Genomic DNA, 55,532 nt, shown 5'->3' with positions numbered 1-55,532 from the left:
GCTGGGCCTGTGGGCCTCGCTGCTCGGCCAGGAGGCCGCGCAGATCGGCTCCGGCCGCGCCCTGCGCGACGACGACTACGTCTTCCCGACCTACCGCGAGCACGGCGTCGCCTGGTGCCGTGGCGTGGACCCGGCCAACCTGCTCGGCATGTTCCGGGGCGTCAACAACGGCGGCTGGGACCCGAACGGCAACAACTTCCACCTCTACACGATCGTCATCGGCTCGCAGACGCTGCACGCCACCGGCTACGCGATGGGCGTGGCCAAGGACGGCGCCGACTCGGCCGTGATCGCGTACTTCGGCGACGGCGCCTCCAGCCAGGGCGACGTGGCCGAGTCGTTCACCTTCGCGGCCGTCTACAACGCGCCGGTGGTCTTCTTCTGCCAGAACAACCAGTGGGCCATCTCCGAGCCCACCGAGAAGCAGACCCGTGTGCCGCTGTACCAGCGCGCGCAGGGCTACGGCTTCCCGGGCGTCCGCGTGGACGGCAACGACGTGCTGGCCTGCCTCGCGGTCACCAGGTGGGCGCTGGAGCGCGCCCGCAACGGCGAGGGCCCCACCCTGGTCGAGGCGTTCACCTACCGGATGGGCGCCCACACCACCTCCGACGACCCCAGCCGGTACCGGGGCGACGAGGAGCGGCTCGCCTGGGAGGCGAAGGACCCGATGCTGCGCCTGCGCCGCCACCTGGAGGCCGCAAACCACGCGGACGAGGGATTCTTCGAGGAACTGGAGACCGAGTCCGAGGCGTTGGGCAGGCGAGTGCGGGAAGCGGTCCGCTCGATGCCGGACCCGGACCGCTTCGCCATCTTCGAGAACGTGTACGCGGACGGGCACTCGCTCGTCGATGAGGAGCGCGCCGGATTCGCCGCCTACCAGGCGTCGTTCTCGGACGCAGAGGGGGTCTGATCATGGCAGCCGAGACCAGGACCATGCCGCTCGCCAAGGCGATCAACGAGTCGCTGCGCCGCGCGCTGGAGACGGACCCCAAGGTCCTCGTGATGGGTGAGGACGTCGGCAAGCTCGGCGGTGTCTTCCGCGTCACCGACGGCCTCCAGAAGGACTTCGGCGACAGCCGGGTCATCGACACCCCGCTGGCCGAGTCCGGCATCGTGGGCACCGCGATCGGCCTCGCCCTGCGCGGGTACCGCCCGGTGGTGGAGATCCAGTTCGACGGCTTCGTCTTCCCGGCCTACGACCAGATCGTCACCCAGCTGGCCAAGATGCACGCCCGCTCGCTGGGCAAGGTCAAGATGCCGGTCGTCATCCGCATCCCCTACGGCGGCGGCATCGGCGCGGTCGAGCACCACTCCGAGTCCCCCGAGGCGCTGTTCGCGCACGTGGCGGGCCTGAAGGTGGTCAGCCCTTCCAACGCCTCGGACGCTTACTGGATGATGCAGCAGGCCATCCAGAGCGACGACCCGGTGATCTACTTCGAGCCCAAGCGGCGCTACTGGGACAAGGGCGAGGTCAGCACGGAGGCCATCCCCGGCCCGCTGCACAAAGCCGTCGTCGCCCGCGAGGGCACCGACCTCACCCTCGCCGCCTACGGCCCGATGGTGAAGCTCTGCCTCCAGGTGGCCGACGCCGCCGCCGAGGAGGGACGCTCCCTGGAGGTCCTGGACCTGCGGTCGGTCTCCCCGCTGGACTTCGACACCATCCAGGGGTCGGTGGAGAAGACCCGCCGTCTGGTCGTGGTCCACGAGGCACCGGTGTTCTTCGGCTCCGGCGCGGAGATCGCCGCCCGGATCACGGAGCGCTGCTTCTACCACCTGGAGGCACCGGTGCTCCGGGTCGGCGGCTATCACGCCCCGTACCCCCCGGCCCGCCTGGAGGAGGAGTACCTGCCGGACCTGGACCGGGTGCTCGACGCCGTCGATCGTGCCCTGGCGTACTGAGGAGAGGGTTCGTGACGACGATGACGGAAGCTTCCGTGCGCGAGTTCAAGATGCCCGACGTGGGCGAGGGGCTCACCGAGGCCGAGATCCTCAAGTGGTACGTCCAGCCCGGTGACACGGTGACCGACGGGCAGGTGGTGTGCGAGGTCGAGACCGCCAAGGCGGCCGTCGAACTCCCCATCCCCTACGACGGTGTGGTGCACGCCCTGCACTTCGCCGAGGGCACCACGGTGGACGTGGGTACGTCCATCATCGCGGTGGACGTGTCGGGCGGCTCGGCGGGCACGGCCCCCGTGGCCGCCGCGCCCGCCGCCGAGGCGCTGCCCGAGCAGGCGACGGCTCCGGCCCCGGTGGCTCCGGCCGCTCCGGCCGCCGCTGCTGTCGCGGAGGAGCCGAAGAAGGAGGCCCGCCAGCCGGTGCTGGTCGGGTACGGCGTCTCCACGTCCGCGACCCGCCGCCGCCCCCGCAAGGGCGCCCCGGCGGCCGACGGCGCCCAGGCGGCCGGTGCGATCCAGGCCGAGCTGAACGGCCACGCGGCCCCCGCCCCCGTGCCGGTGCCCGAGGCCCCCGCCGCCTCCCGCCCGCTGGCCAAGCCGCCGGTGCGCAAGCTGGCGAAGGACCTGGGCGTGGACCTGGCCCTGGTCGTCCCGTCCGGCAAGGACGGCGTGATCACCCGCGAGGACGTGCACGCGGCGGTGGCTCCCGTCGCCCCGGCGCCCGTGGAGACGGCGGCGGCCCCCGTCGCCGTACCGGCGGCTCCCGCCCCGGTCGGCCAGGAGGGCGCGGGCGCCCGCGAGACCCGTGTCCCGGTCAAGGGTGTCCGCAAGGCGACCGCGCAGGCCATGATCGGCTCGGCGTTCACCGCCCCGCACGTCACGGAGTTCGTGACGGTGGACGTGACCCGCACGATGAAGCTGGTCGAGGAGCTGAAGCAGGACAAGGAGTTCCAGGGGCTGCGGGTCAACCCGCTGCTGCTGATCGCCAAGGCCCTGCTGGTCGCCATCCGGCGCAACCCGGAGATCAACGCGGCCTGGGACGAGGCGAACCAGGAGATCGTGCTCAAGCACTACGTCAACCTGGGCATCGCCGCCGCCACCCCGCGCGGTCTGCTCGTCCCGAACATCAAGGACGCCGACGCCAAGACCCTGCCCCAACTGGCGGGCGCCCTGGGCGAACTGGTGTCCACCGCCCGCGAGGGCAGGACGTCCCCGGCGGCGATGCAGGGCGGCACGGTGACCATCACCAACGTCGGCGTCTTCGGCGTGGACACCGGCACCCCCATCCTCAACCCCGGCGAGTCCGCCATCCTCGCCGTCGGCGCCATCAGGCTCCAGCCCTGGGTCCACAAGGGCAAGGTCAAGCCCCGCCAGGTCACCACCCTGGCCCTCAGCTTCGACCACCGCCTGGTGGACGGCGAACTCGGCTCCAAGGTCCTGGCCGACACGGCAGCGATCCTGGAGAACCCGAAGCGGCTGATGACCTGGGCGTAACCGCCTCCGGCTCATCGACCGGGCCGCGCATCCTCACCGGGTGCGCGGCCCGTCGCCGTATCCGGCACTCCGTCACTCTCCCGACAGGCGCGAGGTGTTCAGGGCCTGTGGCACGGTGCCGGACGTGTCCAGTTCGGCCCAGACGCTCTTGCCCACGGTCAGCTTCTCCACCGCCCACCGCGTCGCCACGGCACGCACCAGAAGCAGTCCACGCCCGAACTGCTCGTCCGCCCCTGCCTGCCGGGGTTCGGGCAGCCGCTCGCCCTTGGGGTCCGTGACGGTGATGCGCAGGACTCCGCCCGTGAGCGAGGTCTCCACCCGGAACAGCCGGTCCCGCAGGCACCCGTGCAGCACTGCGTTGGCGCACAACTCGCCCGCGATCAGCGCCGCGTCCGCCACGAGGGCGTCCTGTCCCCACAGCGCCGTCAGCCGCGCGACGTTGCGCCGCGCGAGCGGCACGCTTCTCGGGTACGGCGCGTAGGTGGCGGTGTCGTAGCGGTCGTACTTCTTGATGCCGGGGGGCGGGCATGCGTCGGACATCGACGGACCTCCTTGAGCGATACCGGGAGACACGGGTGGCCGGATGGGGTGGCTCTGCCGCGCACGCAGCGCGGTGCACTTCCGCCAACCGTTCCTGGGAGTAAGCGACTTGATACTGAAGGTAGCGGTAGAATCTCTTCGTCATCAACCGGTTGTCGCAGAAATATTGATGTCCGAACGAATAGTCGAATCGGTGAGCCGTCAGAATTGGCGGTGCATCGACCGGGGAGGCGGAGAGAGATGGCCGGTAGAGATCCGAACCGGGGCAGGACGATCGCAACCGTTCTCGGGCGCAGGCTCGGTGGCGAGTTGCTGCGCATGCGGGAGCAGTGCGGGCTGCGACAGACGCACGCGGCCGAGGCGCTGACCGCGTCCGTCGCCAAGGTCGCCAAGATCGAACGCGGGCAGGTGCCGCTACGCGACCCTGATGTACGGGCGCTGTGCCATCTGTACGGCGAGCAGGACGAGGCGGTGCTCGGCAGGCTGCTGGCGCTGGCGAAGGCGGACCGGGAACGACGCCGGGCGAAGGGCTGGTGGAATCAGTACCCCGAGCTTCGCTCCCTCGTGGAGTACGTCGCTCTTGAGGACATCGCGACCGGGGTCCGCACCTGGCAAGGAGCGTTCGTGCCGGGCCTCCTCCAGACGCCCGACTACGCCAGGGCGCTGGCTGTCGGCAACGCGTCCTGGGACGACCCCGAAGAGATCGAACGCTTCGTGGAAGCGAAGATCGCCCGACAGGCCCGGCTGAGCGACGGCAACCCTTTGAACCTGTGGGTGTTGGTGGGCGAGGCGGCACTGCATCAACTCGTCGGCAGCCGGGACGTCATGCGCACCCAGTTGGCACATCTGGCGGCAGTGACCGAACTGCCGAACGTGAAGCTCCAGTTGATCCCGTTCAGCGCCGGTTCGCATCCGGGGATGACCGGCGCCTTCAGCATCGTCTCGTTCGCAGAACCCGGCGCGATGGACGTGGTCTACATGGACACGACCTCGTCTACGCTGTGGCTGGAGAGCGAAGAGGATGCCGCGCGGCACAACGCCACGTTCGAGCGGATCTCCCGTGCCGGGCGCGCTCTACGCGACTCCACCGCCCTGATCGAGCGCATCCGCAAGGAGTTGTGAGTCATGCCGCACTTCGAGTTCGTCAAGTCCAGTTACAGCAGCGGCAACGGTGAGTGCGTCGAGGTGGCCCGGAACGTGGCCGCTGTCGTGGCGGTGCGTGACTCCAAGCTGATGGACAGCCCTGTCCTGGTCGTGGCTCCGTCCGCGTGGGCCGGATTCGCCGCCGGGTTGAAGTAGTTTCCGAAGCACGGAAGGGAGCTGTGGATCATGCCGCACTTCGAGTTCGTCAAGTCCAGTTACAGCAGCGCCACTGGCGAGTGCGTCGAGGTGGCCCGGAACGTGGCCGCTGTTGTGGCGGTGCGTGACTCCAAGGTGGAGGACGGCCCCGTACTCGTCGTGGCTCCGTCCGCCTGGGCCGGATTCGCCGCCGGTTTGCAGTAGTCCCGAACGACGGAGAGGGCCCGCCGCGTTGATGCGGCGGGCCCTCTTCATCCCTGTGCGGATCAATCCGTCTCCGAAAGCTGCCTACTTGGCGAAGCCGTAGGTCAGGAGCTTCTTCGCGTCCGATTCGCGGTTCGGGATGGACGTGGAGGAGAGCACGGTGCCGATGACGGTCTTGCCGTTGCGGGTGGCGGCGAAGACGAGGCAGTAACCGGCCTCGGGGCCGGAACCGGTCTTGACGCCGATGGTGCCGCTGTAGCTGCTGAGCAGGCCGTTGGTGTTGGTCCAGGTGGCCATCGTGCGGGTGGAACCGGTCTTCGTCTTCGTCTTCGCGGTGTACGACTTCGTCTTGACGATGGCGCGGAAGTTCGCGCTCTTCATCGCGCTGGAAGCGATCTTCGTCAGGTCGCGCGGCGTCGAGTAGTTGGTGCCCTTGCCGATGCCGTCGAACGAGTCGAAGTGCGTGTTCTTCAGCTTCAGCGCCTTCGCGGCGCTGTTCATCTTGCCGATGAAGTTGGACACGCGGGCCGACATGGTCGAGCCGCTGCCGTACTTGTCGGCCAGCGCGTACGCGGCGTCGCAGCCGGACGGGAGCATCAGGCCGTAGAGGAGCTGACGGACGGTGACCCTGTCACCGACGATCAGATGCGCCTGGGACGCGTTGTTCTTGACGACGTAGTCGCTGTACTCCTTCTTGATCGTGACCGTGGCGTCCAGGTTCAGGTTCGACTGCGCGAGGACGACCTTGGCGGTCATGATCTTCGTGGTGGAGCCGGTGGAGCGCTTGGTGTCCGCCGCCTTGGTGAAGAGCGACGTACCGGTGGAGTTGTTCATCACGTAGCCGCCCTTGGCCACGATCGAGGGCGTCGTGACGGCCTGGGCGGGCGCAGCGGTGAGGGCCCCGGTGGTGAGCAGCGCGCCGGAGGTGATGGCGACGGCGGTGGCTCGGCGGAAACGGCGGGTGCCCTTGATGCCGGTAATCAAAGTGGAATACCCCGATTGTCTTGAATGCCCCTGAAATGCGGCCAAGTTGAGGTCGAGAAAGTGGGGCCGCACATGTCTGACACGTCGGCAGCCCGGAAGGTTGCGCATCCGAACGGGGTGATATGCGTCACGTTCGTATCGTGGACGGCCCTGCCTCTTGCGTACGTGTTGTATCTATCCTGTCGGCATGGCCATGCCGACCAGACAGCCGCCCGCCGCCGAACGCGTCTACACCCATGTCAAACAGGGCGTCCTCGACCGCCGGTACGAAGGCGGCACCCTGCTCACCGAGGGCGAACTCGCGGACGCCGTGGGCGTCTCCCGCACCCCCGTCCGCGAGGCGCTGCTCCGCCTGGAGGTGGAGGGCCTGCTCCGGCTCTACCCGAAGAAGGGCGCCCTCGTCCTGCCGGTCTCCGCGCAGGAGATCGCGGACGTGGTCGAGACCCGGCTGCTGGTGGAGTCCCACGCCGCCCGCCGGGCCGTACCCGCCCCGCCCGGTCTGCTGGACCGGCTCGCCGTACTCCTGGAGCGGCAGCGCGAGCAGGCCGCCGCCGGGGACTTCGCCGCCGCCGCGACCACCGACCGCAGCTTCCACGCCGAGATCGTGCGCAGCGGCGGCAACCAGATCCTCGCCCGCCTCTACGACCAACTCCGCGACCGTCAGCTCCGGATGGGCGTCGCCGTCATGCACTCCCACCCCGACCGCATCGCCAAGACCCTCGCCGAGCACGAGGAACTCCTCGACGCGCTGCGCGCCGGGGACGCGGAGGCGGCCGTCGCGGTGGTGGACCGGCACGTCAGCTGGTTCTCGCACCTCGCGCGCGGGGAGGTGCGGTGAGCGCCGCCGCCCCCGCCCCCGCCCTGCCCGGCGACCCGCCGGGCGGCCGACGCGCCGTCCTCGTCTGGTCCGTCGGCGTCGCCGTCTACCTCGTCGCCGTCGTCTTCCGCACCTCGCTCGGCGTCGCCGGACTCGACGCGGCGGCCCGCTTCCACATCGACGCCTCCGCGCTGTCCACGTTCTCCATCCTCCAACTCCTCGTCTACGCGGGCATGCAGATACCCGTCGGCCTGCTCGTGGACCGGCTCGGCACCAAGAAGGTCCTCACCCTCGGCGCGGTGCTCTTCACCACCGGCCAGCTCGGCTTCGCCCTCTCCCCGTCCTACGGCACCGCGCTCGCCTCCCGCGCACTGCTCGGCTGCGGCGACGCCATGACCTTCATCAGCGTCCTGCGGCTCGGCACCCGCTGGTTCCCCGCGCGGCGCGGTCCGATGATCGCCCAGGTCGCGGGGCTCGCGGGGATGGGCGGCAACCTCGTCTCCACCCTGGTCATCGCCCGGCTGCTGCACGGTGTCGGCTGGACCGCCACCTTCGCGGGCAGCTCCCTCGCGGGCGTCGCCGTCCTGCTCCTGACCCTGGTGTTCCTCAAGGACCACCCCGAGGGGTACGCCCCCGAGCCCTCCCCGCACCGGGGCGCCTCCTACGTCCGCCGTCAGATCGCCGCGTCCTGGCGGGAGCCCGGCACCCGGCTCGGCATGTGGGTCCACTTCACCACCCAGTTCCCCGCGATGGTGTTCCTGCTGCTGTGGGGCCTGCCGTTCCTCGTCGAGGCCCAGGGGCTCTCCCGTGCCACCGCGGGCACCCTGCTCACCCTCGTCGTGCTGTCCAACATGGTCGTCGGGCTCGTCTACGGCCAAGTCGTCGCCCGGCACCACGCGGCGCGGCTCCCGCTGGCCCTCGGTACGGTCGCCGCCACCGCCGCGCTCTGGGCCGTCACCCTGGCGTGGCCCGGCCCGCACGCCCCCATGTGGCTCCTGGTCGTCCTCTGCACCGTCCTCGGCGCCTGCGGCCCCGCCTCCATGCTCGGCTTCGACTTCTCCCGCCCCGCCAACCCCCCAACCCGCCAGGGCACCGCCTCCGGCATCACCAACATGGGCGGCTTCATCGCCTCCATGACGACCCTTTTCCTCGTCGGCGTTCTCCTCGACTCCACCGGCCAGAACTACCGGATCGCCTTCTCCTCCGTCTTTCTCCTCCAGGCGGTGGGTCTCACGCAGATCCTTCGTCTGCGGGGGCGTGCCGCGCGGTTGGAGCGGGAGCGGCTTGTCGCCAGCCGGGTGGAAACGGTCCACGTCCCGGCGTGAGGGGGCGAATGGGGTGCGGGCCCGCTGTCGATGGTTGCGCAGTTCCCCGCGCCCCTGACGAGTCTGGTTCGTTGTCGGGTGCGGGCCCGTTTCGGCTGGTTGCGCAGTTCCCCGCGCCCCTGGAAGCTCGGGCCGTCCGTTGCGTGTACGTCCGCTGTGGCTGGTCGCGCAGTTTCCATCGCCCCTGGGGGCGGCTGTGCCGCCGTTCAGTCGGGGATCTGTCCGCTCAGTGGGACCAAGGTCAGGTATGCCAGGCCCAGCACGCCCCGGTAGGCCATCCACTGGGCGCGGTGGGTGTCCAGGCGGTCGCGGGTCTGCGGGGCCAGGGGGTGGGTGGGGTGGTGGGCTAGCCAGACTTCGGTGTCGGCCTGGTAGGCGGATTCGAAGGCGTCCCACTCGTCGGGGCCGGCGGTCTCGGTCCACTCGGGGCGGAAGCCGGTGGAGACGGCGAGGTCGAGGAGGGCGGGGAGGGAGGGGTGGTCGGTGGGGGAGGCGCCGGGCCACATGCGTGACAACTCGTCCGCCGTGGGCGTCCGTTGCCAGAAGCCCTCGCCCAGCAGCACGCGCCCGCCGTCCGCGACGAGCCGCCGCAGCGCGCGGAGCGCGTCCGGCAGGCCCGCGCCGTCCTCGGTCAGCGCGTGGCTCGCGCCCAGGCACAGCACGAGGTCCGCCGGTCCCCGTACCGTCCCGACGGCCGACTCCGCGACGAACTCGACCCGTTCACCCAGCCCCCGGGCCACCGCGTTCGCGCGGCCCCGCGCCAGATCCTCGCCGTTCAGATCGACCCCGACGCCCGTCGCGCCCGGTACGGCCGCCAGCACCCGCAGCATCAACTCGCCCCAGCCACAGCCGATGTCCAGCACGCGGGCGGGGCGTGGAGTGGCCAGCCGCCGCACCATCGCGTCCGCGCGGGCGTCGGACAGGGGGCCGTGGAAGGTGAGCCGGGACAGGCGAGGGGGGAGATCGTCCATTCCGCGCACGCTAGTGGCGCGGCCCGCCGGGCACATCCGGATTTCCCGCCCCCGGACCCTGCCCCCGCCCCGCCAGCGCTACGGCGTCACCGTGAAGTTCCGCAGGATCGCGGAGGCCAGATCGAGATCGCCCTCCGTCTTCACCCGGTCCGCCACCGCCTCCGGGGTCAGACGCCCGGCGGCGAGCCGGACGTACGTCTCCCAGTCGAGGGTGAGGGTGGCGGCGGGGCCCAGCGCGGGGGAGGTCTCCAGGGTGCCGCGGCCCTGGATGTCCACGCGGATGGTGCGCAGGAACTCCAGCGGCCCGTGCACGTCGAAGACGACCGCCGAACTGCGCGGCGCCCCCGCGTCCTTGGCGACCACCTTGGGCAGCGCCTCCAGCAGCGCGTCCCGTACGACGTACGCGCCCGGCGAGTCGAGGTTGCCGGGGCGGCCGAGTGTCCAGCGCAGGTCCTGCTCGTGCAGCCACACGTCGAACGCCCGCATCCGCATGGAGTGCTCCAGCGTGACCTCGCTGCCGAGCGGGCCGCGCACCTTGGTGCCGGGGTCGCGGGACTCGTTGCGGAGCTGCCGGTTGCGCCGGATGACCGTGTACTCCAGCTCGGACGTCATCTCCGGCGCCGTGTGGTGGCGGCGGACGTCCACCTGCATCTCCATGTACCGCTGGTGCTCGTTGGTCACGTGGAACAGGTCGCGTGGGAGCGTGTGGATGGGGCGCGGGTCGCCCAGCGCCTCGCAGTCCAGGCCGATGACGTGCGACACGATGTCGCGCACCGACCAGCCGGGGCACGGCGTCCGACGGTTCCAGTCGGCCTCCGGCAGCGGCTGCACCAGCTCGGATATCGCGTCGATGGAATGGGTCCAGGCGTCGGCGTAGGGCTGGAGGGTGGGATGCAGACTCACGGAAACGGGACCCCTCGGCGGTCGGTACACGGGCGGGTGATGGCGGCTGTGCCAGCGGGAGGTGGCTGCACTCGGCGGGCGTCTCGAAACGCTAAGTTACGCTGCTGTGAGGCACCCCGGCAGTGCTTTCGTGTGACGATCGTAGGCCCGTGTGGACGACTCGAATGCCAGGACGGTGGTAGTGTGCGCGCCTCGCTGATCCAGATCGCCGTGGACGAGGCCGAATCCCCGGACGCCCGGCGGCTGCGCGCCGCCGCGCTCGTCCGCGAGCAGACCGGGTCCGACCTCGTGGTCCTCCCCGAACTCTGGACCACCGGAGCCTTCGCCTACGAGGCGTTCGGCACCGAGGCCGAGCCGCTGGAGGGCCCCACCTACGAGGCGATGGCCGCCGCCGCCCGCGACACGGGCGTCTGGCTGCACGCCGGGTCGATCCCGGAGCGCGACCCCGACGGGCCCCTCTACAACACGTCCCTCGTCTTCTCCCCCTCCGGTGAACTCGCCGCCGCCTACCGCAAGATCCACCGCTTCGGCTTCGACCGGGGCGAGGCGGTACTGATGGGCGCGGGGCGGGACCTCGTGACCGTACGGCTGCCGGGGACCACGCTCGGTCTGGGCACCTGCTACGACCTCCGTTTCCCCGAGCTCTTCCGCGCCCTGGTGGACGCGGGAGCCGAGACGCTGGTCCTCCCCGCGGGCTGGCCGGAGCGGCGGCGCGGCCACTGGACCCTGCTGGCGCGGGCCCGCGCGGTGGAGAACCAGTCGTTCGTACTCGCCTGTGGAACGGCCGGGACGCACGCCGGAGTTCCCCAGGCGGGTCACTCGATCGTGGTCGATCCGTGGGGCGAGGTGCTGGCGGAGGCGGGGCCCGGCGAGGAGGTCCTGACGGTCGAGTTCGACCCGGCGACGGTCACCGATACCCGCGAGCGGTTCCCGGCCCTGAAGGACCGCCTGCTGGGCCTGGCCCCGCCGCGCCGCTGAGGTGGGCCGGGACCAGGACGGGCACGGGAGGAGTCAGTCGTCCTCCCGCTCCTTCTCCGCGAGGTGGATCACACACACCGCGATGGCGATGAGCAGCGCCGGATCGGCGTCGTCCCGTACGACGTCCACGCCGTAGGTGTCCCGCAGGTGCAGCCAGCGGCGCGAGATCACCGCGAGCAGCTCCCCGTCGTACTCGACCGCGAACTCGTGGTCGAGGATCTTGCCGCTGACGTCCAGGTCGGTGCCGTCCGCCAGCGAGACCCGGTAGTGGTTGCGCAGCAGCGACAGCCGCTTGCGCTTGATCCGCGCCAGGCCCTCCCCGTCCCGCTCGATCACCATCGTGTCCCGCAGCGCGAACATCTTCTGGTGGATGTCGATCAGCACCCGCCCCTGCGCGTCCTTCAACTCGAAGGTGTCCCGCAGCCGCATCGCCTTGCCATCGACCAGGTACACCTTCCGCCCCTGGTCGTCCTCGATCCAGTAGTCGTCCCCGATACCGAGCAGCCGGTCCCGCACAAGAAATCTCATGGAGAGACCGTTCCCCATCCCAGGGCCGCCGTCACGGACCGGCTCACCCGAGATACGGCGCGTTCCGGTGTTCCAGGTAGTGCCGCAGCCGCAGCCGCTGCGTGTGGTGCATGGCCAGAGCGTCGAGCTCGGCGGGGTGCACGAAGCGGAGTTCGGTGCTCTCGTCGGAGATGGCGAGATCGCCCCCGACGATCCGCGCGGTGAAGCACACGTTGAACTGCCGCCGTACTTCCCCGTCTCCGTACGCGATCACATGCCGGGGGTCGGTGTACGTCCCCACCAGCCCCGTGATCTCGACCTCCAGGCCGGTCTCCTCCCGGACTTCCCGCACCGCCGCCCCCGGCAGGGTGTCCCCCATCTCCATGCCCCCGCCGGGCAGCGCCCACAGCCCGCTGTCGGCCCGGCGCTGGAGGAGGATCCGGCCGTCCTCGTCGGCCACGACCGCCGAGGCGGCGACCACGAGACTGTTCGGTTCCGGCGCTTCGGGGTCGTCGTAGAACTCGGTACGTGCCACGCGCTCATCCCTCCGCCGCGACCGGTACAGCGGTCGCCCACACGGCCCGAGGGCGGGGGAAGGAGTGGGAGGTGCTGCCCGCCACCGTGGTCCGTGGCGGCACCCGACCCCCCCACACCCCCGGACGACCCGGATGTCCACCATACGGACCCGCGCGGGAGGGGGCGCGCAGGTCGTGAGCCGGGGTGCCACCCTGGTCCCATGACCGGTACCGTCCCCCGCCGCGCCGCCCGCGTCCGTGCCCCCGAGTTGGTCGGGGCGGGGGGCTGGCTGAATACCGGCGGGAAGGCGTACCGGCTGGCCGATCTGCGGGGACGTGTGGTCGTGCTCGATTTCTGGACGTTCTGCTGCGTCAACTGTCTGCATGTGCTGGACGAGCTGCGGGAGTTGGAGGAGCGGCACCGGGAGACGCTCGTCGTCGTCGGGGTGCATTCGCCGAAGTTCGCGCACGAGGCGGAGCACGCGGCGGTGGTGGACGCCGTGGAGCGGTACGGGGTGGCGCACCCGGTGCTGGACGATCCGGAGCTGGCGACGTGGAAGCAGTACGCGGTGCGGGCGTGGCCGACGCTGGTGGTGATCGACCCGGAGGGGTACGTGGTGGCGCAGCACGCCGGAGAGGGGCATGTGCACGCCATTGAGCGGCTGGTCGGGGAGCTGGAGGCCGAGCACGCCGCGAAGGGCACCCTGCGCCGGGGCGACGGTCCGTACGTGGAGCCGGAGCCGGAGGCGACCGCGCTGCGGTTCCCCGGCAAGGTGCTGGCGCTGCCCGGCGGGACCTTCCTGGTCAGCGACACCACCCGGCACCAGCTCGTGGAGCTGGCCGAGGACGCGGAGACCGTCGTACGGCGCATCGGCAGCGGCGGGCGGGGCTTCACGGACGGTCCGGCGGAGACGGCCGCGTTCAGCGAGCCGCAGGGGCTCGCCCTGCTGGACGACGGCGGGATCGTCGTCGCGGACACCGTCAACCACGCCCTGCGCCGCCTCGACCCCGCCACCGGCGCCGTGACCACCCTCGCCGGGACGGGCAGGCAGTGGTGGCGGGGCTCGCCCACCGGGGGTCCGGCCCGCGCGACCGACCTCTCCTCGCCGTGGGACGTGGCCGTGTTCGGCGGGCGGGTGTGGATCGCCCTGGCCGGTATCCACCAGCTGTGGACGTACGACCCGGCGACGGAGACGGTCGCCGTCGCCGCCGGGACCAGTAACGAGGGCCTGGTGGACGGGCCGGGCGCCGAGGCGTGGTTCGCGCAGCCCTCCGGGCTCGCGGCCACCCCCGAACGGCTCTGGGTCGCGGACTCCGAGACCTCCGCCCTGCGCTGGGTGGAGCCCGACGGCAGTGTCCACACCGCCGTCGGCACCGGCCTCTTCGACTTCGGCCACCGCGATGGCTCCGCCGAACAGGCCCTGTTCCAGCACCCGTTGGGCGTCACCGCGCTCCCGGACGGCTCGGTCGCGGTGGCCGACACGTACAACCACGCGCTGCGCCGCTACGACCCCGCCACCGGTGAGGTCAGCACGCTGGCCACCGATCTGCGCGAGCCCAGCGGCGCGGTGCTGGCCGGGGACGACATCGTGGTCGTGGAGTCGGCACGGCACCGGCTGACCCGGCTGCGGCTGCCCGAGGAGGCGGTCAGGGTGGACGCGGTCGCGCACCGCACCCCGCGCGCCGCGACCGAGGTGGCACCGGGGCGCCTCGCCCTGGACGTGATCTTCCGGGCCCCCGCCGGGCAGAGACTCGACGGGCGTCACGGCCCCGCGACCCGGCTCTTGGTCTCCGCCACCCCGCCCGAGCTGCTGCTCGGGGGCGACGGCGCGGGCACCGCCCTCACCCGTGAGTTGGAGCTGAACCCGGCCGTCCCGGAAGGCGTCCTGCACGTCTCCGCGACGGCCGCCTCCTGCGACGAGGCCGATCCCGACGCCGCCGGGGAGACGTACCCGGCCTGCCATGTCCACCAGCAGGACTGGGGCGTTCCGGTACGACTCGTCGCGGGTGCCGCCGACCGGCTCCCGCTGGTGCTGACCGGGCTCGACGGGCGGAGCTGAGCGGCGGCGTCCCGGGCGTACGAAGGGCCGGGCGCCCGGGGCCTGTTGAGGCTCCGGGTGTCCGGCCCGGTGTACGGAAGGGAGCGGGTGCCTCAGACGCCGTAGCCGTCCCGGTACCCGTCTCCGTGGTGATGGCGGTGGGGGTCCTCCTCCACGACCTCCGTCGGCGGGAGCAGGACCCGGCGACGGCGGGCGATGCCGCTGAACGCGGCGATGCCGATGAGACCGACGGCCATGAGGATGACGCCGACGAGGTCGATGTTGATCCCCTGCATGTGCCAGTCGGTCGCGAACGTGAGGATGGCTCCCACGGCGATGAGGATGATGCAGCCGCCGAGACCCATAGTCGTCGCCTCCCCTTGCGTCACCGGAATCTCCGGTGCGTTCCGGGTACCCCCCGCCGACGCACCCATGCGGAACCGGAGTTGACGCGTCATCGGGGAGCCGACGGGTGAACTACCCCTCCAGGAACACCACGAGCGCGTTCGCCAGGAGGAACGGGTCCTGGTCGCCGCAGAGTTCGCGGGCGCTGTGCATGGAGAGGATGGCGACACCGATGTCCACGGTGCGGATGCCGTGCCGGGCGGCGGTGATCGGGCCGATGGTGGTGCCGCAGGGCATGGAGTTGTTGGAGACGAACGTCTGGAAGGGGACGCCCGCCCGCTCGCACGCGGCGGCGAATACCGCGCGGCCCGAACCGTCCGTGGCGTAGCGGTTGTTCACGTTGACCTTGAGGATGGGTCCGCCGTTGACGCGCGGGTGGTGCGTCGGGTCGTGCCGCTCCGCGTAGTTGGGGTGCACGGCATGCCCGGTGTCGGAGGAGAGGCAGACGGTGCCCGCGAAGGCGCGGGCGCGGTCCTCGTACGATCCGCCGCGCGCGAACACCGAGCGCTCCAGGACCGTACCGAGCAGCGGGCCGTCGGCGCCGGTGTCGGACTGGGAGCCGTTCTCCTCGTGGTCGAAGGCGGCCAGGACCGGGATGTGGTTCAGGGCGGTGCCCGCGGACGCGGCGGCGGCGAGCGCGGCGGTGGCCGCGTGCACCGAGAGCAGGTTGTCCATGCGCGGCCCGGCGAGGAGTTCGCGGTCCCGGCCCAGGTAGGCGGGCGGCTCGACGGAGTGCGTCATCAGGTCCCAGCCGGTGACGGACCCGGCGGCGAGCCCGGCCTCCTCCTCCAGGAAGGCGATGAGGTCGCCCTCACGGGGGTCCGCCGCGTCGCCGGTCAGTCCCCACACCGGCTGCACGTGCCGCTGCTTGTCCAGCTTCAGCCCGTCCGTGCCGACCGAGCGGTCCAGGTGGATGGCGAGCTGCGGCACCCGCAGCAGCGGCCGGTCCACGTTGACCAGCGTCTCGGAGCCGTCGCGCAGGGTCAGCCGCCCGGCGATGCCGAGGTCCCGGTCCAGCCAGGAGTTGAGCAGCGGTCCGCCGTAGATCTCCACCGCGACCTGGCGCCAGCCGTGCGCGCCGCTGTCGGGGCGGGGCTTGACCCGCAGGTTCGGGGAGTCGGTGTGCGCGCCGACGATCCGGAACGGGGTGTGCGGGGCGGCGCCCTCGGGGACGTACCAGGCGATGATCGCGCCGCCGCGCAGTACGTACCGGCCGCCGCTCGTCCCGTCCCAGGCGTCCGTCTCCGCGACCTGCCGGAAGCCCGCCTTCTCCAGCCGCCGGGCCGCCTCGGCCACGGCGTGGAACGGCGACGGGCTCGCCGCGAGGAAGGTCGTCAGGTCGTCGGTGTGGCCGCGGTCGAAGCGGGCGGGTGCGCTCATGGGCTCAACCTTAACGACGTGACCGGGCCCGCCCCCCTGCGGTGGGGAGCGGGCCCGTGCGTACGGCGGGGGCCCGGCGCCGGGGTGTCCCGGCGTCGGCGGCGGGTTCCTAGAACGCGGCCTCGTCCAGCTCCATCAGGTCCAGCTCGACGCCCTGGGAGAGCTTGCGGGCCAGGGTGACGCCGGGCAGGACGTTGGCGGCGAAGAACTTCGCGGCCGCGATCTTGCCGGTGTAGAAGGCGCGGTCCTTCGCGGAGGCGGTCTCCAGCTTCTCGGCGGCGACGGCCGCGCCGCGCAGCAGCAGATGGCCGACGATGACGTCACCGGAGGCGAGCAGCAGGCGGGAGGTGTTGAGGCCCACCTTGTAGATGTTCCTGACGTCCTGCTCGGTGGCCGCGAGGTCGGTCAGCATCAGACCGACGATGCCCTCCAGCTCGGTCGCCGCGCGGGCCAGGTGCTCGCGGGCGCCCGCCAGGTCCTCGCCGCCGGTGCCGAGCGCGAGGAACTTCTTGATGTCCTCGGCCAGCGAGTTCAGCGCGGCGCCCTGGTTGCGGACGATCTTCCGGAAGAAGAAGTCCTGGCCCTGGATGGCGGTGGTGCCCTCGTAGAGGGTGTCGATCTTGGCGTCCCGGATGTACTGCTCGATCGGGTACTCCTGGAGGAACCCGGAGCCGCCGAAGGTCTGGAGCGACTGCGCGAGCTGCTCGTAGCCCTTCTCGGAGCCGTAGCCCTTGACGATCGGCAGCAGCAGGTCGTTGAGGGCGTGCTCGGCGGATGCGTCCTCGCCGTTCGCCTCCTTGACGGCGATGGTGTCCTGGACGGCGGCGGTGTGCAGCACCAGGGCGCGCATGCCCTCCGCGTACGCCTTCTGCGTCATCAGGGAGCGGCGCACGTCGGGGTGGTGGGTGATGGTGACCTTGGGCGCGGCCTTGTCCATGAAGTTCGCCAGGTCGGGACCCTGGACGCGCTCCTTGGCGTACTCCAGCGCGTTCAGGTAGCCGGTGGAGAGGGTGGAGATGGCCTTCGTGCCGACCATCATGCGGGCGAACTCGATGATGCGGAACATCTGGCGGATGCCGTCGTGCTTGTCGCCGATCAGCCAGCCCTTGGCGGGGTGGCGGTCGCCGAACGTCATCTCGCAGGTGTTGGACGCCTTCAGGCCCATCTTGTGCTCGACGTTCGTGGCGTACACGCCGTTGCGCGCGCCCAGTTCGCCGGTCTCGCCGTCGAACTCGTACTTCGGGACGAGGAAGAGGGACAGGCCCTTGGTGCCGGGTCCGGCGCCCTCGGGGCGGGCGAGGACGTAGTGGAGGATGTTCTCCTCCATGTCGTGCTCACCGGAGGTGATGAAGCGCTTCACACCCTCGATGTGCCAGGTGCCGTCCTCCTGCCGCACGGCCTTGGTACGGCCCGCGCCCACGTCCGAACCGGCGTCCGGCTCGGTGAGGACCATCGTGGAGCCCCAGGTCTTCTCGACCGCGAGCGCCGCCCACTTCTTCTGCTCCTCGGTGCCCTCCTCGAAGAGGATGCGCGCGAAGGCGGGGCCGGAGGAGTACATCCAGATCGCCGGGTTGGCGCCGAGCACCAGCTCCGCGTACGCCCAGATCAGCGACGGCGGGGTGTTGGTGCCGCCGATCTCCTCGGGCAGGCCGAGCCGCCAGTACTCCGAGTCCATGAAGGCGCGGTAGCTCTTCCTGAACGTCTCGGGGACCGGCGCGGTGTTGGTCTCCGGGTCGAAGACCGGCGGGTTGCGGTCGGCGTCGGCGAAGGACTCGGCCAGCTCGTTCTCGGAGAGCCGGGTCAGCTCGGCGAGCACGCTCTTGGCGGTGTCGGTGTCCATCTCCTCGAACGGGCCGGTGCCGTACAGCTTGTCGCGGCCGAGGACTTCGAACAGGTTGAACTCGATGTCGCGGAGGTTCGACTTGTAGTGCCCCATTGGCGCGGCTCCGTATCGGACTCGGCGAGGCACTGACTCCTCGCGATCGTGCACGTATCAGTAACGCCTTCGATGATGCTACCCGTCGGTAATAAGAAGCAACCCCGAACCCGCCATCTGTGACTCAGTACGCTTTGACGCATGTACGGCTACGACCAGAACCTCGGTGCCCAGCAGGGGTACGTGCCGCCGCAGCAGCAGATGCCGGGCGCGGCCGGCGGCTACGGGCAGCAGCCTCCGCTGTACCCCGAGCCGTCGCCGCCGTCGCTCGCGGACGCGGTGCGCGCCTTCACCACCGGCCAGCTCGCCGCCGAGGACTTCCAGCAGACCTTCGCCACCTCCAAGGTGTACTGCCCGCGCGGGGACACCCCCGGCTTCCTCGCCCTGCACAACACCCAGCAGCCGGTGATCCCCATGTTCACCTCACTCAAGGAGCTGCGCAGGTACGCGGGCAAGGAGTCCAAGTACTTCGTGATCACCGGCGCCGAGGTGATCGACCTGCTCCCGACCGGGTACGGCTTCGTCCTGGACATGGAGGGCGAGCACCGGATGGTGTTCGACGCGAAGGCGGTCGAGCAGATGGTGGAGTTCGCGATGCGGCGGATGTACGGCTGAGGGGCGCCGCCCTCTGTCCGAAGTGTGCGGGGAGCCCGGAGGAATGTCCTCCGGGCTTCCGGCGTTGCGGGGTGGTAGAAAGTTCAATCGTCAACTAAACTTGGCGCACACAAGGAGGTACCGACATGCCCGCAGTGACCGTCGAGAACCCGCTGACGCTGCCCCGTGTGACCGCGCCCGCCGACGCGGTGGCCCGTCCCGTGCTCGCCGTCGCCACCGCTCCGAGCGGCTTCGAGGGCGAGGGCTTCCCGGTGCGCCGGGCGTTCGCCGGGATCGACTACCGGCACCTGGACCCGTTCATCATGATGGACCAGATGGGTGAGGTGGAGTACGCGCCGGGCGAGCCCAAGGGCACCCCCTGGCACCCGCACCGGGGCTTCGAGACCGTCACCTACATCATCGACGGCACCTTCGACCACCAGGACAGCAACGGTGGCGGCGGCACCATCACCAACGGCGACACCCAGTGGATGACCGCCGGTGCGGGGCTGCTGCACATCGAGGCGCCGCCGGAGTCCCTGGTCGTCTCCGGGGGCCTGTTCCACGGGGTCCAGCTCTGGGTGAACCTCCCGGCCGCCGACAAGATGATGGCCCCGCGCTACCAGGACATCCGCGGCGGCTCCGTCCAGCTGCTCACCACCCCCGACGGCGGCGCCCTGCTCCGCGTCATCGCCGGTGAGCTGGACGGCCACGCCGGTCCCGGCATCACCCACACCCCGATCACCATGATCCACGCCACCGTCGCCCCGGGCGCCGAACTCACCCTCCCCTGGCGCGAGGACTTCAACGGCCTCGCCTACGTCCTCGCGGGCAGGGGCTCGGTGGGCGCGGACCGCCGCCCGGTGCACACCGGCCAGACCGCGGTCTTCGGTACGGGTTCCTCCCTCACCGTCCGCGCCGACGAACGCCAGGACTCCCACACACCCGACCTGGAGGTCGTCCTCCTCGGCGGACGCCCCATCCGGGAGCCGATGGCCCACTACGGCCCCTTCGTCATGAACACCAAGGACGAGCTCATGCAGGCCTTCGAGGACTTCCAGAAGGGCCGCCTGGGCAGCGTCCCGGCGGTCCACGGGATGTCCGAGGGCGGTCTGTAGACCCCGTCCGCACGAGCCCCGCGCCCTTACCCGGTGCGGGGCTCGCGCGTGTTCCGGCCGCGCGGACGTCCGGATGGGGCAGTCCGGCAGGGCGCGGGTCCTCCGGAGAACGGACGATGAGCGCAGGCCCCCACCCCCGAGGAGACAGGTCATGCCCAGCGCGCGCACCCTCGCCCCCGCACCCGTCGCCCTCATCTTCGGCGTCCTCTCCGTCCTCGCGGTGGCCGCCGTCGCCCTCACCGGCCTCGTCGTCCCCGTCCTCTGCGGCATCCTCGCCGTCGCCTTCGGCGCCGTCGCCCTCACCCGCCACCGCCGCTCCCTCCCCGCCCTCACCGGCCTGACAGGCGGCCTCTTCGCCCTCCTGTACGCCCTCCTCGCGGTACTGGGCGCACGAACCTGACCCCAGCCGGTCCCACCGGCGGCGCAGCCGCCTCCTAAGGGGCGCGGGGAACGGCGCGACCAGCCACGGCGGACCCGCACCTGGCGGACGGCCGGGCTGTGAAGGGGCGCGGGGAACTGCGCGAGCAACCGCGGCGGACCCGCACCTGGCGGACGGCCGGGCTGTGAAGGGGCGCGGGGAACTGCGCGAGCAACCGCGGCGGACCAGCACCTGGCGGACGGCCGGGCTGTGAAGGGGCGCGGGGAACTGCGCGACCAGCCACGGCGAACCCGCACCCGACAGCCGGACCCGTGTTCAGGGGCGCGGGGAACTGCGCGACCAGCCACGGCGGGCCCGCACCCGGATGACGGAGCCTCACCCGGTAGGCCCCCGCAGCGTGCCGCAGGCAACCCCGCGTGGTCGGCTGGACCACGTGTCCCTCCTGCCCGAACCCGTGCGCCGACTGGCCGCCTGGTGTGCCGTGCTGCTGCTGGTCATCGGGGTGGGGTGGGTGGGGATCAGGCTGTGCGGGGAGTTGCGCACCGCGGTCGTCCCCGTACTGCTCGCCCTGCTGGGCACCGCGCTGCTCGGCCCCTTCCACCGCCGACTGGTCCGCGCGGGGGTGCAGCGCAGCCTCGCCGCCGGGCTGACCTGCGTCGCGGTGGTCGGCGTCGTCGGCGGCGCCGTCTACATCGTGGTCGCCGCGCTGATCGACACCGGCGCCCAGATCACCGCCTCGCTGAAGCAGGCCGCGCAGGCCGTCGCCCGGCACTTCGGCGCCGCCGGCACCAGCCTGGACGACCTCGCCTCGCACGCCCGCGAACTCCTCGCCAAGTTCGGCGGAACGGCCGCCTCCAACGTCATCAGCGGCGTCAGCGTCGTCGCCGAGGGCATCGCGATGGCCGTACTCGCCCTGCTCCTCGTCTTCTTCTTCCTCCGCGACTCCCACCGCGTCGCCGGTCTGCTCCGCTCCCTCGCGCCGGGCGGCAACGGGGACGCGGTGGAGGCCACCGCGCGCCGCGCCTACGAGGCCGTGGAGGGCTTCATGCGCGGTACGACGCTGATCGCGCTGATCGACGCCGTCTGTATCGGCGTCGGCCTGCTGGTGCTCCGGGTCCCCGGCGCCGTCGGTCTCGCGGCACTCGTGTTCGTCACCGCGTACATCCCCTACCTCGGCGCGTTCCTGTCCGGCACGATCGCCGTCCTGGTCGCCCTCGCGGACCGGGGTTTCGTCATCGCCCTGTGGGCGCTCGGTGTCGTACTCGCCGTCCAGGTGCTGGAGGGACACGTCCTCCAGCCGGTCATCCAGAGCCGTACCGTCCAGATGCACCCGGCGGTGGTGATGCTGGCCATCACGGCGGGCGCCTCCGTCGCGGGCATCCTCGGCATGCTGCTGTCCGTACCCCTGACCGCTGCCGCCTTCGCCGTGGCCCACGAACTCCGCGCCCGCTACGCCCCTTCGGAGACGTGACCCCCGCCGAGGGCCCCCGCGCCCCGCTCACGCCCTCCCGGGCTCCCCCGCCCCCACCGGCTCGTACAGCCGGAACCAGATGCTCTTGCCCTCGCCCCGCGGGTCCACCCCCCACTCGTCCGCGAGGAGTTCGATCAGGACCAGCCCCCGCCCGGAGGAGGCGAGTTCGCCGGGACGGCGCTTGTGCGGGAGGTCGTCGCCCGCGTCGGTGACCTCGACGCGCAGCCGTCGCCCGCCGCGCTCGCCGGTGACCTCCGCGAGGAGCAGCGCGTCGGCGTCGGTGTGCACCAGCACGTTGGTGATCATCTCGGAGACCAGCAGCACGGCGGAGTCCACCTGCTCGGCCGAGGCCCAGTCGTGCAGGAGTTCGCGCAGATGCTGCCGGGCCTCCGCGATCCGCTCCGGCTCGTCCTGCCCCACCGACAGCAGGGTGCGGCGCAGCGTGGGCGGCGCGACCGTCATCGTCCCGTCGCCGTCCCCGCCCCGCCGCGCGAGCAGCAGCAGCGCGATGTCGTCCTCGCGGCGGTCGGCCAGCGGCCCGGTCGTATGGTGCGACGACGGCCCGGCGACCCCCTGCACCAGCGCGTCGGCCAGCGTCTCCAGGTCGCCCCGGTGGCCCTCCAGGATGGCGCGGATCCGCTGCCAGCCGCTGTCGATGTCGTGCCCGCCGGTCTCGATGAGACCGTCCGTGCACATCACCATCGCCTCGCCCGGCTCCAGCGCGAACAGCGTCGTCGGATAGTCCGCGTCCGGGTCGATGCCCAGCGGCAGCCCGCCCGCCGTGGGCCGCGCCATGACCGTCCCGTCCGCCATCCGGATCGCGGGGTCGGGATGGCCCGCGCGGGCGATCTCCAGCATCCCCGTCACCGGGTCCACCTCGGCGTAGAGGCAGGTGGCGAAGCGCGGATCGGGGTCCGGGATGCTCTCGTCGTACGTGACGCCGTGCAGGAAGCGGGAGGCGCGGGAGAGCACCGCGTCCGGGCGGTGCCCCTCCGAGGCGTAGGCGCGCAGCGCGATCCGGAGCTGTCCCATCAGCCCGGCCGCGCGCACGTCGTGCCCCTGGACGTCCCCGATGACCAGCGCGAACCGGCCGCCCCCGGCCTTGGTGCGGTACGTGCCACCGGGCAGCGGGATCATGTCGTACCAGTCGCCGCCGACCTGGAGGCCGCCGCCGGTCGGGATGTAGCGGGCGACGATGTCCATGCCGGGAATGCGCGGGCCGAGCGTGGGCAGCATGGAGCGCTGGAGGCCCTCGGTCAGTTCGCGCTGGGTGTCGGCGGCGCCCGCGCGGGACAGCGCCTGGCCGAGCATCCGGGCGACCGTGGCGAGCACGGCCCGCTCGTCGGGGGTGAAGGCGACCGGGTAGGTGAACGCGGCCATCCACGCGCCCATCGTGTGGCCGCCCGCCGTGAGCGGCATGAACGCCCAGGAGCGGCGGCCGAACTCGCGGGCGAGCGGCCAGGTCAGCGGATACCGGCCGCGGTACTCCTCGGGGGAGGACAGATAGACGGCCCGCCCGGTGCGGACCACCTCGGCCGCCGGGTACGCCGTGCTCACCGGCATGTAGGAGAAGGGCTCCTCGGCGCCGGGCCGCTGGCCGTGGTGGCCGATGATCGTCAGCCGGTCGCCCTCCACGCCGAACACCGCGAGGCCGTCCGGGGAGAAGCCCGGCATGGACAGACCGGCGGCCACCCGCAGCACCTCCTCGGTGGAGCGGGCCTCCGCGAGCGCGCGGCCCGCGTCCAGCAGGAACGCCTCGCGCGAGCGCCGCCAGTCGCCGGTGACCGCGCCGCGCGCGGCGGCCGTGCCGGGCACCGGCTCGGTGACCTCCTGGAGGGTGCCGATCAGCTCGAAGGACCGGCGTTCGCGGTCGTACGACGGCTTGGAGCGGCTGCGGACGACGCGGACGATGCCGCCGTGCTCGTCCATGATCCGGATGCGGACCTCGGCGAGGGTGCCCTCGGTGACGGCGAGCGGGACGACGCCGGTGATCTCGTTCCAGTCCTCCGGGTGCAGCCGGGCCCGCGTCTGGGCCTCGGTGAGGGTGACGGGCCGGGGTGGCAGCCCGAGCAGCCGGGCCGCCTCCGCGTCCACGGTGACCAGCCCGGCGGCCGTGTCCCAGTGCCAGAGCCCGGTCGAGAGGGCGGCCAGGACGTCACCCACGGACGGCAGGGGCTCGCCTGTTCGCATTGCCCCACTTTAAGAAGATCTGCCCGGAGCCTGCCACCGTTGACCGGCCGTTCGCCGCCCGTCGGCCCCTCTTTCCGTGCCCGGTACCCTTGACGGGTCCGGTGAGAGCACCGGGTCACCCACAGGTCATCACAACCAGAAGGACGCTGAACGACGATGCATCGGTACAGGTCCCACACCTGCGGCCAGCTCCGCGCCTCTGACGTCGGCACCGACGTCCGGCTGAGCGGCTGGCTGCACAATCGGCGCGACCTGGGTGGCATCCTCTTCATCGATCTGCGCGACCACTACGGCATCACGCAGCTCGTGGCGCGTCCCGGCACCCCCGCGTACGAGGCCCTGGACGGGATCTCCAAGGAGTCCACGGTCCGGATCGACGGCCGCGTCGTCTCCCGTGGCACCGAGAACGTGAACCCCGACCTGCCCACCGGTGAGGTGGAGGTCGAGGTGGCCGAGGCCGAGCTGCTGGGCGCCGCCGCGCCGCTGCCGTTCACGATCAACACCGAGGACGGGGTCAACGAGGAGCGGCGTCTGGAGTACCGCTTCCTCGACCTGCGCCGGGAGCGGATGCACCGCAACATCATGCTGCGCTCGGCGGTCATCGCCGCGATGCGGCAGAAGATGGTCGCGATGGGCTTCAACGAGATGGCGACGCCGATCCTGTCCGCCACCTCGCCCGAGGGCGCCCGCGACTACGTGGTCCCCTCGCGGGTGCATGCGGGCCGCTTCTACGCACTGCCGCAGGCGCCGCAGCAGTTCAAGCAGCTGCTGATGATCTCCGGGTTCGACCGGTACTTCCAGATCGCGCCCTGCTTCCGGGACGAGGACGCCCGCGCGGACCGCTCGCCGGGCGAGTTCTACCAGCTCGACGTGGAGATGTCGTTCGTCGAGCAGGAGGACGTCTTCCAGCCGATCGAGAAGCTGATGACGGAGCTGTTCGAGGAGTTCGGCGGTGGCCGTCCGGTCACCAGCCCGTTCCCGCGCATCCCGTTCCGCGAGGCGATGCTGAAGTACGGCTCCGACAAGCCGGACCTGCGGGCCAAGCTGGAGCTGGTGGACATCTCCGACGTCTTCGCGGGCTCGGAGTTCAAGGCGTTCGCGGGCAAGCACGTGCGCGCGCTGGCCGTGCCGGACGTCGCCGGGCAGCCCCGCAAGTTCTTCGACCAGCTCGGTGAGTACGCCGTCGAGCAGGGCGCCAAGGGTCTGGCCTGGGTGCGGGTCGGCGAGGACGGCGCGCTGAGCGGCCCGATCGCCAAGTTCCTCACCGAGGAGAACGTCGCCGAGCTGACCAAGCGGCTCTCGCTGGCCGCCGGGCACGCGGTGTTCTTCGGCGCGGGCGAGTACGACGAGGTCTCCAAGATCATGGGCGCCGTCCGGGTCGAGGCCGCCAAGCGCGCCGGGCACTTCGAGGAGGGCGTGTTCCGGTTCTGCTGGATCGTGGACTTCCCGATGTACGAGAAGGACGAGGAGACGGGCGCGATCGACTTCTCGCACAACCCGTTCTCCATGCCGCAGGGCGGTCTTGAGGCGCTGGAGGCCCAGGACCCGCTGGACATCCTCGGCTGGCAGTACGACATCGTCTGCAACGGCGTCGAGCTGTCCTCCGGCGCCATCCGGAACCACGAGCCGGACATCATGCTCAAGGCGTTCGAGATCGCCGGTTACGACCGCGACACCGTCGAGGACAAGTTCGCCGGCATGCTCCGCGCCTTCCGCTTCGGCGCCCCCCCGCACGGCGGCATCGCCCCCGGCGTGGACCGCATCGTCATGCTCCTCGCCGACGAGCCCAACATCCGCGAGACCATCTCCTTCCCCCTCAACGGCAACGCCCAGGACCTCATGATGGGCGCCCCCACCGAGCTGGACGAGTCCCGCCTCCGCGAACTCCACCTCACCATCCGCAAGCCCCAGCCGAAGTAACCCGCAGCAACCGAGAGGGCCCGGACCGCGTCTGCGGTCCGGGCCCTCTCGTACGGGCGCCGGTCGTCAGGAGGCGCTGCCTTCGGCGTCCTCGTCGTCGGCGAAGAGGTCCTCGGCCCGCTCGACCGTGGCGGCCAGCGCGAGCCAGCGGTTCATGCGGGCGATGTCGTTGCACTCGGTGATACGGGCACGCGCGGCCTCGGAGACCACAACCCCGCGCACCCCCAGCACGGCCAGCACACCCTTGGCCTCACCCTTGGCCTCACCTTCGGCCACCCCGTCGAGGTACGCCCTCTCGATGACGGTGCCCCGACCGGGGAAGTAGTTGACGAACCCCACGATGTCCCTCCATTTTTCTCCCGCCGGGGTCTGCCCCAGCGCGGTGTCCATGAACTGGCCGAAGTAGCGGGCCGCGTCGGGGCCGAGGTGTACGAGGGCTCGTCCCAGCGCGTCCAGTATGGCGTCCCCCGCCGGGCTGTTGGCGTGCGCCAGCGCGGAGAACGCGGTCATGGCGGGCTTCTCGGCCGCCGTTCGCGGGTCGGTGATCGGCGGCAGGTTGTCCGGGCCGACGACGAGCGGTGTGGTGCGCTGCGCGGTCCAGCCGCGCGCTCCGCAGTCGAAGGGGCCCGTGGCCCACTTGGCGGTGGCCCGGTCCCGGCAGACGACGAGCAGCAGGACCGGCAGGCCGTACTTCGACTGGAGATGCGCGACGTAGTACGCCCAGCTCGCCGCCTTCTTCGGGTCCCGGCGTTCCTGGGCCTCGACGGCCAGCAGGAAGCCGTCGCCGTCGGAGGGTTCGATGCGCAGGACGGTGTCCACGTGCCGGACGAGCGGGCGGGTCTCGGTGACGTCCGAGGTGACGGCGTAGGTGGCCGTCTTCTCCGGTAACTCGATGCCGAGCGCGCCGAAGACGGGCGTCAGGATCTCGGGGCGCTCCTCGAAGATCCGGTGCATGCCCTCGTGGGCTGAGGTGACCATGAGCGCAAGCTAGGAGCGCTGTTCGGCGTGGCATACGGGGAACGGGCGTGCGGTCACCCGTTCGGGTGGTGCAGAAACGTTCGCAGCCCGGCCGGAACGGGTCGGCCGGGCTGTTTGTGACGGGTGGGGCAGGGGTTACGCGTCCTGGCCGCCGAAGCGGGACTTGTAGGTTTCCAGGTCTTCTTCGGTGAGCTTGGCGAAGAGGACCGGGGGGACGGTGAAGGGGGTGCCGGGGGGGAGGGTGGTGAGGGAGTTGGCCTCGGCCGGGGTGGTCCAGGTGGCGGTGTCGGCCGGGAGGGTGAAGGCGGCGCGCATCGCTGCCGCCGCGTTCGGGATGAGGGGTTCGGAGACGACCGCGTAGAGGTGGATGAGGTTCATCGCGGTGCGGAGGGTGAGGGCCGCGCCGTCCTTGTCGGTCTTGATCTCCAGCCAGGGGGCCTTCTCCTCCAGGTAGGAGTTTCCGGCCGACCACAGGGCGCGCAGGGCGGCGGCGGCCTTGCGGAACTGGAGGGTCTCCATGTGGGTCTCGTACTCCGCGAGCAGCGCCGCGATCTCCTCCCCGAGGCGGGTCTCCGCCGCGCCGGGCTCGCCGCCCGCCGGGACCTCGTCGCCGAAGCGCTTGCGGGAGAACGACAGCACCCGGTTGACGAAGTTGCCCAGGGTGTCCGCGAGGTCCTTGTTCACCGTCGCCGTGAAGTGCTCCCAGGTGAACGACGTGTCGTCAGACTCGGGGGCGTTGGCGACCAGGAAGTACCGCCAGTAGTCGGCGGGCAGGATGGACAGCGCCTGGTCGGTGAAGACGCCCCGCTTCTGCGAGGTGGAGAACTTGCCGCCGTAGTACGTCAGCCAGTTGAACGCCTTGACGTAATCGACCTTCTTCCACGGCTCCCGCACGCCCAGCTCGGTCGCCGGGAACATCACCGTGTGGAACGGGACGTTGTCCTTCGCCATGAACTGGGTGTAGCGCACGTCCGCGTCCGCCTCGTACCACCACGCCTTCCAGTCGCGGCCCTCCGGCTCCAGGTCGGCCCACTCCTTCGTCGCGCCGATGTACTCGATCGGGGCGTCGAACCAGACGTAGAAGACCTTGCCCTCGGCGGCCAGCTCCGGCCAGGTGTCGGCCGGGACCGGCACGCCCCAGTCCAGGTCACGGGTGATCGCGCGGTCGTGCAGACCCTCGGTCAGCCACTTGCGGGCGATGGAGGAGGCCAGCTGCGGCCAGTCCTCCTCGTGCCGGGCCACCCACGCCTCGACCTCGTGCTGGAGCTTCGACTGGAGCAGGAACAGGTGCTTGGTCTCGCGGACCTCCAGCTCCGTCGAGCCCGAGATCGCCGAGCGCGGGTCGATCAGGTCGGTGGGGTCCAGGACACGGGTGCAGTTCTCGCACTGGTCGCCGCGCGCCTTGTCGTAGCCGCAGTGCGGGCAGGTGCCCTCCACGTAGCGGTCCGGCAGGAAACGCTCGTCGGCGGGCGAGTACACCTGCCGGATCGCGCGCTCCTCGATGAACCCGTTCTCGTGCAGGCGGCGCGCGAAGTGCTGGGTGATCTCGACGTTCTGCGCACTGGAGCTGCGGCCGAAGTAGTCGAAGGCCAGCGCGAACCCGTCGTACACCGCCTTCTGCGCGTCGTGCGCCTGCGCGCAGAACTCCGCCACCGGCAGGCCCTGCTCCTTCGCGGCCAGCTCGGCGGGGGTGCCGTGCTCGTCGGTGGCGCAGATGTAGAGGACGTCGTGGCCGCGCTGGCGGAGGTACCGGGAGTACACGTCCGCCGGGAGCATGGACCCCACCATGTTGCCCAGGTGCTTGATCCCGTTGATGTACGGAAGGGCGCTGGTGATGAGGTGTCGAGCCATCGGGGGCTGCTCCCAGGTCGGGTTGTTTGACGAACCTTGAAATGGTAACGGAGACGGCCGGGGCGACCGCTTCCCGTTCTGAGGGGTGGGAAGCGGACGCCCCGGCCGCCGTCGCGTTCCTCCGGGGCTCGACCGGTTCTACGGCGCTACGGGCGCCAGTTCGCCAGTACGCCCGCGTACAGCTCCGTGTCCGTCAGCTCGCTCGGGGCCGGGCCCGCGTGGAAGAAGGACGCGTTCTCCGCCTTGAGCCTGCGGAGGTAGTCGAACGCCTTGGTGTCGTGCTCGCCGAACGCGACGAAGGAGAAGAAGACGTCCGGGTGGGTCTTCGCCGCGTCCGTCAGGGCCTGGGTCGCGGGGATCTTCGCGTCCGGGGCGCCGTCGGTCTGGAAGACCACCAGGGCACGGGTGCCGGGGGCGTGCTCGGCGTCGTAGTGCTTCAGGACCGCCTCCACCGCCGTGTGGTAGCTCGTACGGCCCATGCGGCCCAGGGTCGCGTGGGTGTCCGTGATCCGCGTGCCGTGGTCCTTGGCGAGGGTGAGGTCCGTGGTGCCGTCGATCTCCGTGGAGAAGAAGACGACGTGGACCTCCGGGTCGCGGTCCAGGTGGGCGGCCAGGGCGAGGGTCCGGTCGGCGAGGATCTGGGTGGAGGCGTCCTTGTAGTACGGGCGCATGCTGGCCGAGCGGTCCAGTACGAGGTAGAGCTTCGCCCGGGTGCCGGTGAGGGACTTCTTCCTGAGGGTGGCGGTGGCCGCCTTGTAGGCGGGGGCGAGGGCGGGGGCGCGGTTTTTCAGGGTGGTGAGGGGCGTTGCGGGGGCGAGGGGCCGCGGTGCGGTCGCCGCTTCCGGCTCGGGGGTCCTCTCCTCTGCCCGGGCTTCGCCCTCCGGGGCCTGCGGGGCCTGCGGGGCGACGGCGACCGTGGGCTCGGTGGCCGGGGTCGAGGGCAGAGTCGGCTCGGGCTGCCGGTCGGCGGTCTGCTCCGGCTCGGTGAGCGCCTCGGGCGCGGCCACCGCCGCCTGCTCCGGTTCCGGGGTCGGCTCGGGCTGCGGGGTCGGCTCCGGTTCCGCCGTTGCCTCGGGCTCCGGGGTCCGCTCCGGTTCCGCCACCGGCTCGACGGCCGCCTCGGGTTCCGGCTCGGCAACCGCCTCCGGCTCGGGTACGACTACCGCCGTGGGCTCCCGCTCCGGCTCGACGGCCACCTCGGGCTCCGGCTCGGCAACCCTCTCCGCGACCGGCTCGGCCACGGCCACCGGCTCGGGCTCGGCCACGACTACCGGCTCGGGCTCGGCCACGGCCACCCGCTCGGGCTCCGCCGCAGGCGGCTGCTTCGGGATGGTGATGTTGTCGAAGGCCGCCGAGACGAGTTCGTGCTCGCGTTCGTCGTCGGTCGGGGTGGTGGCGGAGACGGGGTGGTGGGGGGTGGGGTCCGCACCCTCTGTCTCCGCTGTTCGCCCCTTGCGGGAGCGGCCGAACGTGTTCCGCAGGAGAGAGAGGATGCCCATGTGCGCAACCCTTCGCGTGAGTTGGTGGCGTCAATCCCTGGCCAGGACGGACACGTAAGGTTAGCGGCCCTGGACGAGGGGCCGGTCCGCCGGGCCGGTGATGGCGCGGGCGGCGGCGACCTCCTGGCGTACCGGTTCCAGGACGCTGTCCGGCGGGCCGGTGAGGTGGGTGCGGACGGGCGCCGGGGTGTCCGTCCGCCGTACGGAATCGGCCAGTTCACGCAGTTGCAGGGAGACCTGGCGGATCTCGGCGGGGTCCGGGGGCGGAGCCCCGTCCCGGACGTGGACGCGCGCGGCGGTCGTCGCGTCCACGATCCGTTCGACCGCGACGACCAGCGGCCACCACGCGGCGGCCCGCCGCCCGACCGTCGTCGGCTCGGTCAGCGCCCGCTGGAACTCGGCGCGGACGGTGGACAGATCGCGGTACAGACGGCGCCGCATCCGCGCGCGGGCCGCCGGGTCGGTGCCGGGCCGGAACGCCGAGTCCACGTACGCCGCCGTGTCCGACACCGCGCCCGCCAGCCGGTCCCCGACCCGGGTGCGCCAGCTCTCCGGCCAGAGCAGATAGCCGACGATCAGGACGACCACGCAGCCGATCAGCGAGTCCACCAGCCGGGGCACCAGCAGGCTGAAGCCCTGGTGGTTCAGGATGTCGGAGAGCACCAGGATGATCGGTGTGATGACGGCCGTCTGGTAGGCGTAGCCGCGCGGTGTCAGCACCGGGATCAGCAGGGCCAGCGCGAACACCACCAGCACCGTCCACCAGCCGGGCGGCACCGCCGCCAGCACCGCCGCCGAGATCACCACCCCCGCGACCGTGCCCAGCGCCCGCAGCAGCGCCCGCGAGAACACCGAGCCGAAGTCGGGCTTCAGGACGAACGTCACGGTCAGCGCGACCCAGTACGAACGCGGCAGGGGGACCACCGACACCAGCGCCTGCGCGATGCCGATGCTCAGCGCGAGCCGGAGCCCGTACCGCCACGAGTGCGCCGACAGCACCGCCCCCCGCACCGCGCGCGCCGTCCGCGGCCCCGGCGGCACCGGGCTGCCCAGCAGCCGGTCCTCCACCCCGCTCGGGTCCGCGTCCGGCGCCGCGACCACCTCCGCCGCGTACCGCAGCGCGCGGTCCACCGCCCGTTCGGTCTCCGTGGCGGGCGGCGGCAGCACCGGCAGGACCGGCGGCGGGCCGGACGGCCCGCCGGCCGCGAACGCGTCCGCGAGCCGCCGCAGCGTCTCCGCCGCCTCCGGGGGCAGCGGGCGGCCCGCGAGATGGACGGCGGGCGCCGCCTCCAGGATCGGGGTGAGCGCGTTCAACCGGGCGAGCAGCCGGGTCAGTTCGTTGCTGCGGCCGTGGTGGCGGGCCCGGTGGGTGAGGACGGCGTCGTACGCGTGGTTCAGGGCCTCGGTGACGTCGAGGCGCGCGGTCTCGTAGCGGGCGGCGTCCCCGCAGGCGGCGAGCAGGGCGGCGGCGGTGCGGTAGGCCGCCGCGACCGACGACCGCTCGGGCACCCCGGCGCGCAGCGGCCACGCGAGCAGCGCGAGCGCGAGGACGAGCAGCCCGCCGCCGGTGATCAGCGCCGGGGCCGCCCACCAGGGGCCGGGCAGCGGCAGCCCGGCGGCGATGATCGTGTTCAGCAGCAGGAGCAGCGCCGAGACCGACGAGACCGCGCCGACCGTCGAGATCATCCCGGACACCAGCGCCACACCCGTGATCACCGCGACCGCCGTCCACCCCTGGTCCCGTACCAGGGAGCCGATCACGATCCCGATCGCGCCGACGAACTGCGGTACGGCGATGGTGATCACGCGCAGCCGGTACGCGTCGGCCGTGTCGCACAGCACGCCGTACACCGCGCCGATGGAGGCGAGCGCTCCGTACCCGGGCATGCCGAGCGCGAATCCGGCCGCCAGCGGCACCGACATGGCCACCGCCGAGCGCATCATCGCGGGTCGGCTCGAACGCGCCCGGCCGGGCCGCAGATTACGGGCCAGCCAGTCGGGAGGCATGAGGCCGAGGGAACGCCCGCGGGACATGCGCCCATTATGACCGGGTTCGGGGGCGGGAGGCCGGGCGGGGTGCCGGGGGCGTACCGGCGCGGGCGTTACTCCGTTCGGGTTCTGCCGCCCGCCCCCGTGTACGGCTCCGGCCCGGCCGCCGTCCCGCCGGTGCCGGGAACGCGCCCCGGCTGCCCCGCCGCCCCCGTCCCGCCGTACGTCCCCGTTCCGCTGCGCGTGGCCCCGTACGCCGCCGGGAGCAGCGGGGTGCCTCGGCGGCGGCGGGTCAGCCAGGTGGCGAGGGCGACGGTGGCGCCGAGGGTGAGGAGGAGCCAGGCGGCGGTGCGGAGCGTGGCGGTGAGGGCGTCGTAGACGGCGCCCGCCGCCGGGTGGGGGATGTCGGCGGGCAGGCCGGAGAGGGTGAGGTCGCGGCCGACGGCGAGGGCGAGGGCGAGCAGGGCACCGCCGAGGGCCGTGCCCAGGGCGGTCGCGGTGACCGCGCGGCGGCGCCGTACGGCGAGGGCGATCCCGGCGACGGCGAACGCGACGGCGGACACCGGCAGCCAGAAACCGGCGACTTCGAGGACGTGGTAGCCGCGCCGCAGGTGGGACACCTCGCCCGCCGGGAGCAGGGTCACGGCCCGGTGCTCGACCGGGATGCGGGCGGCGAGCGGGACGTGGTCGCGGGTGAGCTGCTGCTTGACCTCGGCGGCCACCGGCGCGAAGTCGATGGTCACCGCGCCCGCTTCGGTCGCGTCCCCGGCGCCGTCGCCGCCCCGCAGCGCGCGCAGCACCGCGTCGTGGGTGACCCGGTTGCCGGTGTCCCAGGCCAGCCGGAACGCCTGTGTCTCGGTGAACGAACGCACCGCGTCGTGCACGAACGGGTCCACCGAGGCGCGCACCGGGCGTACGTCCGTGCGCCGGTCCACCTGGCGCAGGATGCCGTCCCCGACCGTGTCCGCGACGGCCTCCCGCACGGCCGGGTCGGCGGCCAGCGGCGCCATCGTGGTGACGTAGCGGCCCGTGTCGGTCAGGCCGTACGCCGCCCAGGCGGCCAGCGCGCCGAACGGCACGAGCAGGCAGGCCAGGACGATCAGTACGGCCGACAGGGCGCTCCTCAGGCGGGGGGACACCCCTCCAGGCAAGGCGGGCCGGGCCGGGGACGCGAGCCGGACTGCTGCGTCCGGGTGAACCGGGACGCTCCGCGCACCTCGCGCCCCCACGCACCCCGCGCCCCGCCCGTCCCCCATGCCCCGCCCGTCCGGCGGCTCACCGCACCCGGTGTCCCACCGCGTCCTCGTGCGTGTAGAACCGGTAGAAGAAGACGATGAACGTACCGGCCGCGAAGACCAGCCCCAGCCCGGAGCAGCGCAGGACCGACACCCCGCTCTGGGCGTAGAGGAACCCCATCGACATGCCCACGAAGGCGGCCCACAGCGCCGCGTGCTGTTCGCGCCTCAGGCGCGGGCCGATCCGCATGACCGCGATCAGCACGAACGCGAACACCACGCCGGTGACGATCCCGAAGAACACGTTCCAGCCGGTGATCGGGCCGCCGTAGCGGCGGTTGGCGGCGGCCCAGTAGCCGTAGATCACGCCGAGCACGACGGGTACGGCGATGCGGGCGAGCGCGTGCGTGCGGTCGTCGAGGACGGTGGGCAGCGGGCCCCTGGGCAGGGCCGGGCGGGCGGCGCCGGGACGGACCTGCCCGGCGGACGGGGTCGTACCGGTGGGCCGGGCGCCACCGGCGGAGGGTGCCGCATGAGCCATGAGCGCGCTCCTCTCTCTGCTCCCCCCGGTCTCCGGGGCAGGGTTCTCCCCGGTCTCCAGGGCACACCGGGGGAGGCCGCCCGGCAACTCGGCCGGACGGGTGACGGTGCCCGGATGCGGCCGTCCCGGTCCCGTGTTTCGCTGGGGGGCGCTCCGCGTCTCGCCCTCAGGGTGCGGCCCGAGGGCCCCGAGCCACCGGGAGGGCCGCCCGCCATGACGCACACGGAGCACCGGCCCCGGCGGCGGCAACTGCTGCGGGTGCGGGGGCGGAGCATCGCGTGGCTGGTCCCCCTGCTGCTGCTCGCCGGGATCGTCGCCGCCGACTACCACACCACCGAACAGTTCCGGATCGTGTCCTGGATCGTCCTGGTGCCCGGCATCGCCGCCGCCGTGTGCGGAGTGGCGACGACGGCCGGGTTCGCGGTGCTGTCGCTGGTGACGTTCGTGGCCGAGGACCACGCGTGGCCGCACCAGTACCAGGTGGGAAGCGCCGACTTCGTGCTGGTCGCGCTGGGCGGCGCGCTGGCCGTGTGCGCCTCGGTGGTGCGGGTGAACCGGGAGCGCGAGAGCCTGCGCATGCGGGACATCGCCGAGACCACCCGGCGCACCGTGCTGCGCCCGCTGCCGCCCGGCTGGGCCGGTCTCGAACACGCGGGCGTGTACCTCGCCGCCGACTCCGAGGCCCGTGTCGGCGGCGACTTCTACGACATCCAGCCGGGCCCGCACGGCACCCGCGTCCTCGTCGGGGACGTGCAGGGCAAGGGGCTCGGGGCGGTGGCGACGGCCGCCGCGCTGCTCGGCACCTTCCGCGAGGCCGGGTACCACGAGGCCGACCTGCGGGTCGTCGCGGAGCGGCTGGAGATCCGGATGGCCCGGCACCGGCGGCACACCGAGGCGCTCGGCCGCCCCGGTGACACGGAGGCCGACCGGTTCGCCACCGCCGTGCTCATCGGGTTCCCGCAGGACGGCTCGGGGACCGTCGAGCTGATCGACTTCGGCCACGAACCGCCGCTCGCGGTCGGCCCGCAGGGGGTACGGGTGCTCTCCGGGGAGGTCGGGCTGCCGCTCGGACTGGAGGAGCTCGCGCCGGGCCGCCCGCAGCCGCGCCGGGTGCCGCTGGCCGCCGGGGAGACGCTGCTCCTGGTCACCGACGGGGTCACCGAGGCCCGCGACCGCGCCGGGCGCTTCTACGACCTGGACGCCTCCGTCACCCGCGCCCTCGCCGCCGACCCCGCGACCGCCCGCCCCGCCCTCCTGGTCCTCCGCGTCCGCGACAGCGTGCTGCGCCACTGCGGGGGACACCTGGGCGACGACCTGACGGTGTTCGCGGTGCGGCGGTTGACGGGAGACTCCGGTGACCCGGCGGCACCCGGAGACGCCGGTCCTCCCGGCTGACGCACCGGAGGACTGCGGGACCGCGCGACGCAACCCCCGCACCGGAGGACCGCGCGACGGAGCCCCCGCGCCGGAGGACGAAGAGCCCGTAGGGGGGCGATCCCGGTGCGCACGCCCTGTCGGCCGTCCCCGCCGGTTACGGTGCTGGCAGGAAAGGCGGGGGTGCTTCGGCGGCCACGCGGACGACAGGGGACAGGGGAGGCACGATGCCCGGAACCGTGCTGCTGCTCGCGGCGGCGCCGCTGGGCCGGGGGCGGCTGGTGGACGCGGCCGGGGTGCTGCCCGTGCTGGCGGCCGTCGCGCCCGCCGTGCTCTCCGGCACCGGCACCGCGAACATCGTGGAACTCGCCGACCCGCTGGAGCCGCAGGCCGTCCTGACCCGGCTGCGCGCGGCGGCGGCCACCCCCGGCCCGCTCACCGTGTACGTCACCGGCCAGCTCCACCTGGACCGCCGCCAGCGCCTCCCGCACCTCGCGCTGGCCCGCACCACCCCGGCCACCGTCCGCTACACCGCGCTGCCCTGGCACTGGATCAGGGAGGAACTCCGGCTGCGCTCCGCCACGGACACCGCCCTCCTGGTGGACCTGCACGCCGACACCGAGACCTGGCACCACCTCGCCGGACGCCCCCTCGACACGGGCCGTACGGCGGCGGTGTACGGCAGGATCACCCCGGCACACGGCCGCCGCACCGGCGCCCCGGCCGAGCCGTCGTACATGCGCGCCGTCGCCACCCTGCTCCGCAGCGGCCACCGACCGCCCCTGCCCGACCTGCACGAACAGGCGCTGGCCCGCGTCGAGGGCGCGGGCGGCGACCTCCTGCTCTCCGGTACGGGCGGCGGCCCCGGCCGTACCCGCACCGGCGCACCCCCTGCGGCGGCCGTGCGCCGGGCACCGGCGGAGCCGCACCCGACGCCGTCGGTGCCGGGCCCGTCCGCGGCCCCGCTCCCGGTGCCGGGCCCCGCCGTATCCGTCCCCGTGTCCCCGGTGCTCCCGCCCATGCCCACGGTGCCGCCGCCCGGCTCCGGTGTCCGGGACCCGCACGAGGTGATCAGCGCCGCCGTGCGGCACGGCCGGTACGCCGAGGCGGACGCCCTGGCGGCGGGGCATGAGCGGCAGGCGGCGCACGCCCGTGGCGCGGCCTCCGACGAGGCGCTGCACTGGGCGGAGGTCCGGGCCGACCTGGCGATGTTCGCCGGTGACGCGGTGGGCAGTTGCCGCGCCTGGCTGCGGGTGGCCGGGACCCGTCTGGCGGCCGGGCAGCCCCCGGCCTCCCCCGCCGTCGAGGCGGCGGCCGACCGCGCCCACCACCAGTGGTCCCGCGTCCACGACCCGGCCCTGACCCGCGAACTCGGCTCCGAGTTGGCCGAGTTGCGCCGCTGGGTCCCCGGCAGCCGACAGGGCGCCTTGGCGGACATCCACCGCGCCCTGAGCCAGCTCACCGCGCCCTGATGGTCATGGGGCCCGCGCCGGAAACGGCGGTGCCCACCGGCACGGGGGTGCGGACACCGGGGGCGCCGGTGGCGGGGGGCGGGGGCGTGGCGGTCGGAGCGGGGGGCCGGGGTGTGGCGGCCGTACCCGTAGGGGTGCCCCCCCACCCGTTCACCCGTCCGGGGCGGTGGGTGAGCGCCGTACGGGTCTCAGCGGTTGGTGTGGGACGCCGTGGGCGGGACCGGGCGGGAGTCCTCGGCGTGCACCGGGCCCGTGTTGGCCGCCGCGACCAGTGCCAGCACGGTCAGTACGGCCGCCGCGAGACCCCGGACGGCGGGGGTGCCGGGGACGGCGGTGCGCGCGCGGGACTGGGGCCGTGCGGTGTGGTGTCCGTAGGGTGCGGATGTACGTCCGTTCACGGCGACCTCGCAGGCAACAGCGGCGTGTTAAGCATGTTTAATACGCCGTTTAACCTAGGGGTTGTATGACGTGAACGGCAAGAGGGCACAAGGGAGTTGGGGAGCGGCGGCATGCGGGAACGGGACGAGCCCGAGGTCATCGGGCGGCGCGTGCAGCAACTGCGCGCCGAACGCGGACTCACACAGCGGCAGTTGGCGGAGCCCGCCTACACCCCCGCGTACATCTCCACCGTGGAGGCGGGCCGGGTGCGCGCCTCCGACGAGGCGCTCGCGCACATCGCGGACCGGCTCGGCGTCGCCTTCGAGGAGCTGGCCGTCGGCCGCCCCGCCCGTCTCGCCACCGATCTGCGGCTGCGGCTCACCGAGGCACAGCGCGCCCTCGCGGACGGCAAGGCGGAGGAAGCGGCCGTGAGTTACGCGGAACTGCTCGCGGAGGCCGAGATTCACGGTCTCGCCGCCGAACAGGCCACCGCGCTGCTCGGTCTCGGTGAATGCGCCCTGGAGACAGGGGAGTTGACCGAGGCGCGGGAGCGGTTCGAGAAGGTCGAGGAACGCCTCGCCGGGGAGTCCCTGCCCGCCCGCGTCCCGGCCGTCCGGGGCCGCGCGGTCGCCCACTACCTCGCGGGTGAACTCCGTTACTCCGTATACCTGTTGGAATCCACCATCGACGAGCTGAACCGGAGTGGCCTGCACGACCCGGACGCGCTGCTGCTGCTCTACGCCAGCGCCATCGGCCCGTACATGGACATGGGCGCGCACGCGCGGGCCGCGCAGGCGGCCGAGTTCGCCCTCGCGCTGGCCCCCAGCGCCGCCGACCCCGCGACCATCGCCCGGATGCACCGCTCCGTCGCCCGCACCCTGCTCGCGGAGGGCCGGGTCGCGGAGGCGGACGCCTCACTGGCCAAGGCGGCGGAGCTGTACCGCCAGCTCCAGTTGCGCACCGAACTCGCCAACTGCCACTGGATGCGCGGCTACGTCTGCGCCCAGGACGGTGAACTCGCGCGCGCCGAGAACGAGTTGCGTCTCGCGCTCAGCATGCTCGCGGAGACCCGTGCCGCCCTCTACCGCAGCCAGGCGGCCGTGGAGCTGGCGGACGTACTGCACCGCCGCGCCAAGTCCGCCGAGGCCGCCGCCCTGCTCACCGAGGTGCTGGGCGGGCTGTCCTCCGAGCGGGGCGCCGTGCACGCCGCCGCCGCGCACCGGCTGCTCGGCATCATCGCGGAGGACGCCCGCGACACCGAGGCGGCCGAGGAGCACTACGTCCGCGCCCTCAGCCTGCTCGAACGCGCGGGCGCGGCGGGCGACCTGGCCGACCTGTGCCGTCTGCTGGGCGACCTGCTGCGCCGTACCGGCCGCGTCGAAGCGGCCTTGGACGCCTATCGCACGGGCCTCGGCCACCGCACCGCACCGGGCACGACCACCCTGGGCCCGGCACCGGCCCAGCCCCCGCTGTAAGGGGGGAGCGGGGCAAGGGGTGGGGCGGGGGTTTCCCCCACGGTCACACCTGGGCCCGCCCCTGACGCCGTACGTCCGCCAGCCGCAGGGCGCCGATCTGGACGGCGGCCTGCGTCGCGTCGTTGGGTACGTCACCGAGCCCCGCGTTGGTGAGCGCGAACGCGTCCTCGCCGACCCGGACGGCGGCGACGTCCATCGTCAGCACGACCGGCTCCCCGGCCTCGGTCATCGTGGCGAAGGTGAGGCGCAGACCCTGCCGGGTGTCCCCGACCTCGGGCAGCGGGGCTTCGCCGACCTGCACGTCCTCCATGTACCCGGTCTCCGTGGTCGCGGTGAAGCGGGCGCACCGGGCGGGCATCGTCCGCAGCCACTCCAGGGCGCCGTCCACGTCGGCGGGGCGGCGGGCGCCGATCTGGTAGCGGAGCTGGGCGTCGGTGTCGGCGTCGTCCAGACCGACGGCCACCCGCGCGGGACCCCCGAGGAGTTCGTCCGCGTACACCGCGTCCAGCAGCCGCTGGCACTCGGCGGTGTCCGTCCTCGCCTTCAACAACCCGTCCCGCCAGGTCGCCGCACCACGCGTCGCCGTCCAGGGCGCGCCGAGGTCGGACTCCGTGACCAGAGCGGCCCGCGCCTGCGCGTCGGTGAGGGTGGCCGCGTCCCCACGCGCCGGTTTCTTCCCGGTCGGGGACGGCGAGTCGATGGTCGGCAACGGCACCGGCGCGGTCGGCGGATGCTCCAGCCCGAGCGCCACACACCCGCTCACGCTCAGGAGCGCGGCACCGAGAGCGGCGAGGCGCAGCGCGGGACGGGGGAGGGGGCGGGGGCGGGGGCGCGGGGCGTGCGCGCCGGTGCGTCCAGCGGCGTGCGCGCGGGTGCGTATCGGAGCGTTCATCGGGGTGCCTCCAGGACGGGGCCGGCGCGGATACCTCCCCCCACGCCACCACCGGCCCCCCGCCCCCACCAGCGCACCGGTCCGACCGGGTGAGCGGTCCCGGCCGGGGGCGGAGCCGTACGGGTGAGCGCTGCCCACGCGGGCCGGGGAGGCTTCACGGACGAGTCGCCGGATCGGCCGCCGTCGCACCGCCCACGCGGGCCGGTGCGCCCCGCGGCCCGCCCGCCTCTATGGTCGCCGTACGACGGAAGGAGCCCCCGTGCCCGAGCCCACACCCGCCCCCACCCCCGACGCCGCCCGGCCCGTCCCCGTGATCATCGACTGCGACACCGGAGTGGACGACGCGCTCGCGCTGCTGTTCGCCGTGCGGCATCCGGGGCTCGACCTGCGGGCGGTGACCTGCGTGGCCGGGAACACCGACGTGGACGGGGTGGTCCGGAACACGCTGACCGTGCTGGAGCGGGCCGGGGCCGGGGACGTGCCGGTGGCGCGGGGTGCCGAGCGCCCGCTGATCGAACCGGCCCGCGCCGCCCATCATGTGCACGGTGCGGACGGCATGGGCGACCTGGGGCTGCCCGCGCCGACCCGCGCGCCGGACGCCGCCGACGCGGTCACCGTGCTGCGCCGCGAGATCCTCGCCTCGCCCCGCCCGGTCACCCTGATCCCGACCGCACCCCTCACCAACATCGCCCTGCTGCTGCGCACCCACCCCGAGGTGACCCGCAACATCGAGCGGATCGTGTTCATGGGCGGCGCGGTCACCACCGGAAACGCCACCGCGGTGGCCGAGTTCAACGTGTGGCACGACCCGGAGGCCGCCGCGATCCTGCTCACGGCGGGCGTCCCGATCACCATGTACGGCCTCGACGTCTTCACCCGTGTCGTCGTCCCCGCCCCCGGGGTCCACCGCCTCCGCGAGAGCGCCGACCCGGCCGCGAGGCTCGCCGGTGCCCTGCTCTCCCACCGCCCCGCCACCCCCGGCGAGGCCCCCGACGCCGAGGAGGCCGGTGGCCTGGGGGACGCGGGCGCCGTCTGCGCGGTGGCCGACCCCGCCGGGCTCACCACCCGCCTCCTCCCCGTGGAGGTCACCCTCGCCCCCGGCCCCTCCCGGGGCCAGACCGTCGTGGACCTCCGCCCCCGCCCCGGCGAGGCCGAGATCCACGGCGGCACCCGACGGCGCACCCTGGTGGACGTGGCGTTGGACGTGGACGTACGGCGGTACGTGGACCTGTATCTGCGGACGGTGGACCGCTCCGGGTGACCGACGCGGCGGCCCGCGGACGCTCAGTCCCGCACCGCGGGCTCCGCCGCGGGCGGGCGGGCGGACACGCACCCGCCGCCGCCCGAAGGTTCCTTTTCCGGGTGATGTGGACAGGTTTTCCGGGAGTCCCGCCGCGACCGACGATCGGAGCCCGTATGACCCGCCCCGCTGCCGACCTCTCCTCCCGCAACCCCGACTGGTGGCGCCAGGCCGTCATCTACCAGGTGTATCCCCGGAGTTTCGCGGACGCCGACGGGGACGGACTGGGGGATCTGCGCGGCATCACCGCACGGCTGGGACACCTGGCGACCCTCGGGGTGGACGCGCTGTGGCTGAGCCCGTTCTACCCGTCGGAACTGGCCGACGGCGGGTACGACGTGGCCGACCACCGGGACGTCGATCCGCGCCTCGGCACGCTGGAGGACTTCGACGCGATGGTGGCGGAGGCGCACCGGCTGGGGCTGAAGGTCGTCGTGGACCTCGTGCCCAACCACACCTCGCACCAGCACGCCTGGTTCCAGGAGGCGCTGGCGGCCGGGCCGGGATCGGCCGCGCGGGAGCGGTACGTCTTCCGGCCAGGCAAGGGCGCCCACGGTGAACTCCCGCCCACCGACTGGCAGTCGGTGTTCGGAGGCAGCGCCTGGCAGCGCGTCGCGGACGGCGAGTGGTATCTGCATCTCTTCGCCTCCCAGCAGCCCGACCTGAACTGGGACAGCGAGGAGGTCCGGGAGGACTTCCGGACCACGCTGCGCTTCTGGTCCGACCGGGGCGTGGACGGCTTCCGCGTCGATGTCGCCCACGGGCTGGCCAAGGACCTCACCGACCCGCTGCGCGACCTCGGCAACCTCGGCGCGACCGGCGAGGACGCCCTGCTCAGTGTGGCGCCCGGCAGCCATCCGTACTGGGACCGGGACGCGGTGCACGAGATCTACCGGGACTGGCGGCGCGTCTTCGACACCTACTCCCCGCCCCGCACCGCCGTCGCGGAGGCCTGGGTGCCGGACGCCCGCCGCGCCCTGTACGCCCGCCCCGACGAGCTGGGGCAGGCGTTCGACTTCGGTTATCTGGTGACCCGTTGGGACGCGGCCGAGCTGCGCCGCGTCATCACCGGCTCGCTCGCCACCGCCCACGCGGCCGGTGCGTCCGCCACCTGGGTGCTGTCCAACCACGACGTGGTCCGGCACGCCTCCCGCCTGGTGCTGCCGCCGGGCACCGACGAGAACGCCTGGCTGCTGAGCGGCGGGCGGGCACCCGCCATCGACCGGGACGCCGGGCTGCGCCGGGCCAGGGCCGCGACCCTGCTGATGCTGGCGCTGCCCGGCTCCGCCTACCTCTACCAGGGCGAGGAACTGGGCCTGCCCGAGGTCGCGGACCTGCCCACCGAGGTCCTCCAGGACCCGATCTGGGAGCAGACCGGCCATGTCCGCAAGGGCCGCGACGGCTGCCGGGTGCCGCTACCCTGGACACCCGGCGGCCCCTCGTACGGCTTCGGGTCGGGCGGTGCCTGGCTGCCGCAGCCGGAGTCCTTCGCGGCGTACGCCGTCGAGGCGCAGAGCGGGGTCGAGGGCTCGACGCTGGAGCTGTACCGCACCGCGCTCCGGCTGCGCCGCAAGCTGCTGGAGGGCGAGACCCTCACCTGGACGCCCCAAGTGCTGGACGGCGTACTGGACTTCACCCGCACTCCCGGCTGGCGCTGCGTCGCCAACTGCTCCGGCGCACCGGTGCCGTTGCCGCCCGGCGAGGTGCTGCTGGCCAGCTCGCCGCTGCCGGGGACGGAGGTGCTGCCGCCGGACACCGTGGTGTGGGTGGCGTAGCGGGCGGTTCCTCGGGAGGGTGAGCGCGGTCCGGCCGGTCGGCCGACCGGACCGCGCGCCGGTGGGTACGGGGTGCGGGGCGTGAGGTGCGGGGGTGCGGGGCGGGCGGTGCGGGCGGTGCGGGGTGCCGGGGGTCAGCCGACGGTCGGGGTCGTGCCGGGGTTCGGGGTCGTGCCGGGGTTCGGCGTCGTGTTCGGGTCCGGGGGCGCCTCCCCGGCACCCCCGCCGTTCCCGTTTCCGCCGCCGTTCCCGTTCCCGCCGCCGTTGCCGGTCCCGCCGTCCCCGCCCACCAGCGCGCCCAGGTTCAGCGGGGTCGAGGTGGCGTTCGGGGGCGGGGTGAGGACGATCTCGGGCTGTCCGGCGGGCGGGGGCGGCGGGGTGAGGTCGGTGTCGGGCAGCTTGGGCGGGGTGGTCTGCTGGAACAGGGTCTGGTCGAAGTCCACCAGACCCGTCTTCTCCATCACCGTGATGTGGTCGAGCACCGTGTCGTTGGCCTGGTCGGCCAGCGCCCGCACCAGCGAGTTCTTGGTGGTGGAGCGGACCTTGGCGATCGTGTTGAAGATCGAACCGTGGGTCATCCGGAGGATGTTGGCGAAGTCGATGTCGAACTGCTTGCCACTGTCGCTCTTCAACTGGTTGACGAAGCCCTCCTGTTGGGGGCTGGCGATGTTGGGCAGCGTGATGTTCAGCATCGGCGCGATCTTGCGGCAGCTCGCGTCCAGCGCCGAGTGCCCGTCGATCAGGTGGCGGCTCGCCGTGAGCACCGCCTTGCCGGTGCCCTTCTGGAGTCCGATCTGCCCGACCGGGTACTCCCAGAGCCCGGCCGCCCGGACCTTCACCACGAAGTCCCGGTCGCCCTCGGTCAGCGGCCCCCACTGGGTCTGGGCGATGATCCGCGACGGCGAGCTGGACACCGTGTTCAGGCCGAGCATGCTCGGATAGGCGAGCGCGCCGAGCGTGAGGGCCATCGCGCCGCCCACGAAGAGCGTTCCCGTCGCGTTCCGCGAAAAGCGCACCGTGCCTCCTGGTCGTGGTCCCGTCCGCGCGGACGGTTCGATCGCCGTGCAGTACGGACGCGGACGCCGTTCGTCTCGAAGGGAACGGGTAAAAAGTCTCCCCGGCGCCGACTAGACGCCCAACACCACTGCGATGACCGGCTGTTGGGATTCATGGCGAACGGTTGAGGAAAGGTTGACCGGAGCGCGGGAGAGGGCCGGGCCGGGCGCCGCCTACATTCGCGGCATGCAGCCGCAGCCCCCCACGAAGGCGCCCGCAGCACAGCTCCCCCTCCCCACGGCGCCCGCAGCCCAGCCGCTCCGCGCGAACCCGGCCGCGGCCCGGCCGCCCGCCGCCCTCCCGGTCCTGCCCTACCGCAAGCCCACGAAGGGCCGCGACTACTGGGTCCTGGACGACGTCCTGCCCGACGTGGACGCCGTCCGCGCACGCTGCCTCGCCAAGGACGACTGGGCCGAGGGCTACCCGTACACCAGCCAGACCTGGCCCGGACTGCGCGCCACGCCCGGCCTGGAGCCCGCCGAACTCGCCCGCGTGGAGAGGCTGGTGCGGCAGGCGACCCGTGCGAAGGAGCTGTGGGTGCGGAGCGCGCCCGGCGGCGGCACCCTCAACCACAACTGCGTCCAGGTCGTCGGCGCCGGGGAGAGCGAGCCCCGCCCGCACACCGACTCCCGCGCGCTGTGCCGGTACGCGGCCGTGCTCTACCTCAACCCCACCGCCCCCAAGGACTGCGGCACCGCCTTCTACCGGCAGTCCCTGCCCGGCGGACGGCTCGGCGGCAACGTCGTCCAGGCCCCGCACACCAGCCTCGTCGATGCCCTCGGCACCCGCTTCGTCGCCCCGGACGCCTTCGAGGAGGACGTCCGCGTCCCGCATGCGTACAACCGCCTGCTCCTCTACAACGCCAACCTCGTGCACAGCGCGACCGGTTACTGCGGTACGACGCTGGAGGAGAAGCGGATGACGGCCGTCTTCTTCTGGATGGCCTGACCCGCGCCCGACCCCCGCCCGCCGCGTCCGGGTGTGCGGCGGGCCGCACGTGGGCACTGGTGGTGCCGTGCGCCGTGAGGCGACAGGACGCGCCCGTGCGCGCCCACCGCCGCGCACCCACCGCGAGGGGAAGGACGCGCCCATGAGCAGCAGCAACGACACCGGTGACGGCGGCGGGAGCATCGTCGTCGTGGGAGCCGGACCGGGCCTCGGCGCGGCCGTCGCCCGCCGCTTCGGCCGTGAGGGGTACGGCGTCGGCCTGGTCGCCCGCGACCGCGCCCGGCTGGACGCCCTCGTCGCCGACCTGGCCGCCGACGGCGTCCCCGCGCGCGGCTACACCGCCGACGTGCGCGACGCCGAGCAACTGACCGACGCGCTCGGCGCCGCCGCCGCCGACCTCGGCCCGGTCGAGATCCTCCAGTACAGCCCCGCCCCACACCGCGACTTCATGCGCCCGGTGCTGGAGACCGGCCCGCGCGACCTGCTCGGCCCGATCGAGTTCTCGGTGTACGGCGCGGTCGCGGCCGTGCGCGAGGTGCTGCCCGGCATGCGGGAGCGGGGGCGCGGCACGCTGCTGTTCGTCAACGGCGGGACCGCCGCCGTACCCCACCCGGAGCGGGCCGGGACCTCGGTCGCGTTCGCCGCCGAGAGCGCGTACGCCCATCTGCTGCACGAACGCCTCGCCCCCGAGGGCATCCACGTCTCCCAGCTGATCATTCCGGGCGCCATCGTCCCCGGCCACGTCCGCAAGGACCCCGCGATCCTCGCCGAGACCCTGTGGGGCCTGCACTGCGACCGCACGGGGTTCCGGCACTACGCGGACGACCTGGACAGCTGAGCGGCGGGGGGCCGCAGTGCGGGGCCGCCGTACCGGCTCGCCCTGCGGGGGCGTACGGACTCCCTGCCGAGGGCGCACCGGGGCGTACCTGGCTGCCGTGCGGCCCCCACCAGCCCCGTTTCCGGTCCCCTCGGGACGGAGATCGCTTCGCCCTGCGTGATGACCATTTGTGAGCCAATATGTTCACGTTGGCCGCATTTGCTCTCTATCAAGGGGGCCGCAATGGCTGTCGAAATCTCTCCGATCGTCAAACCCTCCCGGCTCAGGGCCCGTGCCGGACTCCTGGGCGAGTGTGTTGCGGAGTTCCTCGGAACGTTCATCATCATCGCGTTCGGCTGCGGTGTGGTCGCGATGGCGGTCGCCGCGCTGCCGGGATCGGGCCGGGCCGCGACGCCCACGACGATTTTCCTGGCGGCCGGGGACTGGCTGCTGATCGCCTTCGGCTGGTGCTTCGCCGTCGTCTTCGGCGTCTACGTCGCCGGTGGCGTCAGTGGCGCCCATCTGAACCCGGCGGTCACCCTGGCGATGGCCGTGCGCCGCGGCTTCTCCTGGGCCAAGGTGATCCCGTACGTGTTCGCGCAGGTCGTGGGCGCCTTCGTGGGCGCGGCGCTGGTCTATCTCGTCTACCACAACGCGATCGACGCCTACGACGCGGTGGCGACCGGACCGAAGGTGAACGGGCACACCAACGCCACGTTCTCGATCTTCGCCACCTTCCCGGCGCCGTTCTTCCACGGCGGCATCTGGGGCCCGCTGATCGACCAGATCGTCGGCACCGGCTTCCTGGTCATGTTCGTGGCCGCCATCATCGACCTGCGCAACCAGGCGGTGAAGGCCAACCTCGGCCCGCTGATGGTGGGCTTCGCGGTCGCCGCGATCGGCATGTCCTTCGGCGCGAACGCGGGTTACGCCATCAACCCGGCCCGCGACTTCGGCCCCCGCCTGTTCACCTGGCTGGCCGGCTGGGACAGCCTGGCCTTCCCCGGCACAGTGGCCGGGGCCTACAGCAACTACTGGTGGGTGCCCATCGTCGGACCCCTGGTGGGCGGCGTGATCGGCATCCTGATCTACGACCTCTTCATCGGCGACGTCCTGGTGGCGCGCGCCCGTGAGAAGGAGGCCCCGGAACCGGGCCGTACCCGCCCGGTCCAGACCCTGGACCAGGGCGACGAGTAACGCCCCCTCTCCACAGGCGAGTTGTACCGCCCGGCGCGGCCCCCGGAACTCCCGCGAGTCCCGGAGGCCGCACCGGCGTGCCCGGCGGCGGACCGGCCCGCCGCTCCCGCATAACCTGCGGGTATGCCTGATCGACACGAGCCCGTCCGTCTGCGCCCCGTCGCCGAGTCCGACCTGCCCGCGCTGGAGCGGCTGTACGGCGATCCGGCGGAAGCCGGTGAGCTGGGGTTCTTCGGGTTCCGTAATCCGGGGCAGCTCAGGAAGCTCTGGCACGACCCCGGTTTCCTCACCGAGCACGGTGGACGGCTGGCCGTCGCGGCGGCCGGTGACGACCGCCTCGTCGGGGAGGTCCAGTGGCGCGAGACGCTGCGCGGCCCGGCCTCCCCGTGCTGGAACATCGGCATCGCCCTGCTCACCGCGGAACGCGGCAAGGGCTACGGCAGCCGCGCCCAACTCCTCCTCACCCGCTACCTGTTCGCCCACACCAAGGTCAACCGTGTCGAGGCAAGCACCGAGTCGGTGAACGTCCCCGAGCAACGCGCCCTGGAGAAGGCCGGGTTCACCCGCGAGGGCGTACTGCGCGGCGCGTGCTTCCGGTCCGGTGCGTGGCGGGACATGGTGATGTACGCCGTCCTGCGGGAAGAGGTAGAAATCTAGCGGGAGTTGGCACGCCTGTCGGCTCAACCCTCCCGCCCCCCCGCCTCCCGGCTCACGCCTGTCGGGGATCGGGCTTGAGCACGGCGAACACGGCGCCCGCCGGGTCGGTGAGCAGGGCGACCCGGCCCGCCTCCGGGACGTCGGCGGCGGGCATCAGCACCGTGCCGCCGGCCGCCCGTACCGCCGTGACGACCGTGTCCGCGTCGGCCACCGCGAAGTACGGCACCCAGCGGGACATGCCCTGCTCGCCCTGGAGCGGAGCGGCGCCCCCGAAGGTGCCGTCCTCCTGGTCGCCCTCCGCGATGCTCAGCACCCGGTACGTCAGGCCGGGCGCGGGCAGATCGGCGTACCGCCAGCCGAACAGCCCCTGGTAGAAGCGGATCGCCGCCTCGGGGTCGGCGCTGTGCAGCTCGGCCCAGACCAGCGCGTTGCCCGCGGAGGTCACCTCCAGCCCGCCCCCGCCCTCCAGCACCGCGAACCGGGCCCCCTCCGGGTCGCTGACCTGCGCCATCGTGCCCGCACCGAGGCTCACCGGCCCGTACCGCACCTCGCCGCCGCCCGCCCGCACCGCGCGCACGGCCGCCTCGGCGTCGGCGCAGCGGAAGTACGTGGTCCAGGCCGACGCCGCCCCCTCCTCCGTCAGCGGCCCGATCCCGGCGACGACCCGCCCGCCGAGCCGGAACAGCCCGTAACCCCCGGCCTCCGCCCCCAGCGACTCGTACCGCCACCCGAAAACGGCCCCGTAGAAGCCCACCGCCGCCTCCTGGTCGGGGCTGCCGAGATCGAGCCAGACGGGTGAGCCGACACGGAAGTCGGTGCCGAGCATGGGGGCCTCCTGGGGTGGTGGTCGCGGTCCGGTACGGCAACTGTGCACCGTCCGCGCCCGCCCGCACCCGAGGCACGCCACCGGTGCTGTAGCACCCCGTACGGCTGCCCGAGGTCTTTTGCTGCTCCGTCCGGGTGGCCGGGTCCGCGGGACGTGACCCGGGCGGCCCGCACCGGCGCATGAATCCGTCGAGCCGGACGAGGGAGACCCCTTCGCGCGGCCGACCGACACATGACCGGTGCCGTACCGCCGTGGGCACCGCAGGAGAAGGGACCCGGATGACCCGGACGCGGCTGTTGCGCCGTCTCGTCATGAGCGCGCTCGCCTCGACGCTGCTGCTGCTCGGCATCACCCCGGCGCCCGCGCGGGCGGCCACGCCGGTGCACACGCACGGTGGCGGCCGGGACTGCCCGGTCACGCACCGCGCGGCGAGCACGACGACCGCCCCGCCGACGGGACTTGAGGCGTACTACGGCGACGACTGGCGGCTCGGCCCGAGCACGCTGCCGTCCTCCGGGCCGGTCGCGCGGATGCTGCGGGGCTACAGCCCGCAGGACGGCACCTCGCGCTACTGGTTCCTCGGCTGCTACTGGCAGACCGACCAGCAGAACAAGTCCGGCTGGTGGTACCCGGACAACAACGGCTTCGTGCTGCGCGACGGCCGCCCCGTCCAGTCCGACAAGACCCTCCAAGTCGGCACGCTGGTGGACCTGTTCGGCAGCGGACGCGGCAACTTCCTGGCCCCGGCGGGCACTCCGTACGCCCAGCGCGCCATCCCGCCCACCAACCTGGACGCGTACAACACCACGTCCCCCGCGTACAACTACCACCTGTACCGCGTCACCAAGTCCTTCACCGTCCAGGCCGGCCCCATCCGCCCCTGGTTCGGCCAGCCCGGCCTCGGCCAGCAGTACCTGACCACCCCGGCCGTCCCCGCCCTCGTCTCGGCGGGCAACCTGGAGGAAATCCCGTCCTCGGCGGCGGGGTCGTAGGACGGGGCGAAGGTCCGGCTTGACCCTCGACCAGGTCGAGGGTGGACGCTCCGGGTGTGGAGAACGAGATGCGCGGAATCGGGGAGATGGCCCGTGACTGCGGGCTGAGCGCGAGTGCGCTGCGGTTCTACGACCGGGCCGGGGTGCTGGTCCCGGCGTGGGTGGACCCGGCCACCGGGTACCGCTGGTACGGCGCCGAACAGCTGGGCGAGGCACGGCTGTTGGCGCGGCTGCGGCGGGCGGGGACACCGCTGGCGGACATCCGGCTGCTGCTGGCCGCGTGGCCGGGGCCGGACACCGGGCTGGTGCGCAGGCTGCTGGACGCGCATCTGCGGCGCCTCGAAGCGGGGCTGTCCCTCGCGCGCGACGAGTTCTCCGCGATCCGAGCCCTGCTGGACCAGAGGAGAACCGACATGACCGCACCCGGCACCACCACCCGCACGCATCTCACCCTTCCCGCACCGGAGTTGGCCGACGCGCTGGACGCCGTACGGTTCGCCGTCGGCACCGACCCGGAACTGGCGGCGCTCGCCGGAATCCTCTTCGACATCGACGGCACCTCGGTGCACACGGTCGCCACCGACCGGTACCGCCTCGCGGTGGGCCGGGTCGCCGCCACCGCCGGGACCGGGGGCGCCCGCGCGCGGGTGACCGTCCCCACCCCGCTGGCCGACGCGATGCGGGCGCTGCTGACCGGCGAGGAGCGCGCGGACCTGACGGTCGAGGCGGACCAGGTGACCCTGGCGACCGGCGGGCGGCAGATCACCGGCCGCGCCGCCGCCGACGGCTTCCCCGACCACCACCGCCTGCTCGCCCTCCCGGACGGCACCCGTACGACGGTCGAGGTCCGCGCCTTCGCCGAGTCCCTCCGCTCGGGCCCGACCCGCACCGCCGAGGGCCCCGACGGCGAGCCGTACGACGTCTCCGTCCTCGTCCTCCCCGCCTCCGGCACCCCCACCCCCACCGACGACCCGGCCCCCGCGCCCCCCTACGTCGCCGTCAACCGCACCTACCTCCTCCAGGCCCTCACCGCCACCCCCACCCCTCACCTCACCCTCCACCTCACCACCCCCACCACCCCCCTCGCCCTCCTGCACCCGGAGACGGGTGAGACGGTGTCGATGCTGATGCCGGTACGACTGGACGACTAGCCCCACCGGACCGCCCACCGCGCAGCCGGAGCGCACGGCGGGGTTTGCCGTTCCCTGTCGTCCCCGCGACGATCGACCTCGGCCGGGGCCCGGGCGGTGGGGCGCCGCGGTCGTGGCCGGAGCCCCAGGCAGGCATCCCCGGCCCCCGTGCCCACCGCTGGCGGTGGACCCCTGATGAGAAGGCCGCAGCCCCCACCCGCCCCCGATCCCGGTACGCTGTACCCGCTCCGGCCTGCCGACCGGAGCGAGGTGGGTTGCCCGAGCGGCCTAAGGGAACGGTCTTGAAAACCGTCGTGGCGGCGACGTCACCGTGGGTTCAAATCCCACACCCACCGCAGAGTTCGTAGATGTGCTGGTCAGAGGGCGGGTCCCCGAAACGGGGGCCCGCCCTCTGTGCTCACCCTGTCTCACCCCGCACCCTCGAATCCCGGCGTTGACCAGGGCGTGTGGGCCATAGGCGGGCCAGGATCGGGCCCTACTCCTCGGAGCTGAGACCCAGTTCAACGAGCCGGTTGGCCGCCGCGGCCTTCTACACCGGTGTGGTGTGGCTGAAGCCGAGGGAGACGAGTCCTTCGGACCGGCAGAGCCGGTCGGAGGGACCATCGACCTCGGTCTGGAGGAGTTGGTAGGCGGCGCCATGAGCCTGGCCCCAGTGCATGGCGGCCTGCCACAGGAAGCGGCCCAGGCCCTGGCCTCGGAATTCGGGCAGGACAGCGAAGTACTGGGGCATGAGCTGGGGCCGTGCGAGCGCGTCCGGCCGTACTTCCAGGGGGCCGATCGCGCCCACGATGCGGCCCTCGACGGCTGCGGCAAGGACCGGGCCGCACCGACCGACCCGCATCTGGGTGTGGAGGAAGGCCAGGCCATCGCCCGTCATGGCCTCGGCGAACGGGGCGAAGGTGTCCCGCACGGCGGTCGGCCAGGCGGTGACGGGCCGGACCGGGCCATCGGGGGCGGGGCAGAGGGCGGTGGTGAAGTCCTTCAGCTGGATGCGGGTGCCGCGCTGGTGTGCGGTCTCGGGGCCGAGGGGGCGTACGACCCTGGCGATGACGGCGTCATGCCTGGTGGCGAGCTTGGCGGCCAACTCGGCGGCCTCATCCACGACGGTGTCGCGGAGCCCGTAGGCGAAGACCTTCACAGCGCCGCGTCCACGTCGGCTCAGGGTGGGAACGAGGGTGTGCTCGGGCTGGTGAACCACGTCCTCGCGGAGGATTTTCTCGGCTTTCCCGCCGCCCCACCGCCGGTCCTTGTCGTAAGGCAGGAAGCCCTCGGTGTCGGCCGCCCGTCGGACGTCCTCGAAGACCCCAACGGTCAGGGCCTCGGGGTGGACGGGACCGAGGGTCGGCACGATCGGCGCGGTCAGTTGAGGCCGGAGCCAGTCCCAGCGGAAGAACATGAGCGGCACCCTAGCTGTGGTCCGGGCAGGCCTCAGGCCCCGACGCGAGCGCGCCGGGGCCCGAGCGGAGTTGACCGGATTGTGCAGGTCAGTGGGGGTTGTCGTCACCGGCGTCGCAGGAGCACTCCGCGCTCTCCACGATCACGTCGAGGTCCTGGACGGCGGTGATCGACGCGGTCGTGACAGGCGGGGAGGATGGCCACCGGGCGGGGTCATGAGGCGTCTCACCTCACACCCCCCGAATCCCGGTGTTGACCAGGGCGTGTGGGCCCTACCTTGCCAGCCGTGACGTCGAAGCAGCCGGTGCGAAGCTCGCGGAGGTGTTCGGTGCCGAGGGAGACACGGGCATCATCATCAGGCTCCGCAGTCCGCGCGCTCCTCGGAAGCGAGCCGTACCGTGGCGCACAGTCGGCAGTCGATCTCCGCGCGCACATTCACGAGGTGACCGTCCGGCCCGCTCTCGCCGGCCACTCTACGGAGCCCCGATGACCGCCCAGCCCGCGCACGATCAGTTGGTCACCGATCGCAGCCTTCTTTCCACCAAGGCGTACGGCACGGGTCAGCACCTGGCCGCCCGCCAATCCCTCTACCAATGGCAGACCCCCAGCCACGACCTTCCGGGCATCGTCGTGAACGAACTGGCCGACGTACGCGGTGCGGTCGCCGACGTGGGGTGCGGCAACGGAAAGTTCGTCGCCCGGGTGCGGGACGACCGTCCCGACCTGAACGTGCTGCCTGTGGACGTCTCTCCCGGCATCCTCGGCGTCATCCCCGGAGCGGTCGTCGCGGACATCCAGCAGTTGCCCATCGCGGATGGAGCCGTCGGTGCGGTTCTTGCGCTGCACATGCTGTACCACGTCGAGGATCAGGCCCGGGCCGTAAAGGAGTTGAGCCGTGTACTGCCGCCCGGTGGCATCGCAATCGTCTCCACGAACAGTCAGAACGACAAACGGGAACTGGAGCAACTCTGGCGCCGGGCCGCAGGCGATGTGCTGGGCATCCAGGAGGGCCCGGCCCGAGTGCAGCTCTCTGCTCGCTTCACCCTGGAGGACGCGCCCGCGATCCTCGGTACGGTCTTCAGCGAGATCCGTACGATCCCTCTGCCAGGAGTGATCGAGGTGACCGACGCTGAACCAGTCGTCGCGCACTTGGCCTCCTACGAAGCCTGGGCGGACAAGATGGGCGTCCCGTTCCGGGAGACGATCGAGCGCGCGCGGGAACGGGTCAACGAGACCATCCAGGCAGAAGGTGCCTTCCGGGTCGCCTGCTTGGGCGGCATTCTTGTCTGCCAGGCACCGGATCGGTAGAAAGACACCACCTTCGGGCCCTGTGGACCAGATGCGGACCGCCATCGGCGCGAGGCCAGGGACGGGGACCCAGCAGGTCAGCTCCTGTGAAGGGGCTCCCTGCAGCACTCTTCTGAAAACCGTCGTGGCGGCGATGTCACCGTGGGTTCACATCCCACACCCACCTGCAGCAGGCCAGGCAGAGGGGTGCCCTCATGGGAGGGCACCCCTGGCTGGTTCGCCCGCCTTTCCCGGATCAGCCAGCGCTTGACGTCTCCTTCTGCTCGCTCTCCCAGGTGTGCCGTCCCCCATGCCCGCCGAACAGACAGCAGCCGTCCCCGTCCGGAGCAGGGGCGGATACCGGGCAGTCCGAAAGGGCGGCCAGGGTCGCCTTGGTGCTGCCGGTCCAGTGGAGCCACAGTGCCGTGCCGTATGCGCTGAGGTCGGCCAGGAAGCCGTAGTGCTCGTCGTTCTCGTGCGGCGCCAGTTGGCATTGGACCGCACCGTCGATGTACGGCGCCGACGACCGTTCCCGTGCTTCCCGTGCCAACTCCAGAGGCAGTCGGCGCCAGTTCCCGCACCGCATCAGGACCGTTCCCGTGAGGGCAGGCTCGTGCAGTGGAGGCACGAACAGGGCGGGTAGTTGCCGGAGTTCATCGCGATCACAGGGTTCTCGTCCTCCAGTACCTCCAGGAGCCTGCCCCACGTCCGGCCGGAGTCTCGGGACACCCGGAGCGTCATGCGGACTCGTCGTTCCGTACCCAGCCCCTCCCTCTTCGTGTCGCCACCCGGCACTTCGTCCGTCGTCGTCATGAACCCACTCCTCCGTGATCCCGCCCCTCGTGCGGGGCAACATCCAGCAAAGCGGCAGGAGTCGGCGGTCTCCACGGCGTCGTTGCGGCACTCTTGACGCAGAACCGTGCACGCACACCACAGGGGCCGGAGCCACGGGAAGGGGGGCGTCATGGGACTGGCGGAGCGGCGGAGAACCCTGGGCTACAGTCAAGAGAGACTTGCCCAGTTGGTCGGCGTGGACCGGACCACGGTCGGGCGCTGGGAGTGTGGGCGCATCGCTCCGCAACCGAACCAGCGGCGTGGCCTGGCCGCCGCTCTCGAAGTGGGTCTTCACGAGTTGGACGCCCTGCTGCCGTCGCCACGAGCCGCGAGCCGGGGCGCAGCCGGGCCCGAGGCCAGTGTCCCCCCGAGTGCGGGAGATCCCGACGACATGATCCGACGCGAGTTCCTCCGCATACTGACGGTCAGCGGCGCTCTGACCGCTCTCCCAGCAGAGGAGGCCGATGCGCTGGCCGAGGGCGTGGGGCGAGGGGCGCCCGCGGACTTCGCCCGGATGAACACGCATCTGTGGCAGGTGTACCAACTGGCTCGCGCGAAGGGATCGGTGCGGCCCGTCGTACGCGATCAGTTGATGACCCTGAACGAAGCGCTGAGCAGTGGACGGGGCGACCCGCGCCCCCTGCTGAACGCGGCTGCGGATCTCTTCCAACTGGCCGGTGAGCTGGCCTTCGACGCGGACCGGCACTCCGACGCTGTGGCCTCGTATTCGCTCGCCGCGTCGCTCGGCAAGGAGGCGGGGGCGTACGACCTGTGGGCCTGCGCGCTCGTCCGGCACGCTTACGTGGACATCCCGGAACGGCGCTACCACCAGGCCGCGCAGCTGCTCGGCGCGGCGGAGCGGCTGGCCCGTCGCGGGGACAGCGGGCTCGCCACTCGGCACTGGGTCGCCTCCGTCCAGGCCGAGGCGTACGCCGGTCTCGGGGATCTGGACGCGTGCGAGCGGGCGATGGAGCGGGCGGAGGCCGTGCGGGAGCTCGCCGGGGGCGGTGTCCCTGGCGGTTGGCTCAGGTTCGACGGCTCGCGGGTGGCCGAGGAGCGGGGGTCTCGGTACGTACAGCTCGGTCGGCTCGACCTGGCGGAGAGCACACTCAGGGGTGCCCTGGGGCAGACGGGCCTCGCGTACGGCCAGTCGTACCGGCGGCGTGCTGCCGTCCTGGTGGATCTGGCCGCCATCGGGGCCAGAAGGCGCGACAGTGATCAGGTGGTGGAGTTCGGGAAGCAGGCTGTCGGTCTGTTCCGGTCCTCCGGGTCGGGGTACGTCGCCCGTAGACTCCGGGCTCTGCGTGACGAGTTCGGTTCCTTGAGCGGTGACCACCGCGTGGCGGAACTGGGGGCGGAGATCGCCGCTCTGGGTACGCCGTGACGAGAGAGGTTGGCATGTCCCAGACCGAGGGTGCGCGAGTGTTCCGGGAAGCCTGGATCGACGGGGTGCGCCGGCACTTCCCGGGGGAGCCGAAGGCCGGGTACGTGACGCCGTGGGAGGGCACCCCGGAGTGGGAGCGTGCGGCTGCCGGGGCCGTCTACCAGCAGGTACGGCACTTCGTCGAGGTCAGCGGCGGTGCCGCGGGGCGGCTGTCCCGCGAGCAGAAGGGCCGCTTCGTCGCCGTCTGCTGGACCGCCCAGATGTACCGGCATTTCGAAGACCCCAAGCCCGGCTACGTCGCCGACTGGCCCGAACTGCCCGGCTGGCAGCGGGAGACCGACGCCGACATCTTCGAGGCTGTCGAG

At 72.6% G+C, this 55,532-nt stretch carries 52 protein-coding genes and 1 tRNA gene (1 of these 53 running past the window's edge); 30 read left to right on the top strand and 23 right to left on the bottom strand.

Annotated features, from left to right (window positions below; genetic code table 11):
* The 3 genes in view from pdhA to KUM39_RS16950 are tightly spaced (at most 23 nt apart) and all read left to right on the top strand, a layout consistent with a single transcriptional unit that may run on beyond the window.
* A protein-coding gene (gene pdhA, locus KUM39_RS16960) for a pyruvate dehydrogenase (acetyl-transferring) E1 component subunit alpha (protein WP_217786496.1) crosses the window boundary here: on the top strand, positions 1-910 show its 3' portion. The gene continues 302 nt to the left of window position 1, outside the view; 910 of the gene's 1,212 nt are visible here — the last part of the coding sequence; its start codon lies beyond the left edge, outside the window; the stop codon is at positions 908-910.
* A gap of 23 nt (positions 911-933) precedes the next feature.
* Positions 934-1,899 (top strand): alpha-ketoacid dehydrogenase subunit beta, encoded by a 966-nt coding sequence (locus KUM39_RS16955; protein WP_217786528.1) that lies wholly within the window; start codon positions 934-936, stop codon positions 1,897-1,899.
* 11 nt (positions 1,900-1,910) lie between these two features.
* On the top strand, positions 1,911-3,389 hold the full coding sequence (locus KUM39_RS16950) for a dihydrolipoamide acetyltransferase family protein (protein ID WP_217786495.1): 1,479 nt from the start codon (positions 1,911-1,913) through the stop codon (positions 3,387-3,389).
* Positions 3,390-3,461: 72 nt separating this feature from the next.
* Here KUM39_RS16950 and KUM39_RS16945 read toward each other — a convergent pair whose 3' ends face one another.
* Positions 3,462-3,929, bottom strand: a complete 468-nt coding sequence (locus KUM39_RS16945; protein ID WP_217786494.1) for an ATP-binding protein — start codon at positions 3,927-3,929, stop codon at positions 3,462-3,464.
* A 240-nt stretch (positions 3,930-4,169) separates the two neighbouring features.
* Between KUM39_RS16945 and KUM39_RS16940 the strand changes: the two genes are divergently transcribed.
* Genes KUM39_RS16940 through KUM39_RS16930 form a run of 3 tightly spaced genes read left to right on the top strand, consistent with a single transcriptional unit; the run spans position 4,170 to position 5,432 of the window.
* The gene (locus tag KUM39_RS16940) at positions 4,170-5,051 is read left to right on the top strand and encodes a helix-turn-helix domain-containing protein (protein WP_217786493.1); all 882 of its coding nucleotides are present in this window, start codon (positions 4,170-4,172) and stop codon (positions 5,049-5,051) included.
* 3 nt (positions 5,052-5,054) lie between these two features.
* Positions 5,055-5,228, top strand: a complete 174-nt coding sequence (locus KUM39_RS16935; RefSeq protein ID WP_217786492.1) for a DUF397 domain-containing protein — start codon at positions 5,055-5,057, stop codon at positions 5,226-5,228.
* Between the two features lie 30 nt (positions 5,229-5,258).
* The gene (locus KUM39_RS16930) at positions 5,259-5,432 is read left to right on the top strand and encodes a DUF397 domain-containing protein (RefSeq protein WP_217786491.1); all 174 of its coding nucleotides are present in this window, start codon (positions 5,259-5,261) and stop codon (positions 5,430-5,432) included.
* Between the two features lie 84 nt (positions 5,433-5,516).
* Here the strand turns inward: KUM39_RS16930 and KUM39_RS16925 are convergent, their stop codons facing one another.
* Complete coding sequence (locus KUM39_RS16925; RefSeq protein ID WP_217786490.1) at positions 5,517-6,416, bottom strand: D-alanyl-D-alanine carboxypeptidase family protein; 900 nt, start codon at positions 6,414-6,416, stop codon at positions 5,517-5,519.
* 187 nt (positions 6,417-6,603) lie between these two features.
* Here KUM39_RS16925 and KUM39_RS16920 point away from each other — a divergent pair, with 187 nt between their 5' ends.
* Together KUM39_RS16920 and KUM39_RS16915 are read left to right on the top strand one after the other, a co-directional pair.
* Positions 6,604-7,254, top strand: coding sequence for a GntR family transcriptional regulator (locus KUM39_RS16920; protein ID WP_217786489.1), 651 nt, complete (start codon positions 6,604-6,606; stop codon positions 7,252-7,254).
* Complete coding sequence (locus KUM39_RS16915) at positions 7,251-8,558, top strand: MFS transporter (protein WP_308288157.1); 1,308 nt, start codon at positions 7,251-7,253, stop codon at positions 8,556-8,558. Before KUM39_RS16920 ends, KUM39_RS16915 begins: the two co-directional genes overlap by 4 nt.
* Positions 8,559-8,764: 206 nt before the next feature.
* On the opposite strand, the gene KUM39_RS16910 is transcribed toward KUM39_RS16915, so the two are convergent.
* Positions 8,765-9,529, bottom strand: coding sequence for an SAM-dependent methyltransferase (locus tag KUM39_RS16910; RefSeq protein ID WP_246620273.1), 765 nt, complete (start codon positions 9,527-9,529; stop codon positions 8,765-8,767).
* A gap of 78 nt (positions 9,530-9,607) precedes the next feature.
* Positions 9,608-10,432: a maleylpyruvate isomerase family mycothiol-dependent enzyme gene (locus KUM39_RS16905; protein ID WP_217786487.1), complete on the bottom strand. Its 825-nt coding sequence runs from the start codon at positions 10,430-10,432 to the stop codon at positions 9,608-9,610.
* A 183-nt stretch (positions 10,433-10,615) separates the two neighbouring features.
* Between KUM39_RS16905 and KUM39_RS16900 the strand changes: the two genes are divergently transcribed.
* On the top strand, positions 10,616-11,410 hold the full coding sequence (locus tag KUM39_RS16900; RefSeq protein ID WP_217786486.1) for a carbon-nitrogen family hydrolase: 795 nt from the start codon (positions 10,616-10,618) through the stop codon (positions 11,408-11,410).
* A 33-nt stretch (positions 11,411-11,443) separates the two neighbouring features.
* Here KUM39_RS16900 and KUM39_RS16895 read toward each other — a convergent pair whose 3' ends face one another.
* Both KUM39_RS16895 and KUM39_RS16890 read right to left on the bottom strand, forming a co-directional pair.
* Positions 11,444-11,938 carry an LURP-one-related/scramblase family protein gene (locus KUM39_RS16895; RefSeq protein WP_217786485.1) on the bottom strand — a complete coding sequence of 165 codons (495 nt, stop codon included), beginning with the start codon at positions 11,936-11,938 and terminating at the stop codon, positions 11,444-11,446.
* A gap of 43 nt (positions 11,939-11,981) precedes the next feature.
* The gene (locus tag KUM39_RS16890) at positions 11,982-12,452 is read right to left on the bottom strand and encodes an NUDIX hydrolase (protein ID WP_217786484.1); all 471 of its coding nucleotides are present in this window, start codon (positions 12,450-12,452) and stop codon (positions 11,982-11,984) included.
* A gap of 201 nt (positions 12,453-12,653) precedes the next feature.
* Here KUM39_RS16890 and KUM39_RS16885 point away from each other — a divergent pair, with 201 nt between their 5' ends.
* Positions 12,654-14,492 (top strand): NHL domain-containing thioredoxin family protein, encoded by a 1,839-nt coding sequence (locus KUM39_RS16885; RefSeq protein WP_217786483.1) that lies wholly within the window; start codon positions 12,654-12,656, stop codon positions 14,490-14,492.
* A 92-nt stretch (positions 14,493-14,584) separates the two neighbouring features.
* On the opposite strand, the gene KUM39_RS16880 is transcribed toward KUM39_RS16885, so the two are convergent.
* The 3 genes from KUM39_RS16880 to KUM39_RS16870 form a co-directional block, all read right to left on the bottom strand.
* Positions 14,585-14,836 (bottom strand): hypothetical protein, encoded by a 252-nt coding sequence (locus tag KUM39_RS16880; protein ID WP_217786526.1) that lies wholly within the window; start codon positions 14,834-14,836, stop codon positions 14,585-14,587.
* Between the two features lie 112 nt (positions 14,837-14,948).
* Positions 14,949-16,256: a M18 family aminopeptidase gene (locus KUM39_RS16875; RefSeq protein ID WP_217786482.1), complete on the bottom strand. Its 1,308-nt coding sequence runs from the start codon at positions 16,254-16,256 to the stop codon at positions 14,949-14,951.
* A gap of 109 nt (positions 16,257-16,365) precedes the next feature.
* Positions 16,366-18,192, bottom strand: a complete 1,827-nt coding sequence (locus tag KUM39_RS16870) for an acyl-CoA dehydrogenase (RefSeq protein ID WP_217786481.1) — start codon at positions 18,190-18,192, stop codon at positions 16,366-16,368.
* A 141-nt stretch (positions 18,193-18,333) separates the two neighbouring features.
* On the opposite strand from KUM39_RS16870, the gene KUM39_RS16865 reads away from it, so the two are divergent.
* The 4 genes from KUM39_RS16865 to KUM39_RS16850 all read left to right on the top strand — a co-directional run bounded on the left by KUM39_RS16865 (position 18,334) and on the right by KUM39_RS16850 (position 21,754).
* Positions 18,334-18,807 (top strand): SseB family protein, encoded by a 474-nt coding sequence (locus KUM39_RS16865; RefSeq protein ID WP_217786480.1) that lies wholly within the window; start codon positions 18,334-18,336, stop codon positions 18,805-18,807.
* 125 nt (positions 18,808-18,932) lie between these two features.
* Complete coding sequence (locus tag KUM39_RS16860; RefSeq protein WP_217786479.1) at positions 18,933-19,904, top strand: pirin family protein; 972 nt, start codon at positions 18,933-18,935, stop codon at positions 19,902-19,904.
* A gap of 151 nt (positions 19,905-20,055) precedes the next feature.
* Positions 20,056-20,304 (top strand): hypothetical protein, encoded by a 249-nt coding sequence (locus KUM39_RS16855; RefSeq protein ID WP_217786478.1) that lies wholly within the window; start codon positions 20,056-20,058, stop codon positions 20,302-20,304.
* Positions 20,305-20,716: 412 nt separating this feature from the next.
* Positions 20,717-21,754, top strand: coding sequence for an AI-2E family transporter (locus KUM39_RS16850; RefSeq protein WP_217786525.1), 1,038 nt, complete (start codon positions 20,717-20,719; stop codon positions 21,752-21,754).
* Positions 21,755-21,781: 27 nt separating this feature from the next.
* Here the strand turns inward: KUM39_RS16850 and KUM39_RS16845 are convergent, their stop codons facing one another.
* Positions 21,782-23,944, bottom strand: a complete 2,163-nt coding sequence (locus KUM39_RS16845; RefSeq protein WP_217786477.1) for an ATP-binding SpoIIE family protein phosphatase — start codon at positions 23,942-23,944, stop codon at positions 21,782-21,784.
* A 156-nt stretch (positions 23,945-24,100) separates the two neighbouring features.
* On the opposite strand from KUM39_RS16845, the gene aspS reads away from it, so the two are divergent.
* Positions 24,101-25,864 (top strand): aspartate--tRNA ligase, encoded by a 1,764-nt coding sequence (gene aspS / locus KUM39_RS16840; protein WP_217786476.1) that lies wholly within the window; start codon positions 24,101-24,103, stop codon positions 25,862-25,864.
* A 66-nt stretch (positions 25,865-25,930) separates the two neighbouring features.
* On the opposite strand, the gene KUM39_RS16835 is transcribed toward aspS, so the two are convergent.
* The 6 genes from KUM39_RS16835 to KUM39_RS16810 form a co-directional block, all read right to left on the bottom strand.
* A complete protein-coding gene (locus KUM39_RS16835) occupies positions 25,931-26,842 on the bottom strand; it encodes a hypothetical protein (protein WP_246620272.1) in 912 nt (303 codons plus the stop codon).
* 135 nt (positions 26,843-26,977) lie between these two features.
* A complete protein-coding gene (gene metG / locus KUM39_RS16830) occupies positions 26,978-28,693 on the bottom strand; it encodes a methionine--tRNA ligase (protein WP_217786475.1) in 1,716 nt (571 codons plus the stop codon).
* 146 nt (positions 28,694-28,839) lie between these two features.
* Positions 28,840-30,192, bottom strand: a complete 1,353-nt coding sequence (locus KUM39_RS16825) for a VWA domain-containing protein (RefSeq protein ID WP_217786474.1) — start codon at positions 30,190-30,192, stop codon at positions 28,840-28,842.
* A gap of 60 nt (positions 30,193-30,252) precedes the next feature.
* The gene (locus KUM39_RS16820) at positions 30,253-32,226 is read right to left on the bottom strand and encodes an FUSC family protein (protein WP_217786473.1); all 1,974 of its coding nucleotides are present in this window, start codon (positions 32,224-32,226) and stop codon (positions 30,253-30,255) included.
* Between the two features lie 68 nt (positions 32,227-32,294).
* Positions 32,295-33,320, bottom strand: a complete 1,026-nt coding sequence (locus KUM39_RS16815) for a hypothetical protein (protein WP_308288156.1) — start codon at positions 33,318-33,320, stop codon at positions 32,295-32,297.
* Positions 33,321-33,456: 136 nt separating this feature from the next.
* The gene (locus KUM39_RS16810; protein ID WP_217786472.1) at positions 33,457-33,957 is read right to left on the bottom strand and encodes a hypothetical protein; all 501 of its coding nucleotides are present in this window, start codon (positions 33,955-33,957) and stop codon (positions 33,457-33,459) included.
* Between the two features lie 213 nt (positions 33,958-34,170).
* Here KUM39_RS16810 and KUM39_RS16805 point away from each other — a divergent pair, with 213 nt between their 5' ends.
* Both KUM39_RS16805 and KUM39_RS16800 read left to right on the top strand, forming a co-directional pair.
* Positions 34,171-35,352: a PP2C family protein-serine/threonine phosphatase gene (locus KUM39_RS16805; protein WP_246620270.1), complete on the top strand. Its 1,182-nt coding sequence runs from the start codon at positions 34,171-34,173 to the stop codon at positions 35,350-35,352.
* A 206-nt stretch (positions 35,353-35,558) separates the two neighbouring features.
* Positions 35,559-36,803, top strand: a complete 1,245-nt coding sequence (locus tag KUM39_RS16800) for a hypothetical protein (protein ID WP_217786470.1) — start codon at positions 35,559-35,561, stop codon at positions 36,801-36,803.
* Positions 36,804-36,991: 188 nt separating this feature from the next.
* Here the strand turns inward: KUM39_RS16800 and KUM39_RS16795 are convergent, their stop codons facing one another.
* Positions 36,992-37,201: a hypothetical protein gene (locus KUM39_RS16795; RefSeq protein WP_217786469.1), complete on the bottom strand. Its 210-nt coding sequence runs from the start codon at positions 37,199-37,201 to the stop codon at positions 36,992-36,994.
* Between the two features lie 111 nt (positions 37,202-37,312).
* On the opposite strand from KUM39_RS16795, the gene KUM39_RS16790 reads away from it, so the two are divergent.
* Positions 37,313-38,656: a helix-turn-helix domain-containing protein gene (locus KUM39_RS16790; RefSeq protein ID WP_217786468.1), complete on the top strand. Its 1,344-nt coding sequence runs from the start codon at positions 37,313-37,315 to the stop codon at positions 38,654-38,656.
* 43 nt (positions 38,657-38,699) lie between these two features.
* On the opposite strand, the gene KUM39_RS16785 is transcribed toward KUM39_RS16790, so the two are convergent.
* Positions 38,700-39,548: a hypothetical protein gene (locus tag KUM39_RS16785; protein WP_246620269.1), complete on the bottom strand. Its 849-nt coding sequence runs from the start codon at positions 39,546-39,548 to the stop codon at positions 38,700-38,702.
* A gap of 259 nt (positions 39,549-39,807) precedes the next feature.
* Here KUM39_RS16785 and KUM39_RS16780 point away from each other — a divergent pair, with 259 nt between their 5' ends.
* A complete protein-coding gene (locus tag KUM39_RS16780) occupies positions 39,808-40,809 on the top strand; it encodes a nucleoside hydrolase (RefSeq protein WP_308288155.1) in 1,002 nt (333 codons plus the stop codon).
* 155 nt (positions 40,810-40,964) lie between these two features.
* Positions 40,965-42,623, top strand: coding sequence for a glycoside hydrolase family 13 protein (locus tag KUM39_RS16775; RefSeq protein ID WP_217786467.1), 1,659 nt, complete (start codon positions 40,965-40,967; stop codon positions 42,621-42,623).
* A 134-nt stretch (positions 42,624-42,757) separates the two neighbouring features.
* On the opposite strand, the gene KUM39_RS16770 is transcribed toward KUM39_RS16775, so the two are convergent.
* Positions 42,758-43,603 (bottom strand): DUF4142 domain-containing protein, encoded by an 846-nt coding sequence (locus KUM39_RS16770; RefSeq protein ID WP_308288160.1) that lies wholly within the window; start codon positions 43,601-43,603, stop codon positions 42,758-42,760.
* Positions 43,604-43,865: 262 nt separating this feature from the next.
* Between KUM39_RS16770 and KUM39_RS16765 the strand changes: the two genes are divergently transcribed.
* From KUM39_RS16765 to KUM39_RS16750, 4 genes are all read left to right on the top strand, one after another.
* Positions 43,866-44,627: a DUF6445 family protein gene (locus KUM39_RS16765; protein ID WP_246620268.1), complete on the top strand. Its 762-nt coding sequence runs from the start codon at positions 43,866-43,868 to the stop codon at positions 44,625-44,627.
* A gap of 142 nt (positions 44,628-44,769) precedes the next feature.
* On the top strand, positions 44,770-45,465 hold the full coding sequence (locus KUM39_RS16760; protein WP_217786466.1) for an SDR family NAD(P)-dependent oxidoreductase: 696 nt from the start codon (positions 44,770-44,772) through the stop codon (positions 45,463-45,465).
* A 222-nt stretch (positions 45,466-45,687) separates the two neighbouring features.
* The gene (locus KUM39_RS16755) at positions 45,688-46,641 is read left to right on the top strand and encodes an MIP/aquaporin family protein (protein WP_217786465.1); all 954 of its coding nucleotides are present in this window, start codon (positions 45,688-45,690) and stop codon (positions 46,639-46,641) included.
* A 123-nt stretch (positions 46,642-46,764) separates the two neighbouring features.
* Complete coding sequence (locus KUM39_RS16750; RefSeq protein WP_217786464.1) at positions 46,765-47,298, top strand: GNAT family N-acetyltransferase; 534 nt, start codon at positions 46,765-46,767, stop codon at positions 47,296-47,298.
* A gap of 52 nt (positions 47,299-47,350) precedes the next feature.
* Here KUM39_RS16750 and KUM39_RS16745 read toward each other — a convergent pair whose 3' ends face one another.
* Positions 47,351-48,124: a VOC family protein gene (locus KUM39_RS16745; protein ID WP_217786463.1), complete on the bottom strand. Its 774-nt coding sequence runs from the start codon at positions 48,122-48,124 to the stop codon at positions 47,351-47,353.
* Positions 48,125-48,402: 278 nt separating this feature from the next.
* Here KUM39_RS16745 and KUM39_RS16740 point away from each other — a divergent pair, with 278 nt between their 5' ends.
* From KUM39_RS16740 to KUM39_RS16730, 3 genes are all read left to right on the top strand, one after another.
* Positions 48,403-49,116, top strand: a complete 714-nt coding sequence (locus tag KUM39_RS16740) for a TNT domain-containing protein (RefSeq protein ID WP_217786462.1) — start codon at positions 48,403-48,405, stop codon at positions 49,114-49,116.
* Positions 49,117-49,184: 68 nt separating this feature from the next.
* Positions 49,185-50,267 carry a DNA polymerase III subunit beta family protein gene (locus KUM39_RS16735; protein ID WP_217786461.1) on the top strand — a complete coding sequence of 361 codons (1,083 nt, stop codon included), beginning with the start codon at positions 49,185-49,187 and terminating at the stop codon, positions 50,265-50,267.
* A gap of 248 nt (positions 50,268-50,515) precedes the next feature.
* A tRNA-Ser gene (locus KUM39_RS16730) sits at positions 50,516-50,602 on the top strand.
* Between the two features lie 194 nt (positions 50,603-50,796).
* On the opposite strand, the gene KUM39_RS16725 is transcribed toward KUM39_RS16730, so the two are convergent.
* Positions 50,797-51,663 (bottom strand): GNAT family N-acetyltransferase, encoded by an 867-nt coding sequence (locus KUM39_RS16725; protein ID WP_217786460.1) that lies wholly within the window; start codon positions 51,661-51,663, stop codon positions 50,797-50,799.
* A 485-nt stretch (positions 51,664-52,148) separates the two neighbouring features.
* Between KUM39_RS16725 and KUM39_RS16720 the strand changes: the two genes are divergently transcribed.
* Entirely contained in the window at positions 52,149-52,970 is an 822-nt protein-coding gene (locus KUM39_RS16720; protein WP_217786459.1) for a class I SAM-dependent methyltransferase, read from the top strand.
* 235 nt (positions 52,971-53,205) lie between these two features.
* Here the strand turns inward: KUM39_RS16720 and KUM39_RS16715 are convergent, their stop codons facing one another.
* Both KUM39_RS16715 and KUM39_RS16710 read right to left on the bottom strand, forming a co-directional pair.
* Positions 53,206-53,499: a hypothetical protein gene (locus tag KUM39_RS16715; RefSeq protein ID WP_308288154.1), complete on the bottom strand. Its 294-nt coding sequence runs from the start codon at positions 53,497-53,499 to the stop codon at positions 53,206-53,208.
* 35 nt (positions 53,500-53,534) lie between these two features.
* Positions 53,535-53,762: an exo-alpha-sialidase gene (locus tag KUM39_RS16710; protein WP_217786532.1), complete on the bottom strand. Its 228-nt coding sequence runs from the start codon at positions 53,760-53,762 to the stop codon at positions 53,535-53,537.
* A 151-nt stretch (positions 53,763-53,913) separates the two neighbouring features.
* Here KUM39_RS16710 and KUM39_RS16705 point away from each other — a divergent pair, with 151 nt between their 5' ends.
* Together KUM39_RS16705 and KUM39_RS16700 are read left to right on the top strand one after the other, a co-directional pair.
* The gene (locus tag KUM39_RS16705; protein WP_217786457.1) at positions 53,914-55,167 is read left to right on the top strand and encodes a helix-turn-helix domain-containing protein; all 1,254 of its coding nucleotides are present in this window, start codon (positions 53,914-53,916) and stop codon (positions 55,165-55,167) included.
* 14 nt (positions 55,168-55,181) lie between these two features.
* The coding region (locus tag KUM39_RS16700) for a hypothetical protein (protein ID WP_217786456.1) at positions 55,182-55,532 on the top strand (351 nt) is incomplete at its 3' end.

The organism is Streptomyces corallincola, from assembly GCF_019104725.1.
GTDB classification, from domain to species: Bacteria; Actinomycetota; Actinomycetes; order Streptomycetales; family Streptomycetaceae; genus Streptomyces; species Streptomyces corallincola.
The sequence above is the reverse complement of the archived record's forward strand: the minus strand, read 5'-3'. Positions and strand labels throughout refer to the sequence as shown.

Excerpts from the sequence above, each read along its gene's own strand:
- KUM39_RS16835 (WP_246620272.1), bottom strand. The coding sequence starts at position 26,842 with ATGGTCACCTCAGCCCACGAGGGCATGCACCGGATCTTCGAGGAGCGC.
- KUM39_RS16930 (WP_217786491.1), top strand. The coding sequence starts at position 5,259 with ATGCCGCACTTCGAGTTCGTCAAGTCCAGTTACAGCAGCGCCACTGGC.
- KUM39_RS16755 (WP_217786465.1), top strand. The coding sequence starts at position 45,688 with ATGGCTGTCGAAATCTCTCCGATCGTCAAACCCTCCCGGCTCAGGGCC.
- KUM39_RS16710 (WP_217786532.1), bottom strand. The coding sequence starts at position 53,762 with ATGACGACGACGGACGAAGTGCCGGGTGGCGACACGAAGAGGGAGGGG.
- KUM39_RS16705 (WP_217786457.1), top strand. The coding sequence starts at position 53,914 with ATGGGACTGGCGGAGCGGCGGAGAACCCTGGGCTACAGTCAAGAGAGA.
- KUM39_RS16910 (WP_246620273.1), bottom strand. The coding sequence starts at position 9,529 with ATGGACGATCTCCCCCCTCGCCTGTCCCGGCTCACCTTCCACGGCCCC.
- KUM39_RS16940 (WP_217786493.1), top strand. The coding sequence starts at position 4,170 with ATGGCCGGTAGAGATCCGAACCGGGGCAGGACGATCGCAACCGTTCTC.
- KUM39_RS16775 (WP_217786467.1), top strand. The coding sequence starts at position 40,965 with ATGACCCGCCCCGCTGCCGACCTCTCCTCCCGCAACCCCGACTGGTGG.
- KUM39_RS16870 (WP_217786481.1), bottom strand. The coding sequence starts at position 18,192 with ATGGGGCACTACAAGTCGAACCTCCGCGACATCGAGTTCAACCTGTTC.
- KUM39_RS16880 (WP_217786526.1), bottom strand. The coding sequence starts at position 14,836 with ATGGGTCTCGGCGGCTGCATCATCCTCATCGCCGTGGGAGCCATCCTC.
- KUM39_RS16765 (WP_246620268.1), top strand. The coding sequence starts at position 43,866 with ATGCAGCCGCAGCCCCCCACGAAGGCGCCCGCAGCACAGCTCCCCCTC.
- KUM39_RS16740 (WP_217786462.1), top strand. The coding sequence starts at position 48,403 with ATGACCCGGACGCGGCTGTTGCGCCGTCTCGTCATGAGCGCGCTCGCC.
- aspS (WP_217786476.1), top strand. The coding sequence starts at position 24,101 with ATGCATCGGTACAGGTCCCACACCTGCGGCCAGCTCCGCGCCTCTGAC.
- KUM39_RS16810 (WP_217786472.1), bottom strand. The coding sequence starts at position 33,957 with ATGGCTCATGCGGCACCCTCCGCCGGTGGCGCCCGGCCCACCGGTACG.
- KUM39_RS16735 (WP_217786461.1), top strand. The coding sequence starts at position 49,185 with ATGCGCGGAATCGGGGAGATGGCCCGTGACTGCGGGCTGAGCGCGAGT.
- KUM39_RS16935 (WP_217786492.1), top strand. The coding sequence starts at position 5,055 with ATGCCGCACTTCGAGTTCGTCAAGTCCAGTTACAGCAGCGGCAACGGT.
- KUM39_RS16760 (WP_217786466.1), top strand. The coding sequence starts at position 44,770 with ATGAGCAGCAGCAACGACACCGGTGACGGCGGCGGGAGCATCGTCGTC.
- KUM39_RS16800 (WP_217786470.1), top strand. The coding sequence starts at position 35,559 with ATGCCCGGAACCGTGCTGCTGCTCGCGGCGGCGCCGCTGGGCCGGGGG.
- metG (WP_217786475.1), bottom strand. The coding sequence starts at position 28,693 with ATGGCTCGACACCTCATCACCAGCGCCCTTCCGTACATCAACGGGATC.
- KUM39_RS16955 (WP_217786528.1), top strand. The coding sequence starts at position 934 with ATGCCGCTCGCCAAGGCGATCAACGAGTCGCTGCGCCGCGCGCTGGAG.
- KUM39_RS16825 (WP_217786474.1), bottom strand. The coding sequence starts at position 30,192 with ATGGGCATCCTCTCTCTCCTGCGGAACACGTTCGGCCGCTCCCGCAAG.
- KUM39_RS16875 (WP_217786482.1), bottom strand. The coding sequence starts at position 16,256 with ATGAGCGCACCCGCCCGCTTCGACCGCGGCCACACCGACGACCTGACG.
- KUM39_RS16750 (WP_217786464.1), top strand. The coding sequence starts at position 46,765 with ATGCCTGATCGACACGAGCCCGTCCGTCTGCGCCCCGTCGCCGAGTCC.
- KUM39_RS16865 (WP_217786480.1), top strand. The coding sequence starts at position 18,334 with ATGTACGGCTACGACCAGAACCTCGGTGCCCAGCAGGGGTACGTGCCG.
- KUM39_RS16885 (WP_217786483.1), top strand. The coding sequence starts at position 12,654 with ATGACCGGTACCGTCCCCCGCCGCGCCGCCCGCGTCCGTGCCCCCGAG.
- KUM39_RS16860 (WP_217786479.1), top strand. The coding sequence starts at position 18,933 with ATGCCCGCAGTGACCGTCGAGAACCCGCTGACGCTGCCCCGTGTGACC.
- KUM39_RS16920 (WP_217786489.1), top strand. The coding sequence starts at position 6,604 with ATGGCCATGCCGACCAGACAGCCGCCCGCCGCCGAACGCGTCTACACC.
- KUM39_RS16725 (WP_217786460.1), bottom strand. The coding sequence starts at position 51,663 with ATGTTCTTCCGCTGGGACTGGCTCCGGCCTCAACTGACCGCGCCGATC.
- KUM39_RS16855 (WP_217786478.1), top strand. The coding sequence starts at position 20,056 with ATGCCCAGCGCGCGCACCCTCGCCCCCGCACCCGTCGCCCTCATCTTC.
- KUM39_RS16720 (WP_217786459.1), top strand. The coding sequence starts at position 52,149 with ATGACCGCCCAGCCCGCGCACGATCAGTTGGTCACCGATCGCAGCCTT.
- KUM39_RS16945 (WP_217786494.1), bottom strand. The coding sequence starts at position 3,929 with ATGTCCGACGCATGCCCGCCCCCCGGCATCAAGAAGTACGACCGCTAC.
- KUM39_RS16895 (WP_217786485.1), bottom strand. The coding sequence starts at position 11,938 with ATGAGATTTCTTGTGCGGGACCGGCTGCTCGGTATCGGGGACGACTAC.
- KUM39_RS16745 (WP_217786463.1), bottom strand. The coding sequence starts at position 48,124 with ATGCTCGGCACCGACTTCCGTGTCGGCTCACCCGTCTGGCTCGATCTC.
- KUM39_RS16845 (WP_217786477.1), bottom strand. The coding sequence starts at position 23,944 with ATGCGAACAGGCGAGCCCCTGCCGTCCGTGGGTGACGTCCTGGCCGCC.
- KUM39_RS16805 (WP_246620270.1), top strand. The coding sequence starts at position 34,171 with ATGACGCACACGGAGCACCGGCCCCGGCGGCGGCAACTGCTGCGGGTG.
- KUM39_RS16785 (WP_246620269.1), bottom strand. The coding sequence starts at position 39,548 with ATGAACGCTCCGATACGCACCCGCGCGCACGCCGCTGGACGCACCGGC.
- KUM39_RS16790 (WP_217786468.1), top strand. The coding sequence starts at position 37,313 with ATGCGGGAACGGGACGAGCCCGAGGTCATCGGGCGGCGCGTGCAGCAA.
- KUM39_RS16820 (WP_217786473.1), bottom strand. The coding sequence starts at position 32,226 with ATGTCCCGCGGGCGTTCCCTCGGCCTCATGCCTCCCGACTGGCTGGCC.